This is a genomic window from Mycoplasmopsis arginini, from assembly GCF_900660725.1.
GTDB lineage: Bacteria > Bacillota_I > Bacilli_A > Mycoplasmatales > Metamycoplasmataceae > Metamycoplasma > Metamycoplasma arginini.
In genome coordinates this window covers 57,672-115,342 of sequence record NZ_LR215044.1, presented here as the reverse complement: position 1 = coordinate 115,342, position 57,671 = coordinate 57,672, and the positions used below count along the sequence as shown (strand labels likewise).

General features: G+C 26.5%; 54 protein-coding genes and 3 tRNA genes (2 of these 57 cut by a window edge). 14 read left to right on the top strand and 43 right to left on the bottom strand.

The window, feature by feature from the left end:
• A protein-coding gene (locus tag EXC38_RS00515; RefSeq protein WP_004415410.1) for a thymidine kinase crosses the window boundary here: on the top strand, positions 1-272 show its end. 301 nt of this gene lie to the left of the window's left edge; only the last 272 of its 573 coding nucleotides appear in the window; its start codon lies beyond the left edge, outside the window; the stop codon is at positions 270-272.
• An 11-nt stretch (positions 273-283) separates the two neighbouring features.
• On the opposite strand, the gene EXC38_RS00510 is transcribed toward EXC38_RS00515, so the two are convergent.
• Positions 284-359: transfer RNA gene (locus tag EXC38_RS00510), tRNA-His, on the bottom strand.
• Positions 360-577: 218 nt separating this feature from the next.
• On the opposite strand from EXC38_RS00510, the gene EXC38_RS00505 reads away from it, so the two are divergent.
• Positions 578-1,576, top strand: coding sequence for an IS30 family transposase (locus tag EXC38_RS00505; protein WP_129694443.1), 999 nt, complete (start codon positions 578-580; stop codon positions 1,574-1,576).
• Positions 1,577-1,793: 217 nt separating this feature from the next.
• Here EXC38_RS00505 and EXC38_RS00500 read toward each other — a convergent pair whose 3' ends face one another.
• Together EXC38_RS00500 and EXC38_RS00495 are read right to left on the bottom strand one after the other, a co-directional pair.
• Complete coding sequence (locus EXC38_RS00500) at positions 1,794-3,014, bottom strand: coiled-coil domain-containing protein (RefSeq protein ID WP_129694442.1); 1,221 nt, start codon at positions 3,012-3,014, stop codon at positions 1,794-1,796.
• A gap of 424 nt (positions 3,015-3,438) precedes the next feature.
• The gene (locus EXC38_RS00495) at positions 3,439-3,816 is read right to left on the bottom strand and encodes a DUF3800 domain-containing protein (protein ID WP_129694441.1); all 378 of its coding nucleotides are present in this window, start codon (positions 3,814-3,816) and stop codon (positions 3,439-3,441) included.
• Positions 3,817-4,160: 344 nt separating this feature from the next.
• Here EXC38_RS00495 and EXC38_RS00490 point away from each other — a divergent pair, with 344 nt between their 5' ends.
• The gene (locus EXC38_RS00490) at positions 4,161-4,346 is read left to right on the top strand and encodes a hypothetical protein (protein WP_129694440.1); all 186 of its coding nucleotides are present in this window, start codon (positions 4,161-4,163) and stop codon (positions 4,344-4,346) included.
• Between the two features lie 15 nt (positions 4,347-4,361).
• On the opposite strand, the gene EXC38_RS03510 is transcribed toward EXC38_RS00490, so the two are convergent.
• The 10 genes from EXC38_RS03510 to EXC38_RS00440 all read right to left on the bottom strand — a co-directional run bounded on the left by EXC38_RS03510 (position 4,362) and on the right by EXC38_RS00440 (position 12,746).
• Positions 4,362-5,564, bottom strand: a complete 1,203-nt coding sequence (locus EXC38_RS03510) for a hypothetical protein (RefSeq protein ID WP_197723423.1) — start codon at positions 5,562-5,564, stop codon at positions 4,362-4,364.
• Positions 5,565-5,754: 190 nt separating this feature from the next.
• Entirely contained in the window at positions 5,755-6,123 is a 369-nt protein-coding gene (locus EXC38_RS00480) for a F0F1 ATP synthase subunit epsilon (protein WP_060823489.1), read from the bottom strand.
• A gap of 3 nt (positions 6,124-6,126) precedes the next feature.
• Positions 6,127-7,563 carry a F0F1 ATP synthase subunit beta gene (gene atpD / locus EXC38_RS00475; RefSeq protein ID WP_129694439.1) on the bottom strand — a complete coding sequence of 479 codons (1,437 nt, stop codon included), beginning with the start codon at positions 7,561-7,563 and terminating at the stop codon, positions 6,127-6,129.
• A gap of 17 nt (positions 7,564-7,580) precedes the next feature.
• A complete protein-coding gene (atpG, locus tag EXC38_RS00470) occupies positions 7,581-8,465 on the bottom strand; it encodes an ATP synthase F1 subunit gamma (RefSeq protein WP_060823487.1) in 885 nt (294 codons plus the stop codon).
• On the bottom strand, positions 8,444-10,027 hold the full coding sequence (gene atpA, locus EXC38_RS00465; protein ID WP_004415509.1) for a F0F1 ATP synthase subunit alpha: 1,584 nt from the start codon (positions 10,025-10,027) through the stop codon (positions 8,444-8,446). Before atpA ends, atpG begins: the two co-directional genes overlap by 22 nt.
• A 13-nt stretch (positions 10,028-10,040) precedes the next feature.
• The gene (locus EXC38_RS00460) at positions 10,041-10,571 is read right to left on the bottom strand and encodes a F0F1 ATP synthase subunit delta (RefSeq protein WP_129694438.1); all 531 of its coding nucleotides are present in this window, start codon (positions 10,569-10,571) and stop codon (positions 10,041-10,043) included.
• 7 nt (positions 10,572-10,578) lie between these two features.
• Positions 10,579-11,130: a F0F1 ATP synthase subunit B family protein gene (locus EXC38_RS00455; protein WP_109246979.1), complete on the bottom strand. Its 552-nt coding sequence runs from the start codon at positions 11,128-11,130 to the stop codon at positions 10,579-10,581.
• Between the two features lie 24 nt (positions 11,131-11,154).
• Positions 11,155-11,463 carry an ATP synthase F0 subunit C gene (atpE, locus tag EXC38_RS00450; RefSeq protein WP_004415519.1) on the bottom strand — a complete coding sequence of 103 codons (309 nt, stop codon included), beginning with the start codon at positions 11,461-11,463 and terminating at the stop codon, positions 11,155-11,157.
• A gap of 34 nt (positions 11,464-11,497) precedes the next feature.
• Entirely contained in the window at positions 11,498-12,301 is an 804-nt protein-coding gene (locus EXC38_RS00445; RefSeq protein ID WP_109246978.1) for a F0F1 ATP synthase subunit A, read from the bottom strand.
• A complete protein-coding gene (locus EXC38_RS00440) occupies positions 12,279-12,746 on the bottom strand; it encodes a hypothetical protein (protein ID WP_060823482.1) in 468 nt (155 codons plus the stop codon). The genes EXC38_RS00445 and EXC38_RS00440 overlap by 23 nt, the downstream gene beginning before the upstream one ends.
• A gap of 176 nt (positions 12,747-12,922) precedes the next feature.
• Here EXC38_RS00440 and EXC38_RS00435 point away from each other — a divergent pair, with 176 nt between their 5' ends.
• A complete protein-coding gene (locus EXC38_RS00435; RefSeq protein ID WP_129694437.1) occupies positions 12,923-15,070 on the top strand; it encodes an ATP-dependent Clp protease ATP-binding subunit in 2,148 nt (715 codons plus the stop codon).
• A 34-nt stretch (positions 15,071-15,104) separates the two neighbouring features.
• Here EXC38_RS00435 and EXC38_RS00430 read toward each other — a convergent pair.
• Positions 15,105-15,180 (bottom strand) — tRNA-Lys (locus tag EXC38_RS00430).
• A gap of 155 nt (positions 15,181-15,335) precedes the next feature.
• On the opposite strand from EXC38_RS00430, the gene EXC38_RS00425 reads away from it, so the two are divergent.
• Positions 15,336-16,949, top strand: coding sequence for an ABC-F family ATP-binding cassette domain-containing protein (locus EXC38_RS00425; protein ID WP_060823480.1), 1,614 nt, complete (start codon positions 15,336-15,338; stop codon positions 16,947-16,949).
• 36 nt (positions 16,950-16,985) lie between these two features.
• On the opposite strand, the gene EXC38_RS00420 is transcribed toward EXC38_RS00425, so the two are convergent.
• A complete protein-coding gene (locus EXC38_RS00420; RefSeq protein ID WP_129694436.1) occupies positions 16,986-18,245 on the bottom strand; it encodes a hemolysin family protein in 1,260 nt (419 codons plus the stop codon).
• A 98-nt stretch (positions 18,246-18,343) separates the two neighbouring features.
• On the opposite strand from EXC38_RS00420, the gene def reads away from it, so the two are divergent.
• Positions 18,344-18,901 carry a peptide deformylase gene (def, locus tag EXC38_RS00415; RefSeq protein WP_004415534.1) on the top strand — a complete coding sequence of 186 codons (558 nt, stop codon included), beginning with the start codon at positions 18,344-18,346 and terminating at the stop codon, positions 18,899-18,901.
• 261 nt (positions 18,902-19,162) lie between these two features.
• Positions 19,163-19,312, top strand: a complete 150-nt coding sequence (locus tag EXC38_RS03455; RefSeq protein WP_165056842.1) for a hypothetical protein — start codon at positions 19,163-19,165, stop codon at positions 19,310-19,312.
• Positions 19,313-19,337: 25 nt separating this feature from the next.
• Here EXC38_RS03455 and EXC38_RS00410 read toward each other — a convergent pair whose 3' ends face one another.
• The 7 genes from EXC38_RS00410 to EXC38_RS00380 all read right to left on the bottom strand — a co-directional run bounded on the left by EXC38_RS00410 (position 19,338) and on the right by EXC38_RS00380 (position 27,607).
• Positions 19,338-19,667 carry a hypothetical protein gene (locus EXC38_RS00410; RefSeq protein WP_165056841.1) on the bottom strand — a complete coding sequence of 110 codons (330 nt, stop codon included), beginning with the start codon at positions 19,665-19,667 and terminating at the stop codon, positions 19,338-19,340.
• On the bottom strand, positions 19,639-20,658 hold the full coding sequence (locus tag EXC38_RS00405; RefSeq protein ID WP_129694434.1) for a hypothetical protein: 1,020 nt from the start codon (positions 20,656-20,658) through the stop codon (positions 19,639-19,641). Before EXC38_RS00405 ends, EXC38_RS00410 begins: the two co-directional genes overlap by 29 nt.
• 7 nt (positions 20,659-20,665) lie before the next feature.
• Complete coding sequence (locus EXC38_RS00400; protein WP_129694433.1) at positions 20,666-21,652, bottom strand: Eco57I restriction-modification methylase domain-containing protein; 987 nt, start codon at positions 21,650-21,652, stop codon at positions 20,666-20,668.
• Positions 21,653-21,701: 49 nt separating this feature from the next.
• Entirely contained in the window at positions 21,702-22,016 is a 315-nt protein-coding gene (locus EXC38_RS00395; protein ID WP_129694432.1) for a hypothetical protein, read from the bottom strand.
• A 110-nt stretch (positions 22,017-22,126) separates the two neighbouring features.
• On the bottom strand, positions 22,127-23,242 hold the full coding sequence (locus tag EXC38_RS00390) for a hypothetical protein (RefSeq protein WP_129694431.1): 1,116 nt from the start codon (positions 23,240-23,242) through the stop codon (positions 22,127-22,129).
• Between the two features lie 56 nt (positions 23,243-23,298).
• The gene (locus EXC38_RS00385) at positions 23,299-27,243 is read right to left on the bottom strand and encodes an AAA domain-containing protein (RefSeq protein ID WP_129694430.1); all 3,945 of its coding nucleotides are present in this window, start codon (positions 27,241-27,243) and stop codon (positions 23,299-23,301) included.
• Position 27,244: 1 nt separating this feature from the next.
• Positions 27,245-27,607, bottom strand: coding sequence for a PTS sugar transporter subunit IIB (locus EXC38_RS00380; protein WP_060823476.1), 363 nt, complete (start codon positions 27,605-27,607; stop codon positions 27,245-27,247).
• 302 nt (positions 27,608-27,909) lie between these two features.
• Between EXC38_RS00380 and trpS the strand changes: the two genes are divergently transcribed.
• Together trpS and thrS are read left to right on the top strand one after the other, a co-directional pair.
• Complete coding sequence (gene trpS / locus EXC38_RS00375; RefSeq protein WP_129694429.1) at positions 27,910-28,914, top strand: tryptophan--tRNA ligase; 1,005 nt, start codon at positions 27,910-27,912, stop codon at positions 28,912-28,914.
• Positions 28,901-30,640: a threonine--tRNA ligase gene (gene thrS, locus EXC38_RS00370; RefSeq protein ID WP_129694428.1), complete on the top strand. Its 1,740-nt coding sequence runs from the start codon at positions 28,901-28,903 to the stop codon at positions 30,638-30,640. The genes trpS and thrS overlap by 14 nt, the downstream gene beginning before the upstream one ends.
• Before the next feature lie 168 nt (positions 30,641-30,808).
• Here thrS and EXC38_RS00365 read toward each other — a convergent pair whose 3' ends face one another.
• From EXC38_RS00365 to EXC38_RS00355, 3 genes are all read right to left on the bottom strand, one after another.
• The gene (locus EXC38_RS00365; RefSeq protein ID WP_129694427.1) at positions 30,809-31,537 is read right to left on the bottom strand and encodes a hypothetical protein; all 729 of its coding nucleotides are present in this window, start codon (positions 31,535-31,537) and stop codon (positions 30,809-30,811) included.
• Between the two features lie 188 nt (positions 31,538-31,725).
• Positions 31,726-32,364 (bottom strand): hypothetical protein, encoded by a 639-nt coding sequence (locus tag EXC38_RS00360; RefSeq protein WP_129694426.1) that lies wholly within the window; start codon positions 32,362-32,364, stop codon positions 31,726-31,728.
• A gap of 8 nt (positions 32,365-32,372) precedes the next feature.
• Positions 32,373-33,083, bottom strand: a complete 711-nt coding sequence (locus EXC38_RS00355) for a YgjP-like metallopeptidase domain-containing protein (protein ID WP_129694425.1) — start codon at positions 33,081-33,083, stop codon at positions 32,373-32,375.
• A 161-nt stretch (positions 33,084-33,244) separates the two neighbouring features.
• Between EXC38_RS00355 and rpsT the strand changes: the two genes are divergently transcribed.
• On the top strand, positions 33,245-33,508 hold the full coding sequence (gene rpsT / locus EXC38_RS00350; protein ID WP_004415559.1) for a 30S ribosomal protein S20: 264 nt from the start codon (positions 33,245-33,247) through the stop codon (positions 33,506-33,508).
• Positions 33,509-33,554: 46 nt separating this feature from the next.
• Here rpsT and rsmI read toward each other — a convergent pair whose 3' ends face one another.
• Genes rsmI through dnaX form a run of 6 tightly spaced genes read right to left on the bottom strand, consistent with a single transcriptional unit; the run spans position 33,555 to position 38,689 of the window.
• Positions 33,555-34,259, bottom strand: coding sequence for a 16S rRNA (cytidine(1402)-2'-O)-methyltransferase (gene rsmI / locus EXC38_RS00345; RefSeq protein WP_129694424.1), 705 nt, complete (start codon positions 34,257-34,259; stop codon positions 33,555-33,557).
• A complete protein-coding gene (locus tag EXC38_RS00340) occupies positions 34,249-35,127 on the bottom strand; it encodes a DNA polymerase III (RefSeq protein WP_129694423.1) in 879 nt (292 codons plus the stop codon). Before EXC38_RS00340 ends, rsmI begins: the two co-directional genes overlap by 11 nt.
• Positions 35,127-35,768 carry a dTMP kinase gene (gene tmk, locus EXC38_RS00335; RefSeq protein ID WP_129694422.1) on the bottom strand — a complete coding sequence of 214 codons (642 nt, stop codon included), beginning with the start codon at positions 35,766-35,768 and terminating at the stop codon, positions 35,127-35,129. Before tmk ends, EXC38_RS00340 begins: the two co-directional genes overlap by 1 nt.
• Before the next feature lie 12 nt (positions 35,769-35,780).
• Positions 35,781-36,371: a toprim domain-containing protein gene (locus EXC38_RS00330; protein WP_057235769.1), complete on the bottom strand. Its 591-nt coding sequence runs from the start codon at positions 36,369-36,371 to the stop codon at positions 35,781-35,783.
• A complete protein-coding gene (locus EXC38_RS00325) occupies positions 36,371-36,664 on the bottom strand; it encodes a YbaB/EbfC family nucleoid-associated protein (protein WP_004416100.1) in 294 nt (97 codons plus the stop codon). The genes EXC38_RS00330 and EXC38_RS00325 overlap by 1 nt, the downstream gene beginning before the upstream one ends.
• Positions 36,665-36,673: 9 nt before the next feature.
• The gene (gene dnaX, locus EXC38_RS00320) at positions 36,674-38,689 is read right to left on the bottom strand and encodes a DNA polymerase III subunit gamma/tau (RefSeq protein ID WP_129694421.1); all 2,016 of its coding nucleotides are present in this window, start codon (positions 38,687-38,689) and stop codon (positions 36,674-36,676) included.
• Positions 38,690-38,826: 137 nt separating this feature from the next.
• On the opposite strand from dnaX, the gene EXC38_RS00315 reads away from it, so the two are divergent.
• The gene (locus EXC38_RS00315; RefSeq protein ID WP_057247631.1) at positions 38,827-39,339 is read left to right on the top strand and encodes a hypothetical protein; all 513 of its coding nucleotides are present in this window, start codon (positions 38,827-38,829) and stop codon (positions 39,337-39,339) included.
• A gap of 1 nt (position 39,340) precedes the next feature.
• Positions 39,341-39,766 (top strand): bis(5'-nucleosyl)-tetraphosphatase, encoded by a 426-nt coding sequence (locus EXC38_RS00310; protein ID WP_109246962.1) that lies wholly within the window; start codon positions 39,341-39,343, stop codon positions 39,764-39,766.
• Between the two features lie 157 nt (positions 39,767-39,923).
• Here the strand turns inward: EXC38_RS00310 and EXC38_RS03575 are convergent, their stop codons facing one another.
• Positions 39,924-40,058 carry an SHOCT domain-containing protein gene (locus EXC38_RS03575; protein WP_268164595.1) on the bottom strand — a complete coding sequence of 45 codons (135 nt, stop codon included), beginning with the start codon at positions 40,056-40,058 and terminating at the stop codon, positions 39,924-39,926.
• A gap of 214 nt (positions 40,059-40,272) precedes the next feature.
• On the opposite strand from EXC38_RS03575, the gene EXC38_RS00305 reads away from it, so the two are divergent.
• On the top strand, positions 40,273-41,652 hold the full coding sequence (locus tag EXC38_RS00305; RefSeq protein WP_165056840.1) for an RNA-binding domain-containing protein: 1,380 nt from the start codon (positions 40,273-40,275) through the stop codon (positions 41,650-41,652).
• A 364-nt stretch (positions 41,653-42,016) separates the two neighbouring features.
• Here the strand turns inward: EXC38_RS00305 and secA are convergent, their stop codons facing one another.
• The 11 genes from secA to EXC38_RS00255 all read right to left on the bottom strand — a co-directional run bounded on the left by secA (position 42,017) and on the right by EXC38_RS00255 (position 57,505).
• The gene (secA, locus tag EXC38_RS00300) at positions 42,017-44,602 is read right to left on the bottom strand and encodes a preprotein translocase subunit SecA (protein WP_129694419.1); all 2,586 of its coding nucleotides are present in this window, start codon (positions 44,600-44,602) and stop codon (positions 42,017-42,019) included.
• Positions 44,603-44,702: 100 nt separating this feature from the next.
• Positions 44,703-44,891 carry a hypothetical protein gene (locus tag EXC38_RS00295; RefSeq protein WP_109246959.1) on the bottom strand — a complete coding sequence of 63 codons (189 nt, stop codon included), beginning with the start codon at positions 44,889-44,891 and terminating at the stop codon, positions 44,703-44,705.
• 3 nt (positions 44,892-44,894) lie between these two features.
• Positions 44,895-45,929: a carbohydrate ABC transporter permease gene (locus EXC38_RS00290; RefSeq protein WP_129694418.1), complete on the bottom strand. Its 1,035-nt coding sequence runs from the start codon at positions 45,927-45,929 to the stop codon at positions 44,895-44,897.
• Positions 45,871-46,887: a carbohydrate ABC transporter permease gene (locus EXC38_RS00285; RefSeq protein WP_129694417.1), complete on the bottom strand. Its 1,017-nt coding sequence runs from the start codon at positions 46,885-46,887 to the stop codon at positions 45,871-45,873. Before EXC38_RS00285 ends, EXC38_RS00290 begins: the two co-directional genes overlap by 59 nt.
• Complete coding sequence (locus tag EXC38_RS00280) at positions 46,887-48,842, bottom strand: ATP-binding cassette domain-containing protein (RefSeq protein ID WP_129694416.1); 1,956 nt, start codon at positions 48,840-48,842, stop codon at positions 46,887-46,889. Before EXC38_RS00280 ends, EXC38_RS00285 begins: the two co-directional genes overlap by 1 nt.
• Positions 48,843-48,860: 18 nt before the next feature.
• Positions 48,861-49,802 (bottom strand): thermonuclease family protein, encoded by a 942-nt coding sequence (locus tag EXC38_RS00275; RefSeq protein WP_129694415.1) that lies wholly within the window; start codon positions 49,800-49,802, stop codon positions 48,861-48,863.
• 62 nt (positions 49,803-49,864) lie between these two features.
• Entirely contained in the window at positions 49,865-51,988 is a 2,124-nt protein-coding gene (locus tag EXC38_RS00270; protein ID WP_129694414.1) for a P68 family surface lipoprotein, read from the bottom strand.
• 672 nt (positions 51,989-52,660) lie between these two features.
• Positions 52,661-52,831, bottom strand: coding sequence for a hypothetical protein (locus EXC38_RS03450; protein ID WP_165056839.1), 171 nt, complete (start codon positions 52,829-52,831; stop codon positions 52,661-52,663).
• Between the two features lie 129 nt (positions 52,832-52,960).
• Positions 52,961-56,224, bottom strand: coding sequence for a coiled-coil domain-containing protein (locus tag EXC38_RS00265; RefSeq protein WP_129694413.1), 3,264 nt, complete (start codon positions 56,222-56,224; stop codon positions 52,961-52,963).
• 251 nt (positions 56,225-56,475) lie between these two features.
• Positions 56,476-57,309 carry a hypothetical protein gene (locus EXC38_RS00260; protein WP_129694412.1) on the bottom strand — a complete coding sequence of 278 codons (834 nt, stop codon included), beginning with the start codon at positions 57,307-57,309 and terminating at the stop codon, positions 56,476-56,478.
• A 111-nt stretch (positions 57,310-57,420) separates the two neighbouring features.
• Positions 57,421-57,505 (bottom strand) — tRNA-Leu (locus EXC38_RS00255).
• Between the two features lie 127 nt (positions 57,506-57,632).
• On the opposite strand from EXC38_RS00255, the gene EXC38_RS00250 reads away from it, so the two are divergent.
• On the top strand, positions 57,633-57,671 hold the start of the coding sequence (locus EXC38_RS00250; RefSeq protein WP_004416140.1) for a dUTP diphosphatase. The gene runs 447 nt beyond the window's last position; only the first 39 of its 486 coding nucleotides appear in the window; the start codon lies at positions 57,633-57,635; the stop codon falls past the right edge of the window.

Here is a 57,671-nt window from a genome sequence, read left to right as displayed (position 1 = left end):
TTGCTGATGATTTAGCAAATAAAGGATATCTTGTTATTATCGCTGGATTAGATCAAGATTACCAACGTCGCCCTTTTGAACCTATACCAAGTCTTATGGCCATAGCCGAAACAGTAACAAAATTACAAGCAATATGCGTTGTTTGTCAGAATATTGCTTCTACTTCTTACCGTAAAGCAAAAAGTGATGATTTAAATTATCTAGGTGATTATAACGAATATGAAGCTAGATGCCGTAAATGTCATTTATTAGGTGAAAAAGTAAAAAAATAAAATAAAAAAAATGGGGCGTTCGAAGGGGATCGAACCCTCGTATGCCGGAGCCACAACCCGGAGCGTTAACCACTTCGCCACGAACGCCATTTTTATAAATTGCTTTAATATTTTAACATAAATAATTAAATTTAATTAAAAATTAAAAACGTAAGGGCAAAAGAAAAAACACATTGTTAAAAATGTGTTTTCCTAAATTGAAAATTCAAGTGCAACACATTTAAAGTAAAATTTAGATGTGGAACTTGAATTTTTTATATTAATTAAAAAAAGAAAAAAGTTCCATTGGAACGGAAGGAACTCATATGAATTATACAATAAAAAAATATAACCATTTAACAGATTCTGAAAGAATAATTATTGAAAATTACTTAAAGTTAAATTATTCTCTTCGTATGATTTCAAGATTAATTAAACGAAGTGTATCAACCTTAAGTAGGGAAATAAAAAGGAATACAAATGAATTTGGAGTTTATGAATTTAAATATGCTAGTTTAAAAACAAAAGAAAGATTTAGACATAAGTATTATTTTAAATTTGTCGATAACAAAAAATTCAAAAATTTTTCTAAAGCTTTTTTACAAAAATATGACAAAAAGTTTTTTGGCATAAAGTCAACATATAATTATATAAAAACTAAAACAAAGCACTGTTGTCCTTCTTTGAGAACAGTGTTTAATTGAATAAATACTAATAATTGAGTTATAAAAAAGTATCAAAAATTAAGATTATATTATAAAAAAGGTGGTAAAAGAACTGCATCTGTAATAAATCGGCTTGTAAAATCAGCTGATTATGTTTTTCCAATATGAACCCGACCTAAATCTATAGATTTAAGACTTGAGTTTGGACACTGAGAAGCAGATTTGGTTTTAGGAAAAAGAGCAAATGGATATAATAATGTTTTAACTTTAACTGAAAGAAAAACAAGAATTGGGTTTGAAAGAATAATACAAAGCAAATCGCCACATACAATTAATTCAGAACTAAAAAAGATTATAAAAGATAATGGATTACAAGTAAAAACAATAACAATGGACAACGGTATTGAATTTGAAAAAATAGGTATTTTAGCTAGATGAATGAATATAAAAATTTATAGAGCTGAACCTTACGCATCTTTTCAAAGAGGATCAAATGAACATTGAAACGGAATTTTAAGAAGGGAATTTAAAAAAGGATTTAACTTTAATACTATAACGCAAGAAAAATTAGATTCGGTTGTTAACCAAATAAATAATATGACACGCGAAATACTAAATTGGAAAACACCGCTACAAGTGTATTTAGAAAATATTAAATAATAATTATCATCAACAAATATCAGTAAAACAAAAAATTTTTATTTTCATTTGAAAAAATGAACTTTTTTTATTTACTTTTTTTTGATTAAATAATTTAAAAAAAATAAAAAATGTATAATAAAAAAAGCCCAAGGCATTTGTGTTGCACTTGAACTTTCTCTTTGGGAAAACACATTGTTAAAAATGTGTTTTTTTGTTCTAATATTTTGGTTTAAATTTAAAATAATTCAATTTCATGAACATCTATTTTGTCTTTAAATCTAAAAGGAATTACAATTTTTCCATCTGATTTCTTATCAAAGCATAAAGCCGATCTATTAGAACCAGAAACTGCAAATACTATTTCTTGACTAGCTACCATATCTAAAAAATCTCGTGCAAATAAGCCATCACTAAATGCTGTCTTAGCTTTTTTATTGCTTGAACCAAAAGTAAATGTTTTAGTTTTTTTATTGATCTTTAAATAACCAAAATAATTTTTATCTGTTGGACTATCTTTAATTTTAGTTGAAGATAATTTTAAAATCTCAGATTTAATTCTTTCATCAACTTGTGTAGTTAAAATTTCGTTTTTATTAACTTTGTCAATAATAAGTTGCTGAGCAATTTCTTGATCTATAGCTTTTTTAGCTTCTGTTGCTTTAGTAATTGCTGCGGTTAGTTTTTCAGTTGCTGATTTATAGTTTTCTTTTGTTGGATTGTCTGCTGGAACATCAGCCTTGGCAGCAGCAACTTCTTCTTCTAAAGTTTCTTTGATTTGTTGATATTTATTATCATCAGTTGTTAATTGTGTTACTAGTTGTTCTGCTTCACTAACTTTTTCATTATACGCATTTTTAGCTTCTTCAAATTCAGCAATTTCTTGATCTATAGCTTTTTTAGCTTCTGTTGCTTTAGTAATTGCTGCGGTTAGTTTTTCAGTTGCTGATTTATAGTTTTCTTTTGTTGGATTGTCTGCTGGAACATCAGCCTTGGCAGCAGCAACTTCTTCTTCTAAAGTTTCTTTGATTTGTTGATATTTATTATCATCAGTTGTTAATTGTGTTACTAGTTGTTCTGCTTCACTAACTTTTTCATTATATGCGGCTTTTGCTTTAGCTAATTGTTGTTCTGGAGTTTCGGGTTCTTCAGTTTTTGCCTTAATTTCTTCAACCTTTTTAACCAAAACATCTAAAGCATTCTTGATTTGTTCATTGCTTGACTCAGGATTTGATAAAACCGCTTGAGCAGCTTCTAAAGCTAATTTAATTTCAGCTTTTTGAAATTCTTTTAATTCTTTATTTGTTTCTAATTCTTCTTCGAAGATTTTAATTTGATTTGAAAGTTGTTTTTTAGGAGTTTTTCTAGTTATTGTTGTAACAGCTATAGCAACAGATGCTGCTGTAACAGTTGCGGCTAGAAAAGTCAATCCTATTATCAATTTAGTTGATTTTTTCATTTTACCCCCATCTAATAATTTATTGTTTTACATCCTAATTATATATATATATATATATAGAATTGGACAATTTTAATGGATTTTAATGCATTTTTAATATAAAAACATATAAAAACTACCAAAAATGAATTAAAAATAAAATGCAGAAATAATATAATGAACCCCAAAAGTTCTTTCAAATTACTTGGTCCAACTTTTGAGGTTCATTATAGTTGGTGGCTCTTTTTTTAACAACACACTTATTTTTTACACATCTATAAATATCGGGGCGTTCAGGCGAAATAAAAACATCAGCTAAATTAATAACTGATGCTTTAATCACTCTATTTCGTTAGAGTATTATGTAAAATTTTAAATTAAGGAAATTATCATCTTTTGGTATATAACCTGAACAATACAGCAAATATAAACTTTAAAGTTATTCTTATTCTTCAAGCAATTTTATAAATAAAGCGAATCTATTCTCAATAAAAAGTGGGTTAGTCTTTTTAAACATCATATGAGATACATTATCAGATAAAGACATTAAATCCGCAAAAGTTTTTAATGTCTTAAAAGCTTCACAATTTTTATTCAAGCCTTTAATGAAGGTAAATATAGCCTTCTCAGCATTATGACTCAAAAAGTTATACAATCTAGCAACAAAGCCACAAATAACATCAGAAATTTGTATTTCTCTGCTAGTTTTTGAATCCAAAAAAATAATATCTAATTTGCTTTCATAATCATCATCAAATTCACTCAATCTTTTAGTTATTGAGAGCTCATTATCAAAATACTTTTTGTCGTTAACTTCAATCATTCTTGAAAGATAAGTAAAAAATACATCACTTGATATAACATATGGCTCATTATCTTCTAAAAAAAATCAAATTAGTTTTATCTCTTGGACTTTCTTTAATTTTAGTCTTAGATAATTCTAAAATTTTAGATCTAGTATTTTTATCAACTGGATTATATAATGAACCCCAAAAGTTGGACCAAGTAATTTGGAAAAACTTTTGGGGTTCGTTATATTGGACTCTTTTTTTATTGACACGCTTATTTTTTTACACATTCAAAATTTTTTTATTAACTTTGTCAATAATAAGATGTTAAGCAGATTCTTCATCTAAATCTATAGCATTTTTTGCTTCTGTTACTTTAGTGATTTCATCTGTTAGTGTTTTAGTTGCTAATTCATATTCATTTTTTGTTGGATTTTGTTATGAAATAAGAGCTTTGGCAGCAGAAATTTCTTCTTCAAGAGTTGCAATAATTTTATTATATTTTGCAAAATCAGTGTTTAATTGTGATAATAGTTCTTCTGCTTCTTTAACTTTTTGTTTATAATCGCTTATCCATTGGCTATCTAGCGCCCCCCCCCTCTGGAGTTCCAGGTTGTGTTTCAGGTTGTGTTTCTGGAGTTCCAGGTTGTGTTTCTGGAGTTCCAGGTTGTGTTTCAGGTTGTGTTTCTGGAGTTCCAGGTTGTGTTTCAGGTTGTGTTTCTGGAGTTCCAGGTTGTGTTTCAGGTTGTGTTTCTGGAGTTCCAGGTTGTGTTTCAGGTTGTGTTTCTGGAGTTCCAGGTTGTGTTTCAGGTTGTGTTTCTGGAGTTCCAGGTTGTGTTTCAGGTTGTGTTTCTGGAGTTCCAGGTTGTGTTTCAGGTTGTGTTTCTGGAGTTCCAGGTTGTGTTTCAGGTTGTGTTTCTGGAGTTCCAGGTTGTGTTTCAGGTTGTGTTTCTGGAGTTCCAGGTTGTGTTTCAGGTTGTGTTTCTGGAGTTCCAGGTTGTGTTTCTGGAGTTCCAGGTTGTGTTTCAGGTTGTGTTTCTGGAGTTCCAGGTTGTGTTTCTGGAGTTCCAGGTTGTGTTTCAGGTTGTGTTTCTGGAGTTCCAGGTTGTGTTTCAGGTTGTGTTTCTGGAGTTCCAGGTTGTGTTTCAGGTTGTGTTTCTGGAGTTCCAGGTTGTGTTTCAGGTTGTGTTTCTGGAGTTCCAGGTTGTGTTTCAGGTTGTGTTTCTGGAGTTCCAGGTTGTGTTTCAGGTTGTGTTTCTGGAGTTCCAGGTTGTGTTTCAGGTTGTGTTTCTGGAGTTCCAGGTTGTGTTTCTGGAGTTCCAGGTTGTGTTTCAGGTTGTGTTTCTGGAGTTCCAGGTTGTGTTTCAGGTTGTGTTTCTGGAGTTCCAGGTTGTGTTTCTGGAGTTCCAGGTTGTGTTTCAGGTTGTGTTTCTGGAGTTCCAGGTTGTGTTTCAGGTTGTGTTTCAGGTTGTTCAGTTTTTGCCTTAATTTCTTCAACCTTTTTAACCAAAACATCTAAAGCATTCTTGATTTGTTCATTGCTTGACTCAGGATTTGATAAAACCGCTTGAGCAGCTTCTAAAGCTAATTTAATTTCAGCTTTTTGAAATTCTTTTAATTCTTTATTTGTTTCTAATTCTTCTTCGAAGATTTTAATTTGATTTGAAAGTTGTTTTTTAGGAGTTTTTCTAGTTATTGTTGTAACAGCTATAGCAACAGATGCTGCTGTAGCAGTTGCAGCTAGAAAAGTCAATCCTATTATCAATTTAGTTGATTTTTTCATTTTACCTCATATAATAATTTATTTTTTTACATAAAAATATTACCAAATTATTATAAGTTTTGTATATATATATATATATTTATATAATTAAACAATTTTAATTGGATTTTAATGCATTTTTAATATAAAAACATATAAAAACTACCAAAAATGAATTAAAAATAAAATGCAGAAATAAATCTGCATTAAATTATTTTTTTTGTTCAGCCAATTTTTTCTTTAAAACTAATTCTTCGATAACCGTGTATTTAGTTTCGTCGACTTTTTCAAATTTAGCTTCTTTATCAAAAGCTTTGGTATCTATGTTATTTACAATTAAAGAAAGTAAGTTATTTTTAAATTCTACAATTCCACGATCAATAAAAAAAGTTTTTGTCAAATTATTGTCTTCTTTAATAATAATTTTTGAAGGAACAAGTGCTGCTAAAAAAGGTATTGCTTCTTTCATTAAACCAATTTGACCTTCTGTTGTAGTAAAAGTTGCAATAAAAGCTTTTGATTGATAATATACACCGTTTGGTGTTGTTATAAGGATATTAATAAATTTATTTTCACTCATAAATTATTTTTCAAATTTATATCCTAAAGTTTTAGCCTTTTCAATTACGTCTTCGATTGTACCTACATATAAAAATGCTTCTTCAGGTAAATCATCGTATTTACCACTTAATATTTCTTTAAATGATCTTATTGTGTCTTGCAATTGAATATATCTACCTTTAATACCACTAAATTTTTCAGCAACAAAAAATGGCTGTGATAAAAAGCTTCTAATTCTTCTTGCTCTTGCAACAACCTTTTTATCTTCTTCTGAAAGTTCATGCATACCTAAAATTGCAATAATATCTTGTAATTCTTTAAATCTTTGTAGGATATTTTGAACTTCTCTTGCAGTATTATAATGTTCTAAACCGATTATATTTGGATCCATCATTCTTGAATTTGAACCTAATGGATCTATTGCTGGATAAATACCTAAAGCAGCAATATCACGATCTAAGACTGTTTTAGCATCTAAGTGAGTAAATGTTGTTGCAGGCGCTGGATCTGTTAAGTCATCCGCTGGTACATAAACTGCTTGCACTGATGTAATTGAACCTTTATTAGTTGAAGTAATTCTTTCTTGCAACTGACCCATTTCAACTGCTAAGGTAGGTTGGTATCCAACAGCTGAGGGCATTCTGCCTAATAAAGCTGAAACTTCTGAACCTGCCTGGGTAAATCTAAAAATGTTATCAATAAATAATAAAACATCTTGTCCCATTTGATCACGAAAATATTCAGCCATTGTAAGAGCAGTAAATGGTGCTCTCATTCTAGCGCCGGGAGGTTCATTCATTTGACCAAAAACTAAAGCGGTTTTATCTAGAACACCGCTTGCTTTCATTTCATGGTATAAATCATTCCCTTCTCTAGTTCTTTCACCAACACCAGCAAAAACAGATAAACCACCATGTTGTTTAGCAATATTGTTAATTAATTCTTGAATTAAAACTGTTTTACCAACACCAGCTCCACCAAATAAACCAATTTTCCCGCCTTTAATGTAAGGAATTAAAAGGTCGATAACTTTAATACCAGTTTCAAAAATCTCTAATGTTGATTTTTGTTCTTCAAAACTTGGAGCACTTCTATGAATAGGCATTTGGTGTTCGAAATTACCACCAAGTAAATCAATCGGTTGACCCAAAACATTAAACATTCTTGAGAGAATTTCTTTTCCTACAGGAGCACTAATTGGTCTTTTTAAATCAAGAACCTTCATCCCTCTTCTTAAACCAATAGTTAAACTCATAGCAATAGTTCTTACTGTATCATTACCAATGTGTTGTGCAACTTCTAGAATTTGTTTATTTTCGGAGTTATTTTCATCAACAACTTCTAGAGCATTTAACATTTTAGGAGCCTTACCTTCATCGAATCTAACGTCGATAACAGCACCCAAAATTTGGGTAATAACACCATAATTTAATTCACTTTTTTCTTCTTTTTTTGCCATTTTGTTAAATCCTTTCACTAAGAACCTGCTCCATTAACAATTTCAGTAAGTTCTTGAGTAATTTTTGATTGACGTGAACTGTTGTATTCAATTTTTAAATCTTCTATTAACTCTTCTGCGTTATCAGACGCTTGTTCCATTGCCGTTCTTCTTTGACTTGTTTCAGCCATTTTTGCATTAATTAAAGCATTATAAATAGAAGCTTCAAAAAAGATTCGAAAAGAATTTATTAAAATAACTTCTGGATTAGGTTCAAAAATTATTTCTAAATTATCATTATTTACATTATTGTTTATATTTTCTTTGTCAAATTTTTCAATTGTGTTTTTTGAAATTGGAAAAATTTCTTGAACAATTGGATCAGCTTTTAATGGATTTTCATAATCTGTATAAATTAATTTAACTGATGTTAATAATGAAATTTCTAAAACATCATATATTTTATTTGAAACCACTTGAGCTATTTCATAAGTTGGATTATCGCCAATTTGCGTTAAAGTTTGAATAATATGATATTTTTTATTTTTCTCAATTAAACTTAATAGTTTTGATCCAATAACAATTAAAATATCGTCGCCGGTAACTACCTCATTAATTTTTTTATACATTTCTGAATTAAAAGAACCACAAAGACCTAAATCACTTCCAAAAACAATATATAAATTTCTTTTTGCTGTAAATTTTCAAGCATGACGATTTAATAATTTATCTATATCTTGTTCAGAATGTTTGATTAAATTAATAAATATATTTTCCACATTTTTAAAATATGATTTTACTTCACTGATTTTATTTTTTATTTTGGAAAATTTTGCAGTTGCAACAAGTTCCATTGCTTTTGTTATTTTTTTTGTTGAATTAATTGAGTTAATTCTTTGTTTTATTTTTTGCAAACTTTCCATGGTAATTCTGGAATAGGAATATAGTTTTCTTTGTTATATAATGGAATAGTTTTTATAAATAAATCATTAAATTCAATAATTTGATTATAAATTTCTTCAATTAACTCATTAGTTCAATCAGATGATTCATCAATTTTTCTGATAATTTCTGTTGCTTTAGTATCAGTTGCAAAATAAGTTAAAATGTCTTGACGGTACTTAATTATGCTGTTTTTAGGAATAACATTAATTAAACGATATTTTGCTAAAAATAATAAAATAATTTGCTGAGCTGGTGAATAAGGTGAAAATTGAGATTGTTTTAATAATTCATAGACCTTCGCTCCATGTTCTAAAATTATTCTTGTATTTTGATCAAGATCAGAACCAAATTGGGCAAATGCTTGCATTTCATTATACTGTGCTAATTCTAATTTTAAACTTGAAACAATTTTCTTTGTCATCTTTGTTTGCGCTGATGAACCAACTCTACTTACAGAATAACCAATATCTATAGCAGGTCTTTGGCCTGAGTTAAATAATGATTCTTTTGTAAAAATTTGTCCATCAGTAATTGAAATGACGTTTGTTGGAATATATGCAGAAATATCTTCAGCTTGGGTTTCAATTATTGGAAGAGCAGTAATTGAACCACCGCCATAATCGTTATTTAAACGTGCTGATCTTTCTAATAATTGTGAGTGTAGATAAAAAACATCACCAGGATATGCTTCACGTCCAGGAGGTCTTCTTAATAATAACGATAGTGTACGGTAAGCAACAGCATGTTTAGATAAATCATCATAAACAATTAAAACGCTTTTGCCTTGTGACATTCATTCTTCAGCAATTGTTATTCCAGTATATGGAGCAATATATTGTAATGGGGCACTTTCCGAGGCTGATGCAGCAATAATTGTTGTATATTTCATAGCATCGTTTTTTGCTAATTGGTCAACGATTTGTGTTATTGTTGAATTTTTTTGACCTATTGCTACGTAAACACAATAAACATCTTTGCCTTTTTGATTTAAGATAGCATCGATTGCAATAGCTGTTTTTCCAGTTTGTCTATCCCCAATAATTAATTCACGTTGACCTTTACCAATTGGAATTAAAGCATCAATTGCTAAAATACCAGTATTTAAAGGTTCCGAAACTTCTTTACGGGTCATAACTCCTGGTGCTATTTTAAAAATTGGTCTATTAATTTCAGAATCAATTTTATTTTTTCCATCAATAGGTTTTGCTAAAGCATTAACAACACGGCCTAATAAAGCGTCTCCAACTTTAACTGAAATAACTTCATGTGTTCTTTTAACATGAGAATTTTCAACAATATTTCTATCATCACCTAAAACAACGACACCCACTAGTTCTTCTTCAAGGTTTAAAGCCATTCCAACAATACCACAATCAAAAATAACTAATTCACCATATTCAACATTAGTTAAACCACTAACAAGTGCAATTCCATCACCGACAGTTATAACTCTACCAACTTCATCATAACTTACATTATCATTAAATTCTTTAATTTGATTTTTAATGATAGCTGATAAATCACTTGGTTTTAAAGCCATATTTTTCCTTTCGTTATACTAAAGACTTAATTTTATTTAATTTTCCTAAAACAGAATTATCAATTAAATATTCATCAACTTTAATTTTTATTCCACCTATTAAATTTTTATCAATTTCATTAATTAGTGTAACTTTTGAATTTAAATCCTTCGAAAGTTTTTTTTCTAATTTTGAAATCTCAGTTTTTGTTAAAGGATTAACTGAATAAACATGACCATATCTGATATTTAATTTATCATTTGATAATTCGATAAAACGGTGGAAAATAATATCTATATATTTAACAACGTGTTTTTTAGTTGCTAATTTAATCATATTTAAAATATAAGGATGATATGAATTAAATGACTCATCAATCATTTTGAATTTACTTTCTTCTGATAAATCAAAAGAATTAAGCATTTTTAAATATTCTTTATTTTGTTTTAAAACTTTAATAATGTCAGCAGATTCATTTGTAATTTCTATAAGTTTATTTGAACTTTTTGCGAGATCAAATAAAGCAAATGATCAATTATTAATAATTTCGTTTAAATCAGTCATAATATAATTACTTATCTATAACTTCATTAATCATTTTAATGTTGTCCGAGTCTTTAATTTCACGACCAATAATTTTTTTTGCGATTTCAACTGCATTTTCCATAATTATTTTCTTTTGTTCAACATTAAATTGCGCACGTTTTTTATTAATTAAAATTTCTGCTTGTTCTAACATCATTTCAGCTTTTTTCTTAGCCGCAGCTGAACCACTATTAACAATTCTTTCACTTTCAGCTTTAGCATTATTTATGATAGTTTTTGCTTGATTTGTTGCTTCAATTATTTTTTTATCATGTTCTTCTTGAACTTTTAAAGCTTCATCTTTTGCTTTAATTGAAGCATCAATATTTTTTTGAATTAATTCTTGACGTCTTTTTACCATTTTTTTAATTGGTTTATAAACTAAAAAAGTGATAATAATGGTTACAAGCATTAAAACAATTAAAGAAAATACAAATAAAGGTCAATTGAAAGTTAGGCCCGAGAATGTTTTTTCTAATTCTTCACTAACGCTTCCACTGCCTTCTGATATTCTATTAAAAATAGGTAATATTTCCATTTTGTATTTATGTTATGTTTTATTTTAAATAAAGATTAATAATAAAGCAATAACTAAACAATAAATAGATGCGGTTTCAACAATAGCTAGGCCTAAAATTAACAAGGTACGTACTTTAGATAAAGCCTCAGGATTTCTTCCAACAGCTTCACAAGCCTTAGCAACAGCAATACCTTGTCCCAAAGAAACAACCCCAGCACCGCAAATTGCTAAACCTGCTCCTAACATTGTTAAACCGTATGCAATAGGATAATTATGTGCGTCTTTTAACCCCGCCTTGTTTGCATCAAAGGTTTGAATAATTTCTCTTACTTTGTCTAATTTATCAATCATTTTTTTCTCCTAAATTAAATTATTATTTTATTTTTTAACTAGTTTGAATATTATCTTCAACTTCTCCTTTGTTTGCGATAATTTTCTTTTTTCAATCTCTTATTTTTTTCTTATGCTTTTCTTTTACATCAACTTCCGCTGCCTGTGATCAGTAGGACATTGTAAGGACAACAAAAACAAATGCCTGAATTGCGCCACCAAATAAGTCAAAATATAAATTAAATGCTGGTAGAATCAAAATTCCAAATGGGTTAAATATTGATGCTTCTGAAGTTGCCTGTACACCAATAATTTTTGATCAAATATTATTTAAAAATATTGATGCTAAAGATACTAGAACAACACCACCAATAATATTTCCATATACCCGAAATGTCATTGAAATAATTGGTGAATAATTAGATGCAAATTCTAATGGATTTAAAAGTTTAATAACATATTTTACTTTGTTATAGGCAATACCAACACCAGCTGTTCCTAATCAAGAAACTACTGTTGCTGCTAATACAGCCGATAAACTTGAACCCATAGGCGCTAAACCAATTATTGATAAGATATTTCCAAAAAATATAAATACAAATAAGGAAATAAGATACGGATTTGCCTTATCAAATTTTGATTCATGTGTTTCAGAAATAAATTTGTCACCACCGATAATGGCGGTTTCAACTAAAATAATTGCTGCATTAGGGGCTTTATTAACTTTTTGTCTTTTAACTGCAACATAAATTAAAACTGATAAAACTAATGTTATAAACACAAGTGATATAAGTGAAAAAATTTGATTACTATTTATTTCAGATGAACCAAATCAATTAATTTTTAATAGTTTGTCCATTGTCCTCCTTTCTTTTTTTTATTAAAACAACAACAGTTCATATTATTGAAAAAACTGACAATAATAAATAAGGAGCTGTTATTGTTATAGTATTAAATGGGAAAAACGCAACATTAGAACTTGGATAAATTGAATGATAATAAGAATTTAATCAAACAAATAATCCTAAAATACCAATATTTAAAAACATCAATAATAAAAAAATCAAAATAGCAATAAACATTCTAATTCGGTATTGCTTTTTATTATTACTATTAATACTATTTTTTATCAAATTTAGTGATAGCTTTAATATAACTAAAAATAATAAAAAACTAACTATACCTACCAAATACCCCAGTAATAGAGAATAATCTAAAAATGCTATTGAAGAAAATATTAACAATAAAGCAATATTTAGGGTAGTATAAGTTATTCAAAAAATTTTTCCATTTAATTTATTCATACTCAAGTGGTTATTTATAAAATAACCTATGTAAATTATATTACTTTTTATTTTTAAGGATAATGATAAATATTAATAAATTAATATTAATCTATTTTTTTAGCACTTTAATTACTAGAGTGCTAAAAAAGTGGTATAATTTTCTTAGGATTTAAGTTAGATAAAGGAGGAAAGTTATGCACGCATCATGAACACCTGCACAAGAAAATAACAACAAAGATCCATTATTACAATATGGAAGAGATTTAACTCAACTTGCCCTTGAAGGAAAACTAGAGCCAGTTATCAACCGTGATGAAGAAATAAGGTCTTTAGTGCGAATTTTATCACGTAAAACTAAGAATAACCCAGTTTTAGTCGGTGAACCAGGGGTAGGTAAAACTGCAATCGTAGAAGGGTTAGCAAGAAAAATTATTGAAAATCAAGTTCCTGAAAATCTAAAATCTAAGAAGGTTTATGAATTAAATATTTCTTCAATTATTGCCGGAACCTCTTACCGGGGACAATTCGAAGAAAGAATTCAAGCCATTTTAAAAAGAATTCAAGATTCGAATGGCGAAATAATTTTATTTATAGATGAAATTCATATGATCGTTGGAGCTGGGCAAACTGGTGAAGGAAGCATGGATATAGGTAATATGCTAAAACCAATGATGGCGAGAGGACAACTACATTTAATAGGGGCTACAACATTAGATGAATACCGTAAATATATCGAAAAAGACTCAGCTTTAGAACGAAGAATGCAAAAAATATTTATAAATGAACCTTCAATCGAAGATACAATTACTATTTTAAGAGGAATAAAAGAAAGATACGAAACATTTCATGAAGTAAAAATAAAGGATGAGGCTTTAGTGGCAGCTTCAAATTTATCAGCACGTTATATTTCAGATCGTTTTTTACCAGATAAAGCAATAGATTTGATTGATGAAGCAGCAGCTAACATTAAAACTGAAATGAAATATATTCCTGAGCCTATTGAAAAATTAAATTACGAAATTGCTAAATTAGAAATTGAAAAAGCAGCAATTGAAAACTCGATAAATAAAGAAATTAAGAATAACAGCGAAAGAATTAAACAAATTAATAATAATTTAAACGTTTTAAAAGAAAAACATAAATTATTAACTGATCAATGAAATAAAGAAAAGGAATTAATTGCAAAATTATCATCTTTTAAAGATAATATTGAAGAACTAAAAAGACATTTAACAATTTTACAATCAGAAGGTAAATACTTCGAAGCATCAAAAGTTATGTATTCATTATTACCTAGTTTGGAAGAATCTAAAAAAGATGTAGAAAATCAACTAAATAATTTAAAAGATCGTTTAATCAAAGAAACAATTGATGAGGAAGAAATTGCGTCAATTGTAAGTAAATGAACAAAAGTTCCAGTAACTAAATTATTAGAAACACAAAAGAATAAATTACTTAATTTAAGTGCAAATTTAGCAAAGAGGGTGAAAGGGCAACAAGAAACTATTGACTTAGTTTCTGAAGCAATTAAAAGAGCTAAAGCAAAAATAAACGATCCAAATCGCCCGATTGGTTCTTTCCTATTTTTAGGTCCTACAGGGGTAGGTAAAACAGAATTAGCAAAAGCGCTTGCGTTTAACTTATTTGATAATGAAAACCACATTATTCGTTTAGATATGTCTGAATATATGGAAAAACACAGCACTTCAAAATTAATCGGTTCGCCTCCAGGGTATATTGGTTATGATGATAATGGGGGACAATTAACTGAAAAAGTAAGACAAAATCCTTATTCAATTATTTTATTTGATGAAATTGAAAAAGCACATGTTGATGTTCTAAATGTTTTATTACAAATATTAGATGATGGAATTCTAACCGATAGCAAGGGAAGAAAGATTAATTTTAAAAATACAATTATTATTATGACTTCAAATATTGGTTCAGAGCAAATCATGAAAAAAATGCCAGAAAAAGATGAACTAATGAAAATATTATTAACTAAATTTAAACCGGAGTTTATTAATAGAATTGATGAAATAGTTCCTTTTAACCAATTAAGTATTCAAGTAGTAAAAGAAATTGTAGATCTAGAATTAAAAAAATTAGCTAAAAGAATTTTAGATAACATAAAAGCTAATTTATTTTATAAAGAAGATGTGTTATCATATATAGCTAATAAGGCTTACAATCCAGCTTTTGGAGCAAGAGTAGTAAAAAGATTTATTCAAAATCAAATTGAAAACAAAATCGCAGACTTTATTTTAAGTAATGAAATAAAAGAAGATTCGATCATAACAATAAATATTGAAGATGATGAGATCGTGATAAAAGTTAAATAAAAAAGGCAAGGCTTTAAGACCTTGTCTTTTTATATGGTACATCCTGTGGGGTTCGAACCCACGACCCAGGGATTAAGAGTCCCTTGCTCTACCTGCTGAGCTAAGGATGCATTTTTTTAGCAAAATAATTATAAACTAATTTTTTTAATTAATAAATAATTAATAAACAATATATATGTTAATATTATTAAATTATTAATATATACAGTAAATATAGAATATATTTTAAAAAATAGATTATAAATAAGAAGTAAAGGAGCATAATATGTTAGACGTTTGTGGAATAAGTAAAATTTTTCCTGATAAAAAATTATTTTCTAATATTAATTTAAAGTTTTTACCAGGAAATGTATATGGAATTATTGGTGCTAATGGGGTTGGAAAATCAACATTCCTTAAAATTTTAAGTGGAGAGATTGAAGCAACAGAAGGACAAATTGTTAAGGAAAAAAATGCGAGAATGAGCGTTTTAAGCCAAAACCAAGATGAATTTAACGACTATAATGTAACTGATGTTGTTATCATGGGTAATAAGGAACTTTATCAAATAAACATCGAAAAAAACAAGATCTATGAAAACCCAGAAGCGACAATGGAAGATTATGAAAAAGCTAGCCATTTAGAACAACTTTTTGGTGAAATGGGTGGCTGAAATGCTGAAAATGATGCCCAAACATTATTATCAAATTTAGGAATTGAACCTGAAAAATGAAATATGCAAATGTCAGAATTAAAAGCTAATGAAAAAGTTAAAGTTTTATTAGCTAAAGCATTATTTGGCAATCCAGATATTTTAATTATGGACGAACCGACTAACCGTTTGGATTTAAAAACAATTAAGTGATTAGAAAACTTCTTAATGGATTATCCTAATATTGTTATTGTAGTTAGCCATGACAGTGATTTCTTAGATGCTATTTGTACACATATTATTGATATTGACTATTCAGAAGCTAAATTATTTGTTGGTAACTATTCATTCTGAAAACAATCAAGCCAATTATTAATTGAGATGCAACAAAAAACAAATTTAAGAAAAGAAGAACAAGCACAAAAATTACGTGAATTTATTGCGCGTTTTTCAGCTAATGCTTCAAAATCAAAACAAGCAACAAGCCGTAAGAAATTATTAGAAAAAATTGTTATTGACGAAATAAAACCTTCTTCAAGAAAATATCCTTACATTAAATTTGAATTAAATAGATTACCTGGTAAACAAATTTTAAGTGTTCATAATTTGACTTATGTTAATGAAGTGGGTGATACATTGTTTGAGAATGTTTCATTTTCTTTAAAACCAGGTGATAAGATGGTTATTATTGGAAATGATGATATTGCAAAAACAAGATTATTAGAAATTCTAATAGGAAAAAGGAAACCTACTTCCGGAACTGTTGAATGAGGAATTACCATTTTCCCTAACTACTTCCCATCAAATAATCAAGAATATTTCCAAGAATCTGAAACTATTATCGATTGATTAAGTAAATGGCCTTTAAATAATACAACACAAGAAACTAGAGATAATAGCGACGCGAGAATGAGGGCTTTTTTAGGTCGGATGTTATTTTCAAATGACAGTGTATTTAAGAATGTACAAGTAACAAGCGGTGGTGAAAAAGTACGTTTAATGATGTCAAAATTAATGTTAGAAGAAAGTAACTTTTTAATTTTTGACCAACCTTTAGACCATTTAGACTCAGAATCAATTGATAGTTTAATAGAAGGAATTAAATCATATAAAAGTTCATGTATTTTTACAACATATAACCGAGCAATGATTAAAGAATGTGCTAATGTGTTATTAGAAATAAAACCAAAATCAAGTTTCCTATTTTATGGAAATCTTGATGAATATGAAGAAGCTATGGGATATTAAAAATAATAAAAAATCTGGAACTAATTTCCAGATTTTTTAGTTGCTTCAATCTATTTCAATATAATCATATTTTTGATCTTTATTTTTCTTTTCTAAAACTTTAAATGTTATTTTTTCGTCAAGTTCAAATTTAGAATTTTTTCTTAAAGCGTGGCCTTTTTTAGTTTCTAATCAAGCAGACAAGGTTTGATTCTTTTCTTTATCATCTAGTTCATAATCAAGATATTGATCAAGTTCTAATTGTTTTCATAATGTTTTCATTAAAACCGTATCTTTGGCTTCGCATCTTTCTAAACTTATTTCATAAATTTGCTCATCATTATCATACTCATCATAAATTTCACCAACAACTTCTTCTAGAATATCTTCAATAGTGATAATTCCTATTGCTTTATCATCATTATTACTTTCAGTAACGAATGCCATTTGAGCACGAGATTGACGCATTTTTTCTAATGCTACTGATAATATCGAATTAGCCGATACTCTTGGAACTGATTTTATATAGTTTAAAATATTTCCTCTTTGTAAAAAGAATATATCCTTCAAAAGTAAAATACCAATAAGATCTCCATCTTTCTCAACAGGTATCCTTGAATAATTAGTTTCTTTAAACATTGCTAGTGCTTCTTGCATTGTTGCTTTTGAACTCAGAAAATCAACGTTTTTCATTTTTATATAGTGTTGTGAAACTTTTGTAGAATCAAGGTCTAATACATTTTGAGCCATAACGGATTCTTTAAATTCTAAAACACCCTCATCTTGGGCTATATTTAATAAACTTTTTACATCTTCTTCAGTATTTGTAATATAAATTTTCTTACCAATTTTCGAAATAGGATATGTTATTGGAATAAAAATTCAATATAACATTTCAATAAATCAATAAAATGATTTAACAGTTTTTTCTGGGTATCTTTTTGCAATTAGTTTTGGAATTATTTCAGCAAATAAAACGATAATAGGTGTCATAACAATTGTCGAAATAATCGAAGCTAAACCTACTTTAGATGCACCAAATGCTTGTGTTAATAAATAGGCAAGTAATGTCGATGAAGCAATATTTACTAAATTATTAGCTATTAATATTGTTCCTAATGTTCGGTTAAAAAAGTTATGTTGTTTCTCAATAATTTTATGACCTTTAACTTTTTTCTCAATCATTGTTTCAATCTTTGCTTTTGATAAGGAAGTATAAGCAGTTTCTGTAGCAGAAAAAATGCCTGAACTAACAAGCAATAATATTAAAGATATTATTAAAAGTGCATATTGTCAAGGGTAGAGGTGAATATCCATCTAAAAGTTCTCCATATATAAAATAATTATTTTAGTAATGTATAAATATTAACAAAAAAAATCATTTTAATAAAATAATTCTTTTATAATGTTATATTATGTTTAAATTTGAAGATGTTAAATTAGTACAATTACCAGAAAAAATATTAAGAGAAAAATCACAAGATATTGAAATTCCTTTATCTAAGGAAAACATTGATTTAATTGAAAAAATGATTTTTCATGTTTCAGATAGTCAAAAACCTAATACAAAATTTAGACCCGCTGTCGGTGTTGCTGCTATTCAATATGGAATACCTAAAAATATTTTTTATATATTAATTGTTGACGCAAATGATAAAGTGATTTTTAATGACGCTTTAATTAACCCTAAATTAGTTGGTCACTCAAATCATAAACTAGCTTTATCAGAAGGCGAAGGTTGCTTAAGTGTTAATGAATCATGACCAAATCAAGAAGGATATGTTCCTAGATATTCACGTGTAATTGTTGATGCTTATTCATATATGGAAAAAAAATTTAAACGTTATGAAGTTAGTGGTTATACTGCTATTGTTTTCCAACATGAATATGATCACTTACAAGGAAATTTATTTATTGATAGAATTAATAAAAAGAATCCTTGAGGTAAAGATAAAGAATTAGAAGTATTATAAAAAATAGGCTCAAGGAGCACACAATGTAAGAACGATAACTGTCTAGAATAAAATCCGGGCAGTTTTTTCATTTGAATAAAGAAAAAGCCACTCTATATAAAGAATGACTTATCAAAACATTAAAGTAAACCAGCATCAAATGCCTTGTAAATATATCTTACTACATAACTAGAATATGGTTTCCATTTAGTACAATATTCCTTAATATATCTTTTATCTCTAGTATCATCCTTGAAGTTATATGCCAACTTAAAAGCTGTAATGAATGCCCCATCTTCTGTTGGTAAGACATCTTTCCTATTTAAACAAAAAATCAAAAACATTTTTGCTGTCCATGGGCCAATGCCTTTGATTTTAGTTAATGAATCAATGATTTCACTATCATTATATTTAGCTAATTCTGCAAAATAGCACGGATTTGTAATTGAATATTTTGTTAAATTAAATATTGCATTTGTCTTCCTTGTGAAATTCCCGATGCTTTTAGTTTTTCTATACCAACATGATAAATATTATCCGGGCTAATTTCTCCACCGACAAGTTCAAGAATCCTATTAAACAATTCGTGCCCAATTTTATTAGATAACATTTGACTAACAATTGTATAAACAATGAATTCATAATAATTGTTATATAGTTCATATTTTAAGTTACCATATTTCAAAATGATGTCTCTAATAATTGAATCATTGCTAAATAAATATCTTATTGGCGTTGAATTTATAGTAACTATCATTTTATTTATCGAAATACCTTTTAATAACACTTACTGTGTTTTTGTCTTCTACTAAATCAGATACTAACTTTTCAAATCCTTTTCCATTAACAAAGAAATTACCTTTATGACTGGCTAAATTATTATTAACATTTATGAATTGTTTTTCTGCCTTTGGCTCATGATTATCTTTATTCAATTTTTTAAAAAAATTGCCTTGTAAGCAGGAAATATAATGCCAATTATCTTTTTCTTCTTCGTAATTAATAAATTGAATAATTTCATTTATTTCAGCATTTTGGGAACCACCTCCACCATTAGTTAATTTATGTTCAACTATATAGAATTCGCCATATACTGCTAAAAACATATCCGGATTCTTGTTATCTCTTGTTTCACGAAATTCAAATTTAATTCCATTTTTCTTTAAAAAGGAGTTAAATAAACTTATATCCCCTTTATCAGGTAATAAATAATATAATCCACTATTTTCTAATTGAAAGATTGATGATGCTTTTTTGAAACCAAGTGGCAATAATATATCTTCCATTTTTTCAATTCCCGTTTTCCCTTTCCTTCTGCTGGATGCAGCATCAGATTGAACTTGCAAGACTTGGTCAGAATATCCATGGTAAAGGTACATATCGTGCCTGTTTTCAATATATAAATCTACTAATGTTTTAATTAATTCTCTTTTTTCATCTAAATCCATTTTGTTTTTCTCTGCACAATATGTACTATACGAATAACCTATGACTTGAAGATATACGCAAAAAGAAGAATAGTTAATTAGATTTGCACTTTCTATAAGGTGAATTATTTTATCTATTACATTATTTAATGTTTTTTCATCAGAAAGATTATTACCTTTTAACGTCTTATAAGTTGTTATATATTCAATCAACTTATGATTATCTTCCATTAATTTAGTAGGAACATCGGTTGAATTTTCATTAATAACCAAAACACCTTTTTGCTTTGAAAAATCTACTATTTCATCATCATGTTCTTGACTATATTTAAAATAAAGTTTGTTGTCCATATTTGTCTTATCCCTTCATTTCAGAATATGCTTTTTCCATTATTGCTCTAGCTAATCTAAAATCTAATCTTCTACGACGCATTCCTTTTTTTGTATTTCCCCTAAATGGTGTTAATAAAATATCAGCTGAGTCATGCCTGATTTGATTAATAATATCATTACATCTATTGATAAATTCCCGTCTACTTTCATGATTAACATCAATGTTTATTAGGCTTAAATGTCTTGAACTAACTTTGATATTGTTATACCAGTCATAATCAAAATTTTCTCGAAAATCAAAGTTTATGAAAGTTTTATCATCTGTACTATCTATAGCACGTAATCCAAGCCAACCATCTAATGTATTAAATGTAATTTTAATATTATTATTAGGTTCTAATCTTAAGTCTTGTATTTCCTTTAAATTATTTATATATTCATCATTCTTGTATATTTTTATGTGCTCATAATCCTTTATTATTGAATCGAAGCACACTACACATACCGGATTTTCTGTATCTTCAAAAGGATTTTCTTCTAAAATTGTTATCGAATTAATTTTATTTTTTTGTTTATAGGATGAATTAATAAATGATTCTGGTATTATTGCAACAACTTGTTTTTGGGCTTCTAACATCTTATCCAATGCAATTAAATAAACATCATCATAAAGTGAAGAATTAAAGTATTTAGATAAATCTATTTTTTTTCTAGATGCCGATTGCTTTGCTATATATGGTGGATTAGTAATAATGATAGCATTATCAATATGAGGAATTTTAACTAAAGAATCGTTAATCTCCCATTTAAGAGTAGAATCAATATCAAGTCCTTTTGTTTCTTTAAATCCCAAAACATCAACAGATGCCTTTAATAAATCGCCACCACCAGCATAAGGGTCATAAGTCATTTTGCAATTACTTTTTTTTATAAAATCAACAATTTGTGGCTTCAACCATAATTTTTCTTTTGTAAAAAATTGTCCTAACTTAACTTTTTTATTATCACTCATTATTCATTAACCTCTTTCAATTCAATATTGTTTTCTTTACATAGCTGTACTATTTGCTTTCTAGCAGCAGTTGTTGGTCTATTAAGACCATTTTCCCATCTTTTGCTAGTTTCTTTAATGCAGTAACTGAATCATTATCAAGCCAATTAACATTAACTTCAGTATTGCCAATTTTTAAAGATAAAGTTTTATTCATAAGTTCATCATCCTCTTTAAGTTGTATCGTAGTATCATCACTTGTTCCATCAGGCTCCTGAGTAGTATGTAGGCTTGGCTCAGTGGCCGGATTTGATGTAGATCGACCACAAGAAACTAGAGTGCACATTAAAACAAGAGTTGTAATTATAATTATAAATCTTTTCATAAAGGTCGCCTTTAGGCTTATTATACTATAAAATCATAAAAAAGAGAGGCAAGCTACCTACGAAATTAAAATCGTTGATATCTTGCCTGCTCAAGGAGACCTATTTTTTACTATTTGTTTTTATCAAATAATAAAGGAATTTCAAACTGAATTTCTTGATTTTCATATTTTGGTTCAATATAAATGCCATATTGAGTTTTTACTTTATTAATTTTTTCAGTATTGGTTGATAATGTAATTATTCTTCCTTTAAAAACAAGTTTTGAAGAGTTTTTTCAGTCTTCTTGATCAAAGCCTTTTAAAGTGATAGGTGAAGTAAAAATAATTGGCGAATAAAAATTGTTTGTTTCTGTTACAAAATTTGAAATTATTTTCATTTCTTCTAAATTATCATTTACTTTAAATGGCTCGCTAAAAGATCATGAAATATCTAGTAGAGATGGAAAGTTATCTATATTATTTGAAATTTTTTCGTTAATTTTTTCAATATAAGATTTAAATGCGTTTTTGTATTTATTAATTTTTTCGTCAGAAAAATTGTCTTTTATATTAATTGGTAAAAGTAACTTATACAAAATTTGTTTTTTTATTGATTCAATAAATTCATTTGTAAACTGATTCTTCTTTTCTTTAATTGCTTCATCATTATATTTTTTTGTATTCTCTGAAGTAACAATTGGAAAGTTTTTGATAACAAAATCAATTGGCGTATTTCCTTTTTGTTTAAATACCAAATCTATAAATAAAGTATTTTTTGAAATTGAATCAATTACAAAATTTTCATATTCAATATTTCAATTTTTTTCAGGTCTTAAATTTTCTGCTAATGCATAATCTTTAAATAGTAATTTGAAATTATCTTCGCTTGTATTACTAATTATCTTAGACATAACATCTTCTGGCGTACCTTCAATTTTTACACCTTTTTTAACTGTTATTCTAATATCCTTGTTATTTAAATTATTTGAATTAAAAGAATATTTCTTAACATGATTATATCAATAAATTAGTGCCTTAGAAGGTTTAGATAAATTAATAGCAACTGTGGCAATAACAATTGATGAAAGCGCAGCTGCTGAAAAAGTTCAAAATAAAATTTTTCTCACTTTTTTAGCTTTAACTACATTTTGAGCATGCTTCTTATGTTTTAGTTGATCTTCAGGACTAACATCTTTATCGATTGAATCTTCTCAATCAAATTCTATTTTTTGGTTTTTTTTCTTCATTATTCCCCAATTCCAAATTCAGTTGTTTTTTCATTAGTATCAACCAAGTTAAAATCTTATAATATTTGTTTAGCATCATTATTAAATGAATAAATTTGAGGTATCTCCTCTATTTCAATTGTTTTTGTTTTTTCATCTTGATTACTTCTAATTTCTTCGGTTTCAAATTCTATATCATTTTCATCAGAAGAAATATTTTCATCTTTATTTAAGTTGTTTGTTAAATCTGAATTAACTTCTTCAAAATCTATGGTTTCATCATTATTTTCATCGTTAAATGTAGCATTTTCAAAATTAAAGTTATTAATTTCAGTAGTTTGTTCAATTTCAATATTTTCACTATTATTTTTTTCGATATTATCTCTTGAAAATTCTAAAGTATTTTCTCTTTCTAAAAAATCATCTTCAATTATTTCTCTAGAAAGATGTTTCATTTCATTTTCATTATCAGATTCTTCTATTTCTTCCAAGTTATTCAATTCTTTTTCATCAAATGAAAAATCTAATTTGTTTTGATCTTCACTGTTTTCTAGTTCAATGTCTTCAAATGCAAAATTATTTGTTAAAGAGTCTGTTTCTTCTACTTCTTCAATTTCTTCATTAGCCAATTCCACAAAATTATTTTGGTCTTCAAACTCATCAATTTCATTTAATGATAAATTATTATTTGAATCTTCTTCAACATAAAAATCGTCAATTTCATCTGAATTACTTTCATCATCATTTGAATTCTTTTCATCTAAAATTTGTTGATTAGTATCTTGAAAATTAATTTCTTGATTTAAATTTGAAGCTAAAATAGATTGTTCAAGATTTTCGCTCATCTCATCAACGATAATTTGATTTTCTTTATTTTTAATTATGAAGTTATTAGCATTTTTTTCTTGATTAATTAAACCTTTTACATATGCAAAGATTTTATTTTTAATTATCGGTCATTCAATTTCAGAAATAGTAATAATTGGATACTCTTTAGCTTCTAAGAAATGAATGTTATCTTTAAAAATTAAGTATTTACGATAATCATTTTTATAATTAAAATTATCAAGAATAAAGCCTTGAACTAGTTTATTGTTTAATTTATTAATTAAAACAATATCAATTGATTTTGTTCCAACAGAATAATTTGTTTTTAAAGTTAAATTTTCATCATCAATTAATTGTCTTAACTCATCTAAAACATCTACTTTAAATTTAATATCTTCAGGAATTGAAATTAATTTAGTAGCTAAATAATCTTCAACCTTATCTAAATAATTTTTCTGTTCTTCAATAGATAAATCTAAAAACTTTAATCATTCTTTAAAAGTAATCATATCTACTGTTGAACGTTCAGTAATTTCAATATCTTCGGCATATATTGACTTAACAACAAAAACTTTCTCTTTTGCTCTTGAAATAGCAACGTTTAAAGCATTTTTACCACCTTTTCTTGCTACATAAGTATTGTATAATGTTGTATTCTTATCATATACAACTGACATAATAACTAAGTCAGCTTCATCGCCTTGAATATTTTCAATATTTTTAATAACAACCTTTTCACTCATTAGCGCTTCTTCTAATTCCGGTTCGTTACCAAAAATTCTATTGATTAAATATTCTTGTTGTTTAACGTTAAATACTAAGATTATTATTTTATTAAATTTGACTAAATTATCTTTAGCTAATTCAATAACTTTCTCCCCTTCTTCAACGTTCATACTATTATCTCAAGTACCATTAACTTGAAATACTTCAATTGCTTTTTCATCTGATAAAGATAATTCATAATTATCAATTACATCCAGTTTTGAATCATAAAAATGTTTAGAAGAAAAAGTCATTAATGTCGCTTTCTTAGAACGATAGTTTTTATCTAAAAGTAAAGAATAAACACCACGCGCTTTAGCATAATCTAATAATGACTCAATATTTCCTAAGTCATCTTCCTCATCAAAATTATATGTTGCAGAGAATCATCTTGTTGGTTGCATTTGTTGACTATCACCGGCTAAAACTTTTCTTTTAGCTAAATATAATATTGGAATCCCTTTTTCAATAAACATTTGCGAAGATTCATCTAAAATAGCAAAGTCAAATTCTTGTTTTTCTCACATTGATAAATCTAATTCTGGAGTAGTAATGATAATAGGGAATAGCAACTTAATCATTTCCTTATGTTTGTGGAAAAACTTGTATGGTTTTAAATGTCCAGTTCTAATTGCCATTGCAAATGATGTGTATTGTGATTTTTGCTCATCAGTAAAATTTGTCATTTTTTCAAATGTTTTTTCTAAAAGCATTTTTACAATTGTTTTATCATCATTTAATTTAACAGTTTTATTTGTTAATATCTTCTTATATTGATTACTAAAATTTACAATTTCTTCAAAATTAACTAAGTTAACGTATTTTAATGCTTCATTAATATCAATAGTCATTAAGCTTTCATCAGCTAATAATAGATCAGCCATATTCTTGATTTTCTTGGGAACTATTGTAAAAATATGGTGTTTTTTATTGTAATTAGCTTCATATAATTTTTTAATAATTTCTTTACGATCATTAAATTCACTATTAATATTATAGTTTAGACTTTTATCTAAAAGTTTTAAACTTTCATATGTGTTAACAGTAAAATTACCATTCATAATGGCACTATAAAAATTAATAATATTGTCAAGATTTTTAGTTTGTTTAATTAAATTAACATTATCAACATAATTTTCATCTTCATCGGTAAAAACACTAAAACCTTCTTCTTTTTTAGAACTTTGGTAGTTTTCTAATAAATGTATAAATTCACGTAATGGTTCATAAAAGGTTTCTTGTCTTAAATTTTTATCATTTAGAGCAAATAAGCAAAAAATAGATAATTTCTTCATTCTATTTCTTAAAACATCTAAAGCGGCTTTCTTTTGACTAACAACTAATGCTGAATAACCTCTGGTAATAATATTTACAATTAAATTAGAAATTGTTTGAGATTTACCGGTGCCCGGAGGACCTCAAATAATTGTGTCTTGATATAATGATGAAACAGTTGCTACATCTTGCGAAAAATTTGTTTCTTGAATTTTAAATAATTTAAATTTATTATCAAAAATAACTCTGTTAACTTTCTCTCTGTATAAATTTTTATTAAAATTAGGGTTTAAAATTTCATCAAACTCATCATTTTCGATAATTTTTTTCATTTGATTTCATAAATAACCAGAAGAAACATTATAAAAACCTAAAACTATTCCAGGGTGAAATTCAATTGCAGTGTTGTTAATTGTTTCTACAGTCAAATGTTCAACACCCCTTCTTAAAGTTTCAGGCATCTTAAATAGTGGTGATCAAATTGTTTTAAATTTTTCAAAAACATCTTGAATTGACAAATTATTAAAATCAAAAGAATCAACATTCAATGAAAAGCCTTCTTGGTTTAGAAAAGTAACAAGTTTACTATTAACTCTTATATCTGAATTAGAATGTAAATAAATTAAAGAATTTTTTACTTCGATCAAAATCTCTTTAAAGAAAAGTGGCGCATAAATTGTTTTATTTTCTGTTTTAATTGAAATATAAAAAAAACCAATATGTAAAGGTCATATATTAGTCTCAATATTTATATTTTGGGCTTTATTTAAAATTTTCTTTCATTTAACAATTGATTTTTGAAATTCTGTTTCTTGGTTGGCAATAATAATATTTTTAGCTTTTTCAAAACTTGAACCTAACATTTTAAAAAGATTATCTTCAATTCTTTTATTGTACTCTTTAAAAATGCTTACAACTTCACTTTTAGTTTTAGCTTCTCTTACTTTTTCAGCTATAGTTCTATTAGCAACTTCTGATAAAACACAATCAATATTAAATTTTGTGTAAATTTTATCGAATGTCGATTCACCAAAGTTTTTTAAAACATCAAAATATTTTTCATTATCAATTGTGCTAAATAAAGATGAATCATTAGTATCAATGTTAAGAAGATTAGCCATTAAAGTTTGATATTTTGTATTATTTGAACTCATCTTACTTTACCTCATTAATTAACTCTTCAATATGTTTTGCTGTATTACCAACAACTAATGAAATACTTTTGCTTTGAAATGTCAAACCAGTAACTCCATCTAAGTTTTTAATATTTAAAGCATCAACTTTATTTTTTTCATAAAAATTTATTTTTACAACTTTTTGAGTTGAAGTTACAGATTCAATATTTTCTTTTCCACCCAAATAATCAACTAATTCATCAAAATTAAAATTAAGCTTAGTTTCTTTACTTAAATAATCTTTAGTTTTAGTTTGTTTATACTTATTTTTTCAGTAAACTAAAATAAGACCAAAAGTTAAAATAATTAAAATGACATATAAAAATTTATTTCTTGAATTCATTGCAATCCTTTATATAAGTTAATAGTTTTATACTTTTAAATTATATTTTAATTTAAAATTAAAAACTAAAATTATTTAATTAATTGAGTTTTTTTTAATATATGTTAAAAATTGCTTATGATTTTTAAATGTTTTCAACTTATTTTAAGGTTAAAATTAATTATTTAACAATTATTGACTTTATTAAATAATTAATTATTTAATATAGTAAATTTTTTAAAAAAAGTAATAAAATTTATAAAGACTTTGTTATTTTTTAAACAAACATTAGAACTTATGTGAAATTTAAACAAGGAGAAATAATGGCTAAAAAAAGAGTATTAAGCGGAATAACTGCAACCGGAAAGTTAACTATTGCAAACTATATTGGCGCCATTAAAAATATGGTTAAATTACAAGATGAATACGATAGTTATATTTTTATAGCTGATCTTCATGCTTTAACATTACCAATTGATCCAAAAGTATTAGAAGAAAATCGTAGAAATATTTATGCTTTATTTATTTCTTGCGGTATAGATCCTGAAAAATCTACGTTATTTTTTCAATCAGATGTCATGGAACATGGGTTGATGAACTGATTGATTTTAACAAACACAACAATTGGTGAATTATCAAGAATGACGCAATTTAAAGATAAATCTTCTAAAGTAAAAAGCTCAAATGGAATGGAAACTATTCCTACTGGTTTATTGATGTATCCAACATTAATGGTAGGTGATATTTTACTTTATAATGCTGATTTAGTTCCTGTGGGAATTGATCAAAAACAACATGTTGAACTAACAAGAAATTTAGCCCAAAGATTAAATAATAAATTGAATATTGGCTTTAAGATTCCAGAACCATATATTCCAAAAGTTGGAGCTAAAATTATGTCATTGACCGAACCAACTAAAAAGATGTCTAAGTCAGATACTAATGAAAAATCATCAATTTATTTACTAGATGATCCTGAAAAAGCATATAAAAAGATATTAAAAGCAGTAACAGATTCAGAAGGAAAAATATATATTTCTGATGAAAAACCAGGAATAAAAAATTTATTAACAATTTATTCTTCATTAAAAGATATTGAATTAGAAGAAGCAGAAAATTATTTTAAAGATAAAAATTATGGAGAATTAAAACAAGAAGTTGGATTATTAGTTAAAGAATTTTTAGAAAAAATTCAACTTAAATATAAAGAAGTAATAAAATCAATTGATAACTTTGCAAAAAAAGGAGCACAAAAAGCTTCTAAAGTAGCAAATGAAAATCTTAAGAAATTAATGAAAGGATTAGGCTTAAATAATGAAAGCAAATAATAAACTTAACCACTCAACCAGCCATTTACTAGCTGCAGCAATTTTAAAATTATATCCAAATACAAAATTAGCAATTGGTCCAGCAATTGAAGAAGGTTTTTACTATGATTTTGAATTTGAAAGTCCTATTTTAGAATCAGATTTACCCCGTATTGAAAAACTAATGAAAAAAATGGCTGAGCAAGGTTATGAAACTAAAAAAGTTGGACAAGAATTTTTTTCATTTGAAAATCAACCTTACAAAAAAGAATTATATGATGAGTTTTCTTCAGAAGGAAAAGAAATAACCTTTTTCCAATTTATTCATCCAAAAACAAATGAAATTTTATTTACTGATCTTTGTGCTGGTGGTCATGTTGAAAATACTAAAGAAATAAAACACTTTAAATTATTATCAACAGCAGGAGCTTACTGAAGAGGTGATTCTAATAACAAGATGTTAACTAGAATTTATGGAACTTCATGAGAAACAAAAGATGAATTAGATCAATATCTTCAAATATTGCAAGAAAGAAAAGAAAGAGACCATAGAAAAATTGGCAAAGATTTAAATTTATTTATGTTTAGCCAATTATCAGGACAAGGTTTTCCAATTTGATTAGAAGATGGAATCAAAGTTCATAATGCAATTGAAAATTATGTTTTAAAACTTGATAGAAAATTTGGATTCACTGAAGTTTTAACACCACATTTTGGTGAAAAGAAACTATATGAAATTAGTGGTCACTGAGCTCATTATCAAGATACAATGTTTAAACCAATATTAATGGATAATGAAACATTAGTAGCACGTCCTATGACTTGTCCTCACCATATTATTCTATTCAATTCAACAAGACGCTCATATCGTGACTTGCCTATTCGTTATTCAGAACAATCAAGACTTTATCGTTATGAAAAATCTGGAGCATTATCTGGACTTGAAAGAGTTAGAGCAATGGATTTAACTGAAGGCCATGTTTTTGTAAGACCCGATCAAATTAAACAAGAGTTTAAACACTTATACAAGATGATTTTAACCGCTTTAAAAGATTTTAATATTGAAATTGATCATATTTCACTTTCTTTAAGAGATCCTAACGATAATGAAAAATTCTTTAAAGATGATGAAATGTGAAATAAGGCTGAAAACGATTTAAGAGAAGTTTTAAAAGAATTAAATATTGAGTATAAAGAATTTATTGGGGAAGCTGCTTTCTACGGACCTAAAGTTGACTTCCAAGTTAGAACAGTTCTAAATAGAATTATTACTATGTCAACATTACAACTAGATTTCTTACTTCCACAAAGATTTGATATGAAATTTGTAAATGACAATGAAGAGTTTGAAAGACCTGTTTTAATTCACCGTGGTTTAATCGGAACATACGAAAGATTTATTGCTACTTTATTAGAACAAACTAAAGGTGTTTTACCATATTGATTAAGTCCAAGACAAGTAACAATAATGCCAATTACTAGCGAGTTAAATGATTATTGTCAAAAATTATATGAAGAATTTTTAGATTTAGATATTAATGTTAATGTCGATTTAAGAAATGAAAGAATCAACAAAAAAATCCGTGAAGCACAAATTCAAAAAACTAAGTTTATTATTGTCATTGGAAAACAAGAAGTTGAAAATAATCTATTAGCTGTGCGTGAATATGGAAGTGATCAAACTACAACATATTCTAAAGAAGAATTTTTACAAAAATTATTTACTTTAAAAAGAGAATTAAAGTAAAAATAAACGTTAAGTTATTATAATGAACCCCAAAAGTTGGACCAAGTAATTTGGAAAAACTTTTGGGGTTCATTATAATTTTCTAAAGATTTAAAATAAGTTAAAATAAAATCCCAAACACTTTTTGTGCTCGGGCTTTATTATTCGAATAATATTAAATATTAATTACTAAATATTATTTGTTAAACGTAATGAAACTAAAACAATGTTTGCAACAATTAAAATTGTTAAAATTGCAAATAATATTCAGAATGCTTTTTTGTCTTTTTTTGATGTTCCAAAAATTGAAGAATTTGATTTTCATGCGCAACCTGTGCATGTGCTTGCAAAACCTGTTATAACATATTCAAATGATTTTGACGATTTACCTTCGTGTTCTAAATGATATGTAACAACAACATTGTTTTCAACTTGAGCAATTTTTTCAACAACTGTTGTATATTGTGATGTTGATTTAACATCTAGTGATGAAATTTGCGAAGCTTTTCTTAATGAAGCATTTTCAACAAAGAATGTTGTTTTAGCAGCTTCTTCATTTAGGTTAACTGAAATTTTTTTAGCCTTTTTAGGAGCTGGAGCTGGTTTATCAACTAAGTCTTCTTTTTCGATGTATTCAATAGCTTTTTCGTTTTGAACTTTTTCAGCTAAAATTTTGTCAACAATAACACGTGCTTTAGTAATATTAACACTGCCACGGTAAGCACCGTTTTGGTGGAATCATACACGTGTATCATTTTTTGTTTTTTCGCTAACTCTGATAAATTCTAAGACCGCATCAACAAATTCATTAAAGTTACCTGAAATTTTTTGGTTAGCTTTTTTGAAGTTGAAAGATACTTTTTTATCGTCATCAAATTTTTCAGAGATATAAAATCTTTCTAATGTGCTTTTTGCCATTTTGTCTCCTGTATTTTTTTGTAATAAATATTTTTTTATACGTATACAATTTAAATTTTAAAGAAAAAATAAAAAAAATAACAAATTTAACTGAAATTCGTTATTTATTGATATTTTTGTTTGAATCAATCTTTTTCAATAGATTAATTATTAAAAATCAATATATTGATATCAATTATTAAAGACTGCTAATTAATCTTTTTATTTGTTAATAATTCATATATTTTTTCAACATTTTGAGTAGTCAAAATTGGCTTTAGACTCTTCTTAATTTCGTACATAAAATTACATAAATCACTAACATGTGTATAAGCTAAATGGCCCGGATAGTTATTAATTTCAAACTCTTTAACATTATCAAAAATTAAAACTCCTATTACCGGAAGGTTGTTTGGCAAAAGCGGTAAAATGTCTTGAATATTTTTATTTAAACTTCAAAATAAATTATTAATACAGTATTTAAATTTATCAGTGTGTAAAAATCATTCACGACTATTAAAATCACCTTCTAATAAATTACCTAAATCATTTATTTGATTTAAAACAAATAGACCATAACTATTAATAATAATGTGACCAGATAAAACAAAATCACTTTTATTAATCTTATATTTTCCGCCTTCGATAAACTTACTATTATGAATAAAGTTATTTATTTTATTAACTTCTTCAAATAATAAATTTTTTTCGGAACCCACAAGCGCTTTTTCGGTGTTGGCTCTTTTCTTGTTTTTAAAATGTCGAACAATGAAATATATATCTAAAGCAAGAATAACTGCTGTGAAACAATATATTACAATTAATATTATGACCATTTGTGTTTCCATAAAACTCCTTATTTTAAAATATAACTATTTAATTTTTTTCTAATTTCTTTTCAATTTTCAAAATATTTACTCAATAAGTTCCAAAATTCTTTTGAATGATTAGCATGAACTAAATGACAAATTTCATGAAATGCTACATATTTAATCATTTCGTCACTGAAATATATTAAATCCTCACAAATATTTAAAGTTTTAGTTCGAATATTTATTGATGCTCATGATGTTTTTTTCTTTAATATTTTATAAGTTAAATCAATTGTTTTTTGCAAAATCATCTTAACTGCTTCTTCTGCAAAAAATTTAAATTTAATTAAAAGTTTTTCTTTTAAAAAATTTTTAATTATTTCTTCTATTGTTTTGCTACTATAATCTTTAGAAAGTTTTAAATATTCGAATGAGTTATTTACCTTAAAAATTATAAAATTACTTGTTAAATCGTAACTTATTAATTCTCCAAAGCAATAAAAACTTTGATTTTTTGTATTAATTTTTAATTCTCTTTCGTTTATAAAGCGTGGATTTTTTATGGCTTTAGTAATAGACTTAACTAAAAAATTTTCAAATCTTGAAGTATTTAAGTGTTTAGGATTTAATCTGAAAATTAAATTGCCAGATTCAAACTCAAAATAAATAGCTCTAGCAGATTTAATATAAAAAATATGAACCTCGTATTCTTTATTATTTATTATTCTTTTTATAATTAGATCAGGACTTTTCATATAAGAATATTTTAATAAAATTAAAATAATTTGATATTAATTGATTAAAAACATTAAAAAAACTTAAATTAAGCAAAAAAACTTATTTAAATATAAAAAAATTGTTTTTTTTATGTAAAATTATGTATGCTAATTAATTTTTTAGCAAGAAAGGCAAAAAAATGGCAAATATTAAATCAAAACAAAAAGCAATATTATCTAACGAAAAAGCTAACGCACGTAACTCAGCTATTAAATCAACTGTTAAAACAGCTATTAAAAAAGCTAAATTAGCAGCATCAACTAATGATGAAAAAGTAGCTGAATTAGTTGCTAAAGCACACCATGAAATTGATAAAGCTGTTTCAAAGGGTGTTTTACACCAAAACAATGGTGCAAGAAAAGCTAGCCGTTTAGATGCATTTATTGCTAAATCAAAAAATTAATTTTTTTGAACCAATTTATTTTAAAAACCGGGTAATTCTCCGGTTTTTATTTTGCGTATTTATTAATCTTTATATGTTTTTGTTTTTTAATTGCAAAAACTAAAACAAACTCGCCTTTAATAGGCTCTTTTTTTAGTGTCTCTAAAACTTCCAATGGAGTTCCTTCATAATCTTTTTCATGCAACTTTGTTAATTCTTTACACAAGTAAAGATTTACATTATCGCCAAAAACACTATTAAAGTCTTCTAAGGTACTTATAAGTTTATAAGGTGAAACATAAGAAACATAAATTCCCTCAGTAATCTTTTTTAGTTGATTAATTCTTTCTCCGCTTTTGTCCTTTAAAAAACCAATAAAACTAAATGTTGAACCTAAGTTAGCTTTAATAAAAGCATGCGTGAATGCCGTTACTCCACCAATAACATCTACGAAAATATTTTGTTTTTTAGCTTCGCTTATTAAATTAAAACCAGGATCGGAAATACATGGCATTCCAGCATCAGATATTAATGCTACATTTTTACCAGATAATATTTGTTCAATTATTTTTGGAGCTAATTGTTTTTCATTAAACTTATGATAAGCAATTAATTTTTTATTATTAATTTCAAAGTGTTTCAATATTTTTTGACTTACTCTTATATCTTCACACAAAATAATATCAACTTCACTCAAAATACGTATAGCACGGAAAGTAATATCTTCTAAATTACCAATTGGTGTACCAACTATATATAGTCTAGATTCCATAAAATTCCTCTAATTTTAATAATAGATTACTTTTTTGTAAATTAAAGTTTGCAGCATTATTTATGTTGTTTTTTACTTCTTTTAATAAACTAATAATTTTATATATCGGAATATAATCAAATGCTTCTTGTTTAAATTTAAAATCATTAAAAATATCTAATTCCTTTATACCTTTTTTAATTTTATAAATGTCCATAAAGGCCATTATTAGAAAATTTAAAATTATTTCCTTATTTTCATAGTTAAAATTAATAATTAATGATTGAAAAAATAAAAGTGGGTTTTTATAATATAAACTAATTGATTTACTTAGATCATTAAAAATATAAATTAATTCCTCATTATATTGAGTATTTATCGTTTTAAAAAAACTAGCAAAAGGTTTAGATTTATCAATATTTGTTTCATCATTTTTATGATTAATTTCAATGATAAAAGCACGTGATTTAATTGTTTTAATTACCTGAGATATAAAATTACATGACATTATAATAATGGTGTTATAAGGAGGATTTTCTAAAAATTTAAGCAAACTATTTAATGAATGTTGTGTTCCATTTTCAATATTTGATATAAATAAAATTTTTTTCTTATTCTTAAATAAAATTGATGTTTCGGTAGTTTCATTCATTGAATCTAAAATAGTTTGTTTATTAATTGTTTGATTTTGCCCATCGATATAAAAATACAGCTCACCAAATTTTATATCACTAAATTTCTTAAAATTATCATGATTTACCTGAGAAATAAAATATAAAAAATATTCATCAAAACTTTTAATGTTTTTTGATGAAAGCAAATAAACTTGACTTAATTTGTTTTCCTTAAGAGAATTATCAATGATATTTTTAAAAACAGAATCGATCATTATAATACATTTTCTTTTTTAAGAATATCTACTACTTTATTAAATAGTTCAATAATTGAACAGTTAGCGTTAATAATACGATATCTCTCAGGGTTTTTAGCTATTACTTTTTTATAAGATTCGCGCAATGAAACATAATAAGAAATATCAGAAGTTTCTAGGCGGTCCATTCCTTCGCGCATCTTAGTAATTCTTTCAACTGAAATAGAGGGCTCTAAATCAAAGAAAATTACAAAATCAGGTTCAGTTTGATTGGTTGCTATTTTATTAATAATCTCAACATTTTCTAAAGTTGCATCACCTAAAACACCTTGATAAACATATGAAGAAGTTGTATATCTGTCAGTTATTACGTTTTTATTTTCTTCTAAAGCAGGTCAAATACCTTTCTCCAAATTTAAACGACGGCTAGTGGCAAATAAAAGTGCATCTACCATTGAACTAAATGAATTTTCATTGTCTAAAATTAATTGTCTAATTTTTTCAGCTTCTTTTGAAAATGCCGATCCTGGTTCTCTTGTAAAAACAAAATTATCAATTAAGTTCTTTGTAATTAATTCATTTTTTAGCATTTGAATAATTGTTGTTTTACCCGAACCATCCATTCCTTCAAAAGCGATAAATTTTCCTTTTCTTTGCATAAATAACACCTTTTATATTTTTCTTTTATTTAAAATTGCTTGTTTTAATGATATTGCATCAACTGATTCAATTGCCATTCCAAAGGGAATTCCAATTGATAACTGATAAACATTTTTGTTTTTAAATTCATCACGAATTCTTTTTTCTAAATATTTCATTGTAATTTGGCCATTTAAATCAGTATTTAATGCCAAAATTATTTCTTCATTTTTAGCAACAACTTTTAATAAATGGTCGATTTTTTCTAATGTTTCATTTCTAATTTGTTTTAAATTGATTGAATCGCTAAAAACAAAATACTTTCCTTTTTCTATATCAAGTGATTCAATTTTTTCAATATCTAAACTATCCTGTACAACAAATATCTTTTTATTTCTTTTGCTATCTGAACAAATATCACATATTTCTTGCTTTGCATAAGCTAAGCATTGGGAACAAATTTTAGTTTCATTTTTTAGAATAATGATATCTTCAAATAACTCTTTTGTATTTTGAAGTTTATTTTCAAGAAAAAAAACCACGATTTTATTTGCTTGCTTTTTTGAAATACCTGGAATTCTTTTTAAGGATTCAATAATTTTTTCTTTAAGTTCTAAATTCATTAAAATGGTAATCCGTTATTTGAATATTTTTTACCAATTTCATCGTAAGCTGCTTCGATTTTTTCTAGCGCTTCATTAACGGCTAACATTACTAAGTCCTGAATTAATTCAGGATCTTCAGGATCAATTAATGCTTCATTAATAATAATTTCAGTTATTTTTCTTTGACCATTCATTGTTACTTTAATACCCTGTTTTTCAACAACAAAAGATTGTTTAGCAACAACTTGTTCGTCTTTTTCCATTTCGCTTTGAATTCTTTTAGCGTTTTTTAACATTTCATTTATATTCATATATATCTCCTATTTTTTTTGTTCTTTAACAATATCTCCAAAAAGTTTCTTTGCAAACTCCACATTTGCATTCACTTTATTTTTATACTTGTCTAGTTTTGGTAAACTAAACATTTTTACTTCTTCATTTTTTAATTTAGACCAGTTTTGTTTACAATTTTGAATTGCTATTTCAACTTGTTCTTTTGTTACGGCAACAACATTTGTATATCTACCAAAAATACTATTAATAGCTTCCATGAAATCTTCATTGCATCTTTTTAAATTCAATTCATGAACTTTAAAAGTATCGTCACTTCTTAGAACAATTAAATCTTCGATTGCGAAAAATATTTTAAAACCTTTAATTAAAGAAATAAGATATTCATATTCTTTCTTTATTTTTTGCTCAATCATGTTGTAATACATTGTGTCTAAATCTTGTTTATTCTTCGTTCCATAATCATATAAATTAAGTTTTATATATTGGAAAATAAATGCGAGGATATTAACGTCGTTTTGATCTAATTCTGGTTTTATAATATCAACAGTTTTACTAAAATTTTCATTATCAAATTCTGTAGTAATAATATCATTTAACAAATCATCATTTTCGTATTCTTTTGTCGTTTCGGCAATTAAGATTTCTGAAGTTTTTTCCAAAATATTATCAACGTTTATTTCACTAATTCCATTTTCTTCTAATTCTTTTTTTACTTCGTCTATCTTGATATCTTCACTAGTTTTAAAAGTATTAGAAATATTTTTTAAATTAAAAATAGAATTAAAGTTTTTGTGGTTTTCTAAATTATCTTCATTTTTATTATTATCATAATCATTAACTAATTGAAAATCATTTGTATCTTCGTAAGTTTCGCTTATCAATTCATTTTCTTTTGATTCATTGAAATGGTTTTTAGTTTGAACTTCTAATTGCTTATTTTCTTTATTAATTAATGTTAATGATTCATTCTTACAAGAAGCCATCTTTAATAAATTTAATTCAACTATTTCTTTAGGAATATCACTAAATTGTGAATCCTTAATTGTTTTTTGAATAATATCAATATATTTAAATAGAAGCTCATCATCAATTTTTAATTCAATTAGTTTTTCTTTTGGGGCATATTCTAAAAGTGATTCTTGATTTGTTTTACTAAATACAAAATAATCTTTTAATGTTTCAAAAATTTGTAGAACTATTTTCTCAACACTAGCACCATTATCGATTAAATAATTAAATTTATCTAGCATCATTTTGTGTTGATTAGCACTTATACATTTTATTAAATATCAAATATTATCAAAGTCAACAATTCCATATAGTTCTTCGATATCTTTTTTGGTAATTGTTTTGTTAGCACAATAAATTGCAATTTGATCAGCAATACTTAATGTATCTCTAAAACTACCATTACCTAGATTAACAAGTAATTTAATAGCTTCTTCTTCTGCCTTAATGTTTTCTTTTGCAAAAATATCAACTATTTGTTTAATTAATATTGGTTTATCTATTTTTTTAAAATTAAATCTTTGCACACGACTAAGAATTGTTAATGGAATTTTCTGAGGATCGGTAGTTGCTAAAATAAAAATGGCATGTTTAGGTGGTTCTTCTAATGTTTTAAGTAAAGCATTAAAAGCTCCTTTGGATAACATATGAACCTCATCAATAATGTAAATTTTATATTTGCCTTGAGTTGGTAAATGTTTAATTTTTTCTCTTAATTCACGAATATCATCAATTCCTGTATTAGAAGCAGCATCAATTTCAATAATATCCATATTTTGATCAATCGTTTCAATACAGTTAGCACAAGGACTAGCATCAGTTCTATGTGTACAATTTATGGCATTAGCAAAAATTTTTGCAGTTGAAGTTTTACCATTACCGTGCGGACCACAAAATAAATAAGCATGAGTAATTTTGTTTTCTTTAAGAATATTTTTTAAAGTATCAATAATATGTTGTTGACCATGTACATCTTCAAAAGTTTTTGGTCGATATTGACGATATAATGCTAAATATTTATTTGTAAGCGACATTATACCTCCTAAAATATAAATATATTTTACCAAAATTAAAATCTATAAAAGGTTAAAAGCAAGATTTTATTTTTTATTTATTTTTATGACTTTAAATTAAGTAAAAAATCGTTATTTTTCCATATATAATAATTATTATGAATAAAGTGGATCGAGTTTTAAAAGAACAAAATCAAAAAAATTTTTTTACTTTTTTTGTTTTAACTATTGTTTCTTTAATAGTTGCAATTTTTCAAGTAATAGCAATTAGTTTTTTAAAATATAACATTAGTAAAAATGTTTTCATTGGAATTTTAATTATTGTTGTATTATCTAACATTTTAATTTTATTTACAGCATTTAGTTTTTTTCCTATTTTTAAAGAAAGAAATAATCTATCACATCAAAAATTATTAAAAGTTGATTTTGGTTTAATTATTTTACTTATGGTACTTGCTGTTATATTTATTATTTTAATTTTTCTTTTAAATGGAATTAATCAATCCTTAATAAAAGCTTTTGAAGAAAAAAATACGCTAGAAATAACCAAAAATATAAACTTTTTTACTAAAATAAGAATTATTAAGTTAATTTTAGATTCTATTTTAATTTTAAATATAATTTCATTATTATCAATAAATATTTTTATTAAAAATAAAGGTGGTATTTAAAATGAAATATGAAAAATCTTGTGGTGCTGTTGTTTTAAGAAATATTGAAAGTAAGCTTGAGGTTTTATTAGTAGAACAAAGAGCAGGGCATTGTGGTTTTCCTAAGGGACATGTTGAAAATAATGAAACTGAAATTGAAACAGCAATAAGAGAAGTTAAGGAAGAAACTAATATTGATATTGAAATTATTGAAGGTTTTAGAGAAGTAACTCATTATTCCCCTTTTAAAAATACTTCTAAAGAAGTGGTTTTCTTTTTAGGTAAACCATTAAATTTTGATAAGGAAAAACAGGAAGAAGAAATTAATATTGTCGATTGATATAGTATTGAAGATGCTTTAGTAAACAAAATAACTCATGAAGTTAATCGTGAAATATTAGAAAAAGCAGTTAATTTTTATGTCACAAATTGTTGAAAATATAAATAATAAAAAAGATGAACTAAATATAATGAACCCCGAAAGTTGGACCAAGTAATTTGGAAAAACTTTTGGGGTTCATTATAATTTTCGACCTTTTTCTTTATTGGAATAATTTCTTTAATTATCTTTTTTATCGATTTCATCAAACACACTAATTATAGGATTATATTTTTTTAATGATCTTTTTCTTAAATAATATAAGTTCATCTTTTGTTATAAATTTATCTTTAAGCATTTGATTTAGAAGAAGACATGCAAATCTATATTTTATTTCGCCTTCAATTTGTTTATGATGCATAATAAAAACCTCTTCAAGTTGTGTCTATCTATCAATCTAAAGAGACTTAAAGTCAAGTTGTATTTAAAATGATAAGTTACTATTTTTTCTGTATATTAAAACTATTTTAACCCAATTAAAAAAATAAAAATATCGTCAAGAAAACTTACCAAAAGTATCGATATTTTAGCCTTAATATGGTATACTATTGGTATCTTTGGAAGGTGGTGTTAAATTGAAAATAGATAATGTAATTATCGAAGCTTCTTTAACTGAATTTAAAGTTGACTTAGAAACTGAAAAACCAGCACATTGGCTTAAAACTTTAGTTGCATTTGCTAATTCAAATGGTGGTTCGATGTATTTTGGAGTTAATAATAATGCTGAATTAATTGGTTTGAAAAATGCTCAAGATATTGCAGAAAAGATTACAGACTTTATTGATAAAAGAATAACACCTTCACTGCCTTATGAATTAATTCCTTATTCTAAAGATAAATTAGATTGTATTGAAATCAAAGTATCAAAAGGTAATGCCACACCATATTATTATTTTCATGAAAAGACAAGAGAAGTATATGTAAGAAAAGGTAGTTCAACTGTACTTGCTACTAATCAAGAAATAGTAAATTTAGTGCTTAGAGGTGCTAATCTTACATATGATAGAGTAGTGACTAATATAAAGCAAACAGAAAAGTCATTTACTGTATTTGAAGCAACTTGGTATGATAGAACACATACAAAATTTACTAAAGAAGATTATATCTCTTTAGGTCTTTCTAATGACGAAGGATTTTTAACTAATGCAGGTGTTTTAATAGCAGATCAAAATACATATTTGCATAATAGATTATTTTGTACTAGATGGAACGGATTAACTAAAACTGGTTTAGATGAAGCAAGAGACGATAGAGAAATTGAAGGAAGTATTGTTAATCAGTTAATAAGAGCTTTAGATTTCTTTGAAGCGAACACTCATAAAAGATGGCATAAAGAATCAACAGGAAGAGTAGATGAACCTGATTATGATATGTTAGCCATTCAAGAAGCACTAGTTAATGCGATAATTCATCGTGATTATACAGAGCTTGGTAGTGAAGTTTGTCTTGATATTTATGATGATAGGATTGAAATATCATCTCCGGGTATTGCTTATGATAATCAAAACATACCAAAGAATGTTGATTTTATAGTTAAATCAAAAAGAAGAAATCCAATCTTAGCTGATGTATTTTCAAGAATGCATTATATGGATAGAAGAGGATCTGGCTTAAAGAAAATAACTGATGAAACCAGAAGATTATTCAACGATGAAGGTTACCATGTTGAATACTACAATAACAATGGATTTTTTATGGTAACAATTTACAATGCAAATTATGGTAAAAACGGTAACGTTACCGAAAATGTTACCAATGTTACTAAAAACTTGACCAATCTTGAAAACCAAGTGCTTGAATTAATTAAACAAGGAATTAATACCACTAAAGATTTAGTTGTTAAGACCGGAAAAACGAAAATGAGTATTTCAAGAACTACGGCAAGTCTCCAACAAAAGCACTTAATTTTAAGAGTTGGATCAAGCAGAATTGGACACTGGGAAGTAAAAGATTAATAAAATATAAGCATCTATCTAAAATATGGTAGATGCTTTAAATGTATTGTCACATCTGTCACGCCAGTCATGTGTCACTAAGTGTATATACCAATAAATAATGGTTAGAGGGTACACTTTCGTCTATAGAGGGTGCATTGTATTAACAAATACTTACCATACACAATAAATGCGCCCATAGCTCAATTGGACAGAGTGTTTGATTACGGCTCAAGAGGTTGCAATTTCAACTCCTGTATTTCCCTGCCATATCAAAGATAATTTGAAATAAAAAACAAGCAGTAAGATATAATGAACCCCAAAAGTTGGACCAAGTAATTTGGAAAAACTTTTGGGGTTCACTATAAATCATCTTTTTTTATTATTATTGGTTTTCTTTTAAGCCTAATAAATTTTCTAGCTTAATTTTAAATTCTTTTAAAACCTCTTGTTTTTTGGTTTTTAAAATTTCTTCCACTTCTTCTTCATTTTTGCCTTCAGAAATTAAATGTTTTCTTTCTGAATCTAATAAAAAGTTAATAAATTGGTTTGCTGTTTCAAGACTTTCTTCATTGTTTTTAAAGTCATTATTATTAACTAATCAAGGAAAATCAATTTGACTGTTTGATGAAGGAAGTCCTTCATAATTATTTAATAAATTAATACTACATTCCATAGCTATTCGATCGGTTAATTCCTTGAATTTTTTCGAACCTAATTTTGTATAAATTTGATATGGATTTTTTTGTGCGTATTGAACTAAGTGCGTACTGCGACGTAATTTATCCATAATGTTAATATGATCTTGTCATCCGCTATCAAAAACATTTAGAATAATACTTCTTTCTGATTTAACTAAAGATGTTAATCCATATTTTTCAACAATATTTTGTCTTAAAGTGTCATATTCTTTTTTTCAAATTGAAAAAATATAATTAATCAATTCTTCTTTATCCATTTTTCTAATTTCTTCGTTTGTAAATTTATGTTGTGTTAATAACATAAAGTTTTTATTTAGATAATTAGAAAAGTTTTCAAAATCTAGCGTGTCATTTTTTTGCACAAAATATGGATTGTTAACAATTTGCTTTACAGCGACCTGAAACATTTTGTGAATAATTGAACCTAAATCATCACGTTGTAAAATTAAATCACGTTGTTCATAAATTAAATCACGTTGTTGTCTAATAACGTCATCAAAGTTTAAAACACTTTTACGGCTATCATAGTTAAATCCTTCGATTTTCTTTTGTGCACGTAAGAATGCTGAACGAATTGATTCACCAGGAATCGGATCTGAACCATACTCTTTAAAGATTTCTTTTCATTTATCTTGAACCGAAAATCTTAGGATTAATTGGTCATCTAAAGATAAAAAGAATTTTGTATAACCTATATCTCCTTGACGGCCTGAACGCCCTTTTAATTGGTTATCAATCCGGCGTGATTCGGCTTTTTCTGTTCCTAAAACGTATAATCCACCGTTTTCAATAGCTTCTTTTGTTGGTTTAATATCCGTACCACGACCAGCCATGTTTGTTGCAATTGTAACAGCTCCAGCCTGTCCTGCTTTAGAAATTATTTCAGCTTCGGAAGCATCTTGCTTAGCATTTAAAACAGTATGTGGAATTCCTTCTTGCAATAGATATTCATGTAGTATTTCTGAATCTTCAACTTGAGCAGTTCCAATTAAAATCGGTTGTTTACGTTGATATGCTCTTTTAACTTCTTTAGTAACAGCTTGTCACTTAGAATGCATATCAACATAAATTTCATCTTTATCATCAATTCTAACAACTGGCTTATTTGTTGGAACAACATTAACACGCATATTGTAGATGTCAATAAATTCTTTTTCTTCAGTTTTAGCAGTACCAGTCATACCACTGATCTTTTTAAATAATCTAAAGAAGTTTTGGTAAGTAATTGTTGCTAGTGTTTTAGTTTCAGATTCTACTTCAACTCTTTCTTTTGCTTGAATAGCTTGTTGTAAGCCCTCTGAGTAAGCACGTCCTTCCATAATACGACCGGTGAAAGAGTCGACTAACTCAATCTTATCATTTCTAACAATATATTCAACATCAAGCTTCATAACCTTATGTGCTCTTAATGAGTTTTGAATTCGATGCACTAGTTCAGAATTTTCTAAGTCATATAAGTTTTTAAAATTAAAATACTTATTTGCTTTTTCAATTCCTTGATCAGTTAAATAAACCGATTTTGATTCTTCATCAATAAAATAATCATCATGGTTAAGAGTTCTTACAAAAAGATCAGCAATTGTGTACATTGTACTTTCTTCTTGATCACCTCCGGAAATAATAAGAGGAGTTTTAGCCTCATCAATTAATATCGAATCAACCTCATCTAAAAGAATATAATCTAGACCTCTTTGCACTTTTTCTTCTTTTGACATAACCATATTATCACGTAGATAGTCAAAACCCAATTCAGAGTGAACTGAATAAACAACATCACAAGCATATGCTTCTCTTTTTAAATTAGTATGCATTTGTGCTTTATTGATTCCAACAGTTAAACCTAAAAACTTAAATACTTGCCCCATTTCTTCAGCATCACGTTCGGCTAAATATTCGTTAACAGTCGAAACAATAACACTATTACCACCTAAAGCATTTAAATAAACTGGAGCAATCGAAGTAATTGTTTTACCTTCACCAGTTTTCATTTCAGCAACTGAACCCAAGTCAAGAATAATACCACCAATCATTTGTACGTCATATGGTCTTTTCCCTAATATTCTTTTTGTTGCTTCTCTTGAAACAGCAAAAACTTCAGGTCTAATATCGTCCTGAGTTTCGCCTAGTTTAATTCTTTCACGAAATTCTATAGTTTTATGTTTTAACTCTTCATCAGTTAGTTTTACAACACTTTTTTCTAATTGATTAATTTTCTTTAGTGTATGTTCAGCTATACGCATTTCTGTTGATTTAAATTTAAAAAATTTCATAATTTAATATTTTATATTAAATTTACTAAAAATAAGCAAATTAAAAGTAGGCCTTGTTATAAAAGCCTACTTTTTTAAATCCTATTGGATATATTTTGAACTAAAATAGTCTTAATGTATCTTGATTAAAGATTTTGTATACACCTCAAATTAATCCATAGATTATAAACCCTAACATAATTAAACCAACAATAACAACTAGCATGATGCTAATTACTCTTAAAACTTTTTTCGCTACTTTTTTTGTTTTTGTTTGGTTATTTAATGAGCTAAAATTTTTGTAATCCATATTCTATCCTTTTGTAGCATTTCCTTGTCTAGAAATAGCTGCCATAATTCTCTTTCTTAAAATGAAGTATACAATAATCATTGGTAAAACAGCTAATAATGTTGCTGCCATTCTTATTGATAAAACTGTTTGAACTTGTCCTGGAGCAACTTCGTATTTACCAGTGGTAAATAGTCATAAGTTAATAGGGGCATAATATCCTGCAGTTTCACCAGGTGCAGAATCTCATAATAATGCTGGTCATGTATATGAGTTTCATGATGCTAAAGCAGTTAAAATAACAACTGTTCATGTTGTTGCTTTAACCATTGGTAAAGCAATGTTAAAGAAGTATTTTAAACCACCAGCCCCGTCAAGCATTGATGATTCCTTAACAGAGTTAGGAATTGCTTCAAAAGCATTTTTATACATATAAGCATTAAATATTGATGTTGCAAATGGGACTATCATTGCAATAATGATTAATGGGTTTTTATTACCTATTCATCCAGCTTTTGATACTAAAGTATATTGTAATGAAATAAGGGTAATTTCTGGAATAACCATTAAAGATAATAATAATCCAAAAAATACATTTTTTCCTCTTCAATTTCTCATTGATAATGCATATCCTAAAGAAATTGCGAAGAATAATCTAACAACAACAGATATTGATGTAAATCCTGCTGTGAAAACTAAAGATTCCAAATATCCTTCTTTAAGTGAACTTGCAAAGTTTGATCAATTAAGGCTTGTTCCCAAGTTTCCGGCAAAAACCTTACCTGCTTTTACATAATTTTCATATTCAAAAGGTCATCATGCAATCTTAAATCCTTGGTCGTGGTAAAACCTTGGATCTACTAATGATTGTTCAATCATAAAGTAAAATGGAAGAATAACTAAAAAACTAAAAAATGTTAAAATGGTTATTTTAAAAGATCATGAAAATATTTTTCCTCATACGTTTGTAGTTGTATAAGGTTTTGTCATTAATTCTTGTTTAGATTTTAAAACTGATTTTTCTCTTTTGTATCTCAGCTTTAAGCTTGTTGATAACATTTCTTTCTCCTAACTTAATTTTTAGTTTATAAATTGAGGCTACAGATTTTTTAAGTGTGTATGAAACCATAATACCTAATATGAATAGAAATACTGATGCAGCCATGGCTCTTCCAAAACCTTGGTCAGCAAATCTAACTGCTTGGAAAATATAAATTAATAATGTGCTACCGTTTTCGACTATCGCAGTAGAAGCATCGTTGTTATATAAAGCAAGTGGGAAAACTTTAATACCATTAATAATTCCAATTGTAAATAAGAATGATATTGTTTTTCGAATTGATGGTAATGTTATTTTAAAGAATTGTGTTCTTCCACTAGCACCATCTATAGCAGATGATTTATATAAATCTGGATTAACAGATAACATAGCTGTTGTAAGAATTAATACTTGAAATGCTAGTCCACCTCAAATACCTCTAATTAAAATAACAATAAATGGATTTCATCTATTTCCGCTTCCATATAATAATGGTAATATAGCACCTTCAGTAGATTTACCAAATAAAGCGGTAAAAGTTAAAGAAACTGCGACCGCACCGGTCATATATGGTAAGAAGAATACTGTTTGTCAAAAACTACGAGCATATCTTCTTATAACCATTGTTATGGCGGAACTAATTAAAATAGAAATAGATAACCCGATTGGTAATGCAATAACTGCATATAATAATGAGTTAGTAACAGCAGTTTGAAATTTTGGGTCGTTTAAAATACCAACTTTTCCTGTAGTTTTATAATAGTTACCGATTGATCATCCAAAAGAACTAAATGAAACACTAGCTCTGAATGATCCAATAATAACAAATATAAAAGGTATGATTACCATAAAAGATAAAGCAATCAAAGAAGTGAGCATTAAAATAAAAGGTTTTCAGAATGGAGTTCTAGTATTTAAAATACTTAATGCTTCTCCTGTTTTCTTAATACGGTATTTTCTTCAAAAGTATGTATTCATTAAATTCTTTCCTTTGAATCTACATCAAATAAGTGGTAAAGTTCTTCTCTTTTAATACGTAACTTAACGTTTTCCCCAATTTCGTATTTAGTTTTAGCACCTAAGAAAACATTGGCAATTCTGTCGATATCTTTAATATAAATTTGAGCTTGAATCTCTTTTCCAAGGTATTCAACTAATCTAATATCTCCATTAATAATTCCTTTTTCATCTTCTACTAAAGATTCACCACGGAATCCTAAGTCAATTGTTTCTTTATTATAGTTTTCTGGTGCTTTTGTTAATTTTTTACCTGCATAATAAATATATCCATCTTTAACAGGTGTTTCAAAAATTGTCATTTCTGGCATACCTAAGAATTTGGCAACAAACTCATTTTTAGGTGTTAAATAAAGTTCCATTGGCGCACCAATTTGTTGAACTTTTGCAGTTGACATACAGATAATTCTATCACTAATTGACATAGCTTCTTCCTGGTCGTGAGTAACAAAAACTGTTGTAATTCCTAATTCTTGTTGAATTGAACGTATTCATTTTCTTGTTGAAATACGTAATTTGGCATCCAAGTTTGATAATGGCTCGTCTAATAAAAGAATTTTTGGTTTTTTAACAATCGCTCTAGCGATAGCAACACGTTGTTGTTGACCACCAGATAATTGTGTAGGTCTTTTACCTAAGTTCTTTGTAATTTCAACTCTTTGTGCAACATCTAAAACATCTCTAACAATAGCCTCTTCAATTGTTAAAACATCTTTTCCTAAAATCTTGATTTCTTTTTGAAGATCTTCTGGTAATAAAAGAATTAAATCATTTAGGGCTTTTTTAATATTCTTAGACTTTATATTATTTTGTTCAAAAATAGGTGTGATTAATTCATTAATAGTAGATGAATACACTTTTTCAGTTTCTTGTTTTGTGATTTTAATACGCTCTTTTATTTCTTTAATTTGTTGTCTTAAGGGGTCTTGCTTTTGTAAGGCGATTTTATCATTTAAAGATTTTTTTGCTTCAGCAACTTTTAGTGTGTATTCTTTTTTGATTGAATTATATTTCTCAACATACTGATTTTTTAAATCAGAAATTGATTTTTTTAAACTTTTCTTTGCGTTAACTTTTAATAAATAATATTTTGCAAGTAAGTCTTTTTTAGCATTTGAAAAAGAATGTTCATTTTCTTTGTTATTTGCAACAGCGATTTCAGCTTGTTCTTGTAAATCTGAAAGTTTTTGCAATTTTTCTATTTCATAGTCAGAAATAAAATTCTCAGTTTCTTTTTTTGCATTCTTGATATCTTTTAAAACTTGTTTAGTTAAATTAGATAAAAGAGCGGTTTTCTTTGTTACAAGGAAATTATAATTATTTAATTCGTTGTCAATTATATTGTTATAAGCAGTTTTTAACTCAGTTAAATAATTTCTTGTTTCTTTTGGATTATCAATTGTATGATATAACTTTGTTCTTGCATCTAAGATTTTTTCTTCTGATACTTTAAAATGTTTGAAAATTAATTCAAATATTTTTTGTTGTGCTAATTTTGATTTTTCAATAGTTTCTTCTTTTCAGTGTTTGTCGTTCATTAATGGAAATGCAATATTGTCATATACTGTCATATGAGGATATAATGCATAGTTTTGGAAAACTAATCCCAATTCTCTTTGTTGAGGTGAAAACTTAGTAACATCAACACCAGAGAAAAATAATTTTCCGCTAGTTGGACGTAACAAACCAGAAATAGCATTAAGAGTTGTAGTTTTACCAGAACCAGATGGTCCTAATAATGTAACTAGCTCTCCTTTTTTGATTGCAAAAGAAGCATTATCTACAGCTAGAGATTCACCAAAGTCAATTACTAAATCTTTGACTTCAATAGCGGGTACTAACTTTTTAGCTTGATAGCGCTCTTTTGAAAAACTATGAATGCTATTTTGTTTTAATTCATTATTTGTTTTTTTCATCCCTTTTCCTTATTTGTATTATTTTTTTTGTGTTATTAAAAATTCAAAAATATTATTTTCTGGATTAACAAATTTTGCCCTATTCTTTTTATCAATATTGTGTGGATGTAAAAATTGATAAGCATCACTCATTAAAGTCGAACCATGAGCTATATATTCTTTTGATAAATCCATTGGTAAGTTAAATTTTATATTTGTTGGTGTTCCACTTAAAGTAATATTAACCCCTTCTTCAACATAAAATCCTTTTTTATTCATGTAGCCGTCATTAAACGCTCTTGCTACATAAGGTAATAAATATGATAAGACTGTAGTTTTTTCAACATTATTGTAATCAATTTTGAATGTCTTAAAATCAGTTTGACTAATTCTTGGTAAGGTTCATCCATTAGATAACATTTCAATACTAAAGTTTTTGTGATAATTTTCACCGAAGAAAAGATAAGCGACTTTACGATTATACGATCCATTAGTTCAGTTGTCAGAAAGTAGTCTAACTTTAGTTCCTGGTCTTAAAATTGTTTCAACAAATTTACTATCTAAATTAGAAAGTTTCTTTTCTCTTTCAGTAACACCTTCAGTATTTTGTTCTAAAGTATCAATTAAGGGTATTCTAATCTTAACTAGTTCACCTTTAGCAAAACTGGTTTTTTCAGTTAGATTATTAACAACCGAAACTTCGACAGTATCACCATCAAATACTCTTGTAATTGTTGCATCAACGCCAGCAAATCTTTCTCACAATGTTGTTATTATTTTTTCTGTTTCTCGTGTTTCTAAATCCTTAATAATTTCTGTTTCAAAAGAAGAATCAAAGATTTTTCCAATTTGTTCATAATCTTTAATATCGAAAGTAAATGTATTATTTAATTTGATATCATCATAATTTTTTGAACATGAAATTGCAACTAAGGGTAAAGAAATTATAGGTGCTGATAAAAGCAGTGATAATTTTTTCATTTTTTCCTTTGTTAAAAAACAACACAAAAATCAAGATTTTGTTTGTGTCATTTTTTTTAATACTATATAAATAAATTAATAATTTTATTTAAGAAATCATCAAATTTAACTGGTTTTTTACTTGATACTTGTCCTGTTAAGAATCTACCAGCAGCACCAATAGCATCTCTTAATTTATCTGAAGATGAAGATGACACATCTTCTGCTGCTTGATAATTTTCTGGATCTGTTTGAATTTTCTTAAAGTTATCAAATGCAATTAGAAGAGAAGGATTTAGTTTATCTTTTAAATCATCAGTTGTTTGTTTAAAATATGTTCCTGTTGGTGAAATATAGTTACCAAATAGGTTGAATGCATCAATAGCTTTTGTATTAGTAAAGTTTTGAGTTTTACCTTTGTTTTTAATTTGTAATGAAGGAATATTGTGTTTAAATACTCATTCAACAAATAATTTGGTTGCTTTATCTTCTCTGTCATTAGCATGAATTAAAACTAATGAAGGTCCTTGAATAAATACTGATTTTTTATCTGCTGAACTTTTTACTAATGGAGTACTAATTCAATCAGCATCTTCTTTATTTAAAAGTTTTTCTGATGTTAATTTTTCTTCTTTTACTAGGTCGTTTGAAATGAAGGTGTATTTTTTACTATCATTTGCAAAAATTTCACCTAAGGCAACTACTTTAGATTTTTGATCATCAGATAATTTAATCTTTTTATCTTTAGAAAGAATTATGTTTGTACCATCAAAATCAGCATCAATTAATTTTCAATTTTGATGTTTATTAAATGCATCATTAACCTTATTTTCTGCTTCGGAAGATTTAAATTGTTTGTCATATTTTCCTGGTTTAACACCCTCTGGTAAATTTCTTGAGAAAATTTTATTTTCATATTTACCAGATTTTATTAATAAAGAAACACCATCATTATCTGTTTTGCTCTTAGCCTTTAATTCATATGGAGATTGAATTGTGTTTTGCGGATCAATAATATAGTTTGTTGTTTGTGTTGAGTCTTTAATGTATGTAAAGTCATAACCTGCGGTTGAACCAATACTAATTGCCATGTTATGTTTGGTTAATAGGTTAGAACCATATGCTCCGCCACCACCGATTCAAACAGCACCTGTTTCAATTCCTTTATAAACAACACTTAAAATTTCTTTTAATAAAGTATTTTGTTTAGTTCCAGATTGTTTAAATGATTCATAATCATATCCACCTGTAAGTTCATGTTGTGAAGAAGGATTTATGTATTGATCAGCTTTAACACCTTTAGAAATTGCTGCATTCATAACGTTAACAACAGATGCTAGTGAGTCGATACCAATAATTGGTTTTGATAAATCATTTGGATATAGTTTTTTTGCTGCTATTGCAAATTTAATTAACTTGTCATATTGATAAAACATTTCATCTTCTAATGTTAAATCCATAGCAACTATCGCTTTTTTTGCTGCTTCTAAGTTTGAAGCCTTGCTTTTTTCTCATTCTGTATCAACATATTTGCCATCTTTACCCTCAACAGAAACCTTTGTATAATAGTCGATATATTCTTTTATTTTTTTGGTTTTTTCGTCTGTTCCAAATTTTACACCTTGAATTTCTTTTAATTCTTTTAATAATTTTCCTAAAAGAACTTTATTAACAGATTGCATTTCTGAAGAACGTGAGAATGGAACAACTCATTTTTCTTTTTTTTCTAAGTTTCCACCAATTTCATCGTTAACATTTTTAAATGCTGGAGCAATATCTAAACTTTCATAAGTTTCATTAGATAAAGATAAATTCATATCATTTTGAGCTAATATAGAAGCTGCTGTCGGGTAGTTAACCATAATGTTTCAGAAATCAGATTGTTCTTTAGCACCTAATTTTGTTGTTAAAGTTCCAGTACTATATCCATTTGGTTGGAAATGAATTTCAATTGGTAAATAACCTTTATTAATTTTTTCTAATTGCTCTTCTGAAGTACCGGCATTTAATCAATCATTATAAGCGCCAATTATAGCTTTCAAAGCAACACCCTGGTCATTATTTTCTGAAAAACCTGTAGCAATTTTTAATTTTCCATCATCGGTTTGATCGAATCTTGCAGATCCACCACATGAAACTGCTACTAACGGAAGAGATACAGCTGAAAAACCACTAATTGAAAGTAGGATTTTGTTACTCTTTTTCATTTTGTTCCTTTCTAAGTTAAAAAATTTTACAAATATTTTTTAATTAAATAAAAAACACAACAAGAATTAGTGTTCTAATTCTGTTGTGTAGTTGTGAAATATGAGTTTTGATTTTGTAATTCACAATAATAATTGTATTATATTTTTAACTATAAAATATAAAATTATTTTATTTAAAATAAAAAGATTTGTTTTGCACTTTTTATTTTATAGATGATTATTAGTATAAAATATTCTTAAAACGAAAAGAAAATAAGAAAAAACCTACAGCATTTTATAATGAACCCCAAAAGTTGGACCAAGTAATTTGGAAAAGCTTTTGGAGTTTATTATAATTTTTAAACATTTTTTGTACTAAATATAATAAAAAAGTAAAGTCGTTGTTTTTTAAAACTTGACTTTTCTTTTTTTAATTAATAATTATGAGTTTAATATGCTTTGATAATCATTTTAACTTTTTTATAGTTATGTTTTGATTATTTAAATTTCAACATCTAGATTATCATCATTAATTTGTCATCTTTTGTTATTTTCTAAATACTTCTTGAGTTTCTAAAATTTGGCATTTAAAACTTTTTTAAATACTATATAATATAAAAATTTATTTAAATTCTTGTTTAAAAATCTTTAACTTTTATTAAATTATCTTTGTATTGTTTGTCTAACAGTAGATTAATTCCCTGATTCCTGGGCATCTTTTGCTTCCTTTTCATTTTGGGCATTATATAATAATTGATTTAATTCCGCATCTTTTTGATCAAATAATTCCTTGGTAGCTGGTGAAGAAATTACTTCAGCTTCTATTTTCTCAATTTTACTTTGTAATTCGTTTTTTATTTGCAAATATTTAGGTTGGCTAAGTTGTTCTTTAATATAATTTTTAGCATTTTGTTTTATTTCTTCATATATATTTTTTGCTTCATCAACTTTTAAACCTAAATTAGCAGATTTAGCTTTTGCAAGTTCTGCTAACTAAATATCTTTAGCTTTTTTAGCTTGTTTAGATAATTCTAATGCTTCTTCTAAAATTGGAATTTGAACACCATAATCAATGTATCTACTATTTTTAATTTCCTCTTCACTATTAAAAATTTGTTTTTCTAATGCAATTTTAATATCGTTGTAAATTACATTTTTACTTAATTCTTGGAGAAATGCTTCTGCTTCTTTCTTTAAGTCTAAATATTTACTAATCAAAGGTAAAACACGTTCTAAAGTTTCTTCATGATAAATTACTTTATTTCTCAAGGAATCGATTTTTTGTTTTCTTGCGTCTTGTGCTAGTGAAGAAAATTTTTTTCTACTTCGTGGTTGAAAATCATCAATAATTGATCATTTAAATTCATTTTTATAATATGAATAATATTTTGAATCGTCAATACGCTTATCCAATTCGTTTGCTCTTAAAGCTAATTCGTCAAATTCAGATAAACTTATATCTTTTTCTTGTTTTGTTTCTTTTGCTTGATCAAGAGCTTTATTTAATTTATCAATTTTATCTTGAAAAAATCCCTCTTTTTTTTGATCTTCTACAGGAGTAGTAGTTACTTCATTTTCAATTGCTTGTATTGCTTGTTTTAATTGATCTTTTTCATTACTATAAATTTCTTGATCAGAATTTAAATCACCATCAGCATAATTTTTAGCTTCTTTTAATTTAGCTCAATAAAGTCTTTCCATTCCTTCCGGTGAACTTAATTCTTGATCTATGGCTTTAATTTTTTCTATCACTTCTGCTAATACTCTACTTAATTCTTGTGTTGCTATGTCATAAGAAATTTTAGTATTACCAGATGCTATTGCATCTGCTGATTCTTTGACTGAAACTAATTTATCCTTAGATTCTTTATAATGTTCTTTATTAACTGATTTTTCTATTTCAGATAATTTTTCATTAACTAAACTAAGTTGTTTTAAATAATTTTGTTTAGCTTCTAATAAATCAAATTCTTCTTTAAATTGCTTTAAACTATCAGCAAGTTCAATAACAGTTATTGTTAAATCATGATTGTTAGCTAGTCCGTGGTTTGTTAATTCGTTATTAGGAAATAGTTCATTAAATTTAGTATTAATTTTATCTTTTAAACTATTTAAATGATCTTTACCTTCAACATTTTGTTTTAATGTGTCTAATAAAGCTTTTTCATTTAATAATTGTTGTCATAAATTATCTCTAGTTGCAACTTCATAGGATGCTTTATCTAACAAAATTGCTAAATCATCAGCCCCTTTTTCTAGAGATGAAATATTTTCTAAATCAGTAGAAGTTTTAATTCTATTAATTTCATTTTCTAATTGAATAGAAAGAAAAGAGTATTTTAAATCACTAGCAATTTGATCTTTATATTGCAATATTTGATTTAATTTTTGTTCATAAAGATCTCTAGCAGTTCCTAATTTGTCTAATTGATTTTTTATAGATTCAGCTTTTTCTTTTATTTCTTCAACTAAATCTTCTAATTTTCAAGTAGCATCTTGGTAATCTTCCTTATCTGATGTATCAGTTATACCGTTTTTAATTTCATTAATCTTTTGATCTAATTCTGCTTTAACTTCTTCATATTCAGGTTTATTAAGTTCGTTTGATAAATCTTCAGCTTTTTTCAATTGTGATTTATAAACATCTTTAGCTTCATCTAAGTTTCATCTTTGGTTTTTGAATTCACGCATTGCTTTTTTAGCTTTTTGAATAGCATTTTCCAAACTAGTTGTTGCATTTTCATAATCAGTTTTGGTTGAAAAATCATTTAGTCCAGAATTAATGTTGTTTAATAGTTCAGATAAATTATCTGATAATTCTTTAAATTTGAATTCTGCATTTAGGTATATACGATCAGTATTTAATTCTTCAATAAGCTTTTCTACTTTTGTCTTTTTAGCTTTATATGCATTTTTTGCAATTTCTAATTCAACTAATTCACGGTCTTTAATTTCTATATCTTTTTTTGCTAATGAAATAGCATCATTTAAGATTTGAATTGCATTTTGGAATGATTCTTTAGCTTTAGTTTGGTTATTTATAACTAAATCAAGTGCTTCAGAAATTTTTTGTTCTAATGTACCTTTAATATGACTATATTCAGGTTTTTTTAATTCATGAGCAAAGCGAGCTGCTTCATTATGTTTATCTTCATATGAAGCAACATAAGGCAATAATCCATTAACACGAGATTCTCAACTATTAACAGCTTCTTTTAGTATTCAAATTTTATTTTTTAATTCAGAAATAGGTAATCTAGTATACTCTAATTTCTTTTTATCACTAAAATTATTAGCTTTATAATTTTCAAGTTTAGTTTTTAAATTTGTTAAGTATGGCTTATTATCAACTTTTGCAATTAAATCATTTAGTTTTTCTAATAATTTATCAAATTCTCGATATTCAAATTCTCTTTGTAGTTTTAAATATTTTGCTTTTGCAATAACTTCATTTAACTTGGCAGTTCCTGTTTGATAAAGTTCTTTTGATTTTTTATCTTCTTCCGAAGCGTTTACAACTTCATCTTCAATTTCATCAATACGTTTTTGTAATTCCTGTCATTCTAAAATAAATTCAGGATCATATAATTCTCGAGCTGAATTTGTTGCTTCAGTAAGTTTATTATTAAAGTTATTAATTGCATCTTCTAAAGTTTCATTTGAATTATCTATCGTGGTTTTTTCATTATTAGCAACTTCAATTGCTTTATTTAATTTTTCAGTTGCTAGTTTGTAATCTTCTTTTGAACTATTTTCATTGATATTTTTTGTTGCATCAACAATAGCTTTGTCTAATTTATCTTTAACAGTCTTATATTTATCATCTGTTAATTTAGATGCTAAATCTTCTGCGGATTTTTTAGCTTCTTCATATTCTTTTTTTGATTTATCTAAAGAACCATCATTAATGTCAATTTGTTGTTTATCTTTTTTAATTTCTTCAATAGCTTTGCTTAAATTTTCTATTTGTTTATCATAATCTTCTGCTTTGCTATCTTTAGTTATATTTTTATTTGTTTCATCTAGTGCATCTTGTAAGTTTTTTCTAATATCTTTATATTTAGGATCTAATAGTTTATCTAATAGTTCCTTAGTCTCATTTACTTTTTCCCCAAATTTCTTTTTTGAAAGTTCTAACTTATTTTCTGGGGGTAAATTTTTGTTTTTCAAAATTCCAACAACTGTGGTAACTAGCGTTGCTGCAGCTGCTGCTGTTAAGAATGTTAAACCAATTACTAATTTTCTTGATTTTTTCAATTTTACCTCTCAAGTTATGTGCTTGTATGTTGTATTTTGCAAAATATATTTTTTTCAAAAATATTGCCACCTAATTTTAACCTATTAAAATTAAAAAAAAAAAAAAAAGAAGTTTTATTAAGGAGTTTTGGCAAAAGTGCAAAAAATGTCTTTTTTTTAACTTAAAATAAGACGTTTTTTGGATAAAAAATGAAAATTGGAACTTTTTTAATAAAAAAAACCACAAAGCGTGGTAATAGCATTGGTGGTTTTTATCTTTTTATTAATGAAGAATTTAAATATTTAAATTCAAAATTATTAAATGAAAGTAAGTAAAAATCATTAAAACTGTTATAGTCTTTTACTTTATTTAAAATGTAAAATTCATAAATTGTAATAGAAAATGAAAGTGAAAAAATGTTTGCTAATAATATTATTAATATTCTTGTGATTGCAGAAATTGGAACATTTTCATCTTGCTTTTTATATAAAATGACAATAACGGCAATAATAATCGAAGATACAATTAAAGGAAATAGTATATCTAAAAATACGATTCTTGTAATTGCAAATTTTCTTTGACTATTAAAATTAGGTGTAATAAATGAGTGCATTGCAAAATCGCTGTCAATTTCATTTATTAAATTTTTATATTGAGGTGAAACTAATGTATAACCTAAAATATCGGCAACTAAGTTGATAAAAGTGCTTTTTGTCATTTGTTTTGTTTCTTTAGTTTTCTTATAACGTTCACTTGGTATTTTACTATCTTTAAAGAAAACAAACTTGGATTTATTTCGTAATGAATTAATATATGAATAGTAATGAAAATAGTCCTTGATATAGAATCTTTTTAATAAATCTAAAAAGACAAAAGCCAATAATATTGTTAAAATTCCAGAAATTAAACCGGCTAAGATACTAATAGTAATATCATTAAAAAGTTTAAATCCACTGTCTGATGAATATTTGTTTTCAAAAATAGCTACCATATAAGTGATTAAAAATCACACCATTGTAATTACTGAAAGTAATAAAATTAGATGCCAACTTGAATGTAATTCATGTTTTTTAATCTTTTTTAATTCTTGTTTTTTGTTATTCATTTTATTCCTTAATTATGAAATTATTTAACACAATAATTATAATAAAAAAATACTTATATTAAATAAGTATCTTTCATGATAAGTAAATCGGTAATTTATTTTGTAATTATATGGTGCTCCAGACTGGACTTGAACCAGCACGGCTCTTAACCGGTTGATTTTGAGTCAACTGCGTCTACCATTTCGCCACTGGAGCTTTTAAAATAGCATTAATATTATAAATTATTATTAATAAACTTATATTTTTTTACAAAAAATAAGATATTAAAAAAATAATATAAATCTTAATTTTATTATTATTAATGGATTATAATTTTTAAACTATGAATTTAAAAGAAATTTTTGAATCACAAAAAAAATTA